This window comes from Pseudomonas putida, assembly GCF_028682175.1.
Classification (GTDB): Bacteria; Pseudomonadota; Gammaproteobacteria; order Pseudomonadales; family Pseudomonadaceae; genus Aquipseudomonas; species Aquipseudomonas putida_AD.
Genome location: NZ_JANHKS010000002.1, coordinates 1 through 57,088, shown reverse-complemented (window position 1 = coordinate 57,088; position 57,088 = coordinate 1). Strand labels below are relative to the sequence as shown.

Annotated in this window: 47 protein-coding genes and 2 pseudogenes (1 of these 49 cut by a window edge); 25 read left to right on the top strand and 24 right to left on the bottom strand. The window is 63.5% G+C overall.

Features of this window, described 5'->3' with window-relative positions; all coding sequences use genetic code 11:
• Positions 1–150 carry the final stretch of a 2-aminoadipate transaminase gene (locus NPS29_RS01825; RefSeq protein ID WP_274130359.1) on the top strand. The gene continues 1,095 nt to the left of window position 1, outside the view, so 150 of the gene's 1,245 nt are visible here — the last part of the coding sequence; the start codon falls outside the window, past its left edge; its stop codon occupies positions 148–150.
• Between the two features lie 14 nt (positions 151–164).
• Positions 165–1,559, top strand: coding sequence for a 2-oxoadipate dioxygenase/decarboxylase HglS (gene hglS / locus NPS29_RS01820; RefSeq protein ID WP_274130357.1), 1,395 nt, complete (start codon positions 165–167; stop codon positions 1,557–1,559).
• A 21-nt stretch (positions 1,560–1,580) separates the two neighbouring features.
• Here hglS and NPS29_RS01815 read toward each other — a convergent pair whose 3' ends face one another.
• The 5 genes from NPS29_RS01815 to NPS29_RS01795 all read right to left on the bottom strand — a co-directional run bounded on the left by NPS29_RS01815 (position 1,581) and on the right by NPS29_RS01795 (position 8,891).
• Positions 1,581–4,544 carry a bpX6 domain-containing protein gene (locus tag NPS29_RS01815; RefSeq protein WP_274130356.1) on the bottom strand — a complete coding sequence of 988 codons (2,964 nt, stop codon included), beginning with the start codon at positions 4,542–4,544 and terminating at the stop codon, positions 1,581–1,583.
• Positions 4,531–6,360 (bottom strand): hypothetical protein, encoded by a 1,830-nt coding sequence (locus NPS29_RS01810; RefSeq protein ID WP_274130355.1) that lies wholly within the window; start codon positions 6,358–6,360, stop codon positions 4,531–4,533. Before NPS29_RS01810 ends, NPS29_RS01815 begins: the two co-directional genes overlap by 14 nt.
• A complete protein-coding gene (locus NPS29_RS01805) occupies positions 6,360–6,797 on the bottom strand; it encodes a hypothetical protein (protein ID WP_274130353.1) in 438 nt (145 codons plus the stop codon). Before NPS29_RS01805 ends, NPS29_RS01810 begins: the two co-directional genes overlap by 1 nt.
• Before the next feature lie 5 nt (positions 6,798–6,802).
• Positions 6,803–7,924: an AAA family ATPase gene (locus NPS29_RS01800; RefSeq protein ID WP_274130351.1), complete on the bottom strand. Its 1,122-nt coding sequence runs from the start codon at positions 7,922–7,924 to the stop codon at positions 6,803–6,805.
• Between the two features lie 106 nt (positions 7,925–8,030).
• The gene (locus tag NPS29_RS01795) at positions 8,031–8,891 is read right to left on the bottom strand and encodes a LysR substrate-binding domain-containing protein (RefSeq protein ID WP_274130349.1); all 861 of its coding nucleotides are present in this window, start codon (positions 8,889–8,891) and stop codon (positions 8,031–8,033) included.
• A gap of 136 nt (positions 8,892–9,027) precedes the next feature.
• Here NPS29_RS01795 and NPS29_RS01790 point away from each other — a divergent pair, with 136 nt between their 5' ends.
• The 5 genes from NPS29_RS01790 (at position 9,028) to NPS29_RS01770 (ending at position 14,613) form a co-directional block, all read left to right on the top strand.
• Positions 9,028–10,080, top strand: coding sequence for an agmatine deiminase family protein (locus NPS29_RS01790; protein WP_274130347.1), 1,053 nt, complete (start codon positions 9,028–9,030; stop codon positions 10,078–10,080).
• A gap of 3 nt (positions 10,081–10,083) precedes the next feature.
• Positions 10,084–10,992 (top strand): N-carbamoylputrescine amidase, encoded by a 909-nt coding sequence (gene aguB / locus NPS29_RS01785; RefSeq protein ID WP_274130345.1) that lies wholly within the window; start codon positions 10,084–10,086, stop codon positions 10,990–10,992.
• Between the two features lies 1 nt (position 10,993).
• Entirely contained in the window at positions 10,994–12,091 is a 1,098-nt protein-coding gene (locus tag NPS29_RS01780; RefSeq protein ID WP_274130343.1) for an extracellular solute-binding protein, read from the top strand.
• 15 nt (positions 12,092–12,106) lie between these two features.
• The gene (locus NPS29_RS01775; RefSeq protein ID WP_274130341.1) at positions 12,107–13,225 is read left to right on the top strand and encodes an agmatine deiminase family protein; all 1,119 of its coding nucleotides are present in this window, start codon (positions 12,107–12,109) and stop codon (positions 13,223–13,225) included.
• A gap of 695 nt (positions 13,226–13,920) precedes the next feature.
• A complete protein-coding gene (locus NPS29_RS01770; RefSeq protein ID WP_274130339.1) occupies positions 13,921–14,613 on the top strand; it encodes a tRNA (adenine(22)-N(1))-methyltransferase in 693 nt (230 codons plus the stop codon).
• Here the strand turns inward: NPS29_RS01770 and NPS29_RS01765 are convergent.
• Positions 14,610–15,290, bottom strand: coding sequence for a GntR family transcriptional regulator (locus NPS29_RS01765; protein ID WP_274130337.1), 681 nt, complete (start codon positions 15,288–15,290; stop codon positions 14,610–14,612). The two genes, NPS29_RS01770 and NPS29_RS01765, sit on opposite strands and share 4 nt — an antisense overlap.
• 67 nt (positions 15,291–15,357) lie before the next feature.
• Positions 15,358–16,092, bottom strand: coding sequence for an SDR family NAD(P)-dependent oxidoreductase (locus tag NPS29_RS01760; protein ID WP_274130335.1), 735 nt, complete (start codon positions 16,090–16,092; stop codon positions 15,358–15,360).
• Positions 16,093–16,319: 227 nt separating this feature from the next.
• On the opposite strand from NPS29_RS01760, the gene NPS29_RS01755 reads away from it, so the two are divergent.
• From NPS29_RS01755 to NPS29_RS01745, 3 genes are read left to right on the top strand one after another with little or no spacing between them, the layout of a single operon-like run.
• Positions 16,320–17,360, top strand: a complete 1,041-nt coding sequence (locus NPS29_RS01755) for an ABC transporter substrate-binding protein (RefSeq protein WP_274130333.1) — start codon at positions 16,320–16,322, stop codon at positions 17,358–17,360.
• 58 nt (positions 17,361–17,418) lie between these two features.
• Positions 17,419–18,486, top strand: coding sequence for a phosphotransferase (locus NPS29_RS01750; RefSeq protein ID WP_274130331.1), 1,068 nt, complete (start codon positions 17,419–17,421; stop codon positions 18,484–18,486).
• The gene (locus NPS29_RS01745) at positions 18,483–19,805 is read left to right on the top strand and encodes an aspartate aminotransferase family protein (protein ID WP_274130329.1); all 1,323 of its coding nucleotides are present in this window, start codon (positions 18,483–18,485) and stop codon (positions 19,803–19,805) included. Before NPS29_RS01750 ends, NPS29_RS01745 begins: the two co-directional genes overlap by 4 nt.
• A gap of 21 nt (positions 19,806–19,826) precedes the next feature.
• Here NPS29_RS01745 and NPS29_RS01740 read toward each other — a convergent pair.
• Positions 19,827–20,780: pseudogene (locus tag NPS29_RS01740) on the bottom strand (LysR substrate-binding domain-containing protein).
• 124 nt (positions 20,781–20,904) lie between these two features.
• Between NPS29_RS01740 and NPS29_RS01735 the strand changes: the two are divergent.
• Together NPS29_RS01735 and NPS29_RS01730 are read left to right on the top strand one after the other, a co-directional pair.
• Positions 20,905–21,627 carry an AzlC family ABC transporter permease gene (locus NPS29_RS01735; protein WP_274130327.1) on the top strand — a complete coding sequence of 241 codons (723 nt, stop codon included), beginning with the start codon at positions 20,905–20,907 and terminating at the stop codon, positions 21,625–21,627.
• Positions 21,624–21,950 carry an AzlD domain-containing protein gene (locus NPS29_RS01730; protein WP_274130325.1) on the top strand — a complete coding sequence of 109 codons (327 nt, stop codon included), beginning with the start codon at positions 21,624–21,626 and terminating at the stop codon, positions 21,948–21,950. Before NPS29_RS01735 ends, NPS29_RS01730 begins: the two co-directional genes overlap by 4 nt.
• On the opposite strand, the gene NPS29_RS01725 is transcribed toward NPS29_RS01730, so the two are convergent.
• Positions 21,931–22,866 carry a LysR family transcriptional regulator gene (locus NPS29_RS01725; protein ID WP_274130324.1) on the bottom strand — a complete coding sequence of 312 codons (936 nt, stop codon included), beginning with the start codon at positions 22,864–22,866 and terminating at the stop codon, positions 21,931–21,933. The two genes, NPS29_RS01730 and NPS29_RS01725, sit on opposite strands and share 20 nt — an antisense overlap.
• Positions 22,867–23,002: 136 nt before the next feature.
• On the opposite strand from NPS29_RS01725, the gene NPS29_RS01720 reads away from it, so the two are divergent.
• Both NPS29_RS01720 and NPS29_RS01715 read left to right on the top strand, forming a co-directional pair.
• A complete protein-coding gene (locus NPS29_RS01720) occupies positions 23,003–23,266 on the top strand; it encodes a DUF2798 domain-containing protein (protein ID WP_274130323.1) in 264 nt (87 codons plus the stop codon).
• Between the two features lie 78 nt (positions 23,267–23,344).
• Positions 23,345–23,962, top strand: coding sequence for a trimeric intracellular cation channel family protein (locus NPS29_RS01715; RefSeq protein WP_274130322.1), 618 nt, complete (start codon positions 23,345–23,347; stop codon positions 23,960–23,962).
• Between the two features lie 16 nt (positions 23,963–23,978).
• Here the strand turns inward: NPS29_RS01715 and NPS29_RS01710 are convergent, their stop codons facing one another.
• Entirely contained in the window at positions 23,979–24,893 is a 915-nt protein-coding gene (locus NPS29_RS01710; RefSeq protein ID WP_274130321.1) for a LysR family transcriptional regulator, read from the bottom strand.
• A 112-nt stretch (positions 24,894–25,005) separates the two neighbouring features.
• Between NPS29_RS01710 and NPS29_RS01705 the strand changes: the two genes are divergently transcribed.
• From NPS29_RS01705 to NPS29_RS01680, 6 genes are all read left to right on the top strand, one after another.
• Entirely contained in the window at positions 25,006–26,196 is a 1,191-nt protein-coding gene (locus NPS29_RS01705) for a CaiB/BaiF CoA transferase family protein (protein ID WP_274130320.1), read from the top strand.
• 24 nt (positions 26,197–26,220) lie between these two features.
• Positions 26,221–27,186, top strand: a complete 966-nt coding sequence (locus tag NPS29_RS01700) for a hydroxymethylglutaryl-CoA lyase (RefSeq protein WP_274130319.1) — start codon at positions 26,221–26,223, stop codon at positions 27,184–27,186.
• Positions 27,183–27,575: a VOC family protein gene (locus tag NPS29_RS01695; RefSeq protein WP_274130318.1), complete on the top strand. Its 393-nt coding sequence runs from the start codon at positions 27,183–27,185 to the stop codon at positions 27,573–27,575. The genes NPS29_RS01700 and NPS29_RS01695 overlap by 4 nt, the downstream gene beginning before the upstream one ends.
• A gap of 10 nt (positions 27,576–27,585) precedes the next feature.
• Positions 27,586–28,527 carry a D-2-hydroxyacid dehydrogenase gene (locus NPS29_RS01690; RefSeq protein ID WP_274130317.1) on the top strand — a complete coding sequence of 314 codons (942 nt, stop codon included), beginning with the start codon at positions 27,586–27,588 and terminating at the stop codon, positions 28,525–28,527.
• Between the two features lie 41 nt (positions 28,528–28,568).
• Positions 28,569–29,873 carry a C4-dicarboxylate transporter DctA gene (gene dctA, locus NPS29_RS01685; RefSeq protein ID WP_274130316.1) on the top strand — a complete coding sequence of 435 codons (1,305 nt, stop codon included), beginning with the start codon at positions 28,569–28,571 and terminating at the stop codon, positions 29,871–29,873.
• Positions 29,874–30,025: 152 nt separating this feature from the next.
• Entirely contained in the window at positions 30,026–30,490 is a 465-nt protein-coding gene (locus NPS29_RS01680; protein ID WP_274130315.1) for a GNAT family N-acetyltransferase, read from the top strand.
• A gap of 4 nt (positions 30,491–30,494) precedes the next feature.
• On the opposite strand, the gene NPS29_RS01675 is transcribed toward NPS29_RS01680, so the two are convergent.
• The 4 genes and pseudogenes from NPS29_RS01675 to NPS29_RS01660 form a co-directional block, all read right to left on the bottom strand.
• A complete protein-coding gene (locus NPS29_RS01675; RefSeq protein ID WP_274130314.1) occupies positions 30,495–30,986 on the bottom strand; it encodes a GNAT family N-acetyltransferase in 492 nt (163 codons plus the stop codon).
• A gap of 493 nt (positions 30,987–31,479) precedes the next feature.
• A pseudogene (locus NPS29_RS01670) lies at positions 31,480–33,255 on the bottom strand (ATP-binding protein); the annotation flags it as partial.
• Between the two features lie 299 nt (positions 33,256–33,554).
• Positions 33,555–35,585, bottom strand: coding sequence for a response regulator (locus NPS29_RS01665; protein WP_274130312.1), 2,031 nt, complete (start codon positions 35,583–35,585; stop codon positions 33,555–33,557).
• Entirely contained in the window at positions 35,582–37,066 is a 1,485-nt protein-coding gene (locus NPS29_RS01660; RefSeq protein WP_274130311.1) for an ATPase domain-containing protein, read from the bottom strand. The genes NPS29_RS01665 and NPS29_RS01660 overlap by 4 nt, the downstream gene beginning before the upstream one ends.
• A gap of 284 nt (positions 37,067–37,350) precedes the next feature.
• Here NPS29_RS01660 and NPS29_RS01655 point away from each other — a divergent pair, with 284 nt between their 5' ends.
• Together NPS29_RS01655 and nudC are read left to right on the top strand one after the other, a co-directional pair.
• Positions 37,351–38,163, top strand: a complete 813-nt coding sequence (locus tag NPS29_RS01655) for a crotonase/enoyl-CoA hydratase family protein (protein ID WP_274130310.1) — start codon at positions 37,351–37,353, stop codon at positions 38,161–38,163.
• A gap of 103 nt (positions 38,164–38,266) precedes the next feature.
• Positions 38,267–39,115, top strand: a complete 849-nt coding sequence (gene nudC, locus NPS29_RS01650) for an NAD(+) diphosphatase (protein ID WP_274130308.1) — start codon at positions 38,267–38,269, stop codon at positions 39,113–39,115.
• Here the strand turns inward: nudC and NPS29_RS01645 are convergent.
• The 6 genes from NPS29_RS01645 to NPS29_RS01620 form a co-directional block, all read right to left on the bottom strand.
• Entirely contained in the window at positions 39,077–39,850 is a 774-nt protein-coding gene (locus NPS29_RS01645; RefSeq protein ID WP_274130305.1) for a TSUP family transporter, read from the bottom strand. The two genes, nudC and NPS29_RS01645, sit on opposite strands and share 39 nt — an antisense overlap.
• Positions 39,851–40,178: 328 nt before the next feature.
• Positions 40,179–41,318, bottom strand: coding sequence for a Gfo/Idh/MocA family protein (locus tag NPS29_RS01640; protein WP_274130304.1), 1,140 nt, complete (start codon positions 41,316–41,318; stop codon positions 40,179–40,181).
• A gap of 206 nt (positions 41,319–41,524) precedes the next feature.
• The gene (locus tag NPS29_RS01635; protein WP_274130303.1) at positions 41,525–42,292 is read right to left on the bottom strand and encodes an SDR family oxidoreductase; all 768 of its coding nucleotides are present in this window, start codon (positions 42,290–42,292) and stop codon (positions 41,525–41,527) included.
• Positions 42,293–42,326: 34 nt separating this feature from the next.
• Positions 42,327–43,394 carry a phosphotransferase family protein gene (locus NPS29_RS01630; protein ID WP_274130301.1) on the bottom strand — a complete coding sequence of 356 codons (1,068 nt, stop codon included), beginning with the start codon at positions 43,392–43,394 and terminating at the stop codon, positions 42,327–42,329.
• A 303-nt stretch (positions 43,395–43,697) separates the two neighbouring features.
• Positions 43,698–44,012, bottom strand: a complete 315-nt coding sequence (locus NPS29_RS01625; protein WP_274130299.1) for an SCP2 sterol-binding domain-containing protein — start codon at positions 44,010–44,012, stop codon at positions 43,698–43,700.
• 57 nt (positions 44,013–44,069) lie between these two features.
• On the bottom strand, positions 44,070–44,780 hold the full coding sequence (locus NPS29_RS01620) for a histidine phosphatase family protein (protein WP_274130298.1): 711 nt from the start codon (positions 44,778–44,780) through the stop codon (positions 44,070–44,072).
• Between the two features lie 218 nt (positions 44,781–44,998).
• On the opposite strand from NPS29_RS01620, the gene sohB reads away from it, so the two are divergent.
• A complete protein-coding gene (gene sohB, locus NPS29_RS01615; protein ID WP_274130297.1) occupies positions 44,999–46,021 on the top strand; it encodes a protease SohB in 1,023 nt (340 codons plus the stop codon).
• 198 nt (positions 46,022–46,219) lie between these two features.
• On the opposite strand, the gene NPS29_RS01610 is transcribed toward sohB, so the two are convergent.
• Positions 46,220–46,714, bottom strand: a complete 495-nt coding sequence (locus tag NPS29_RS01610) for a DUF934 domain-containing protein (protein ID WP_274130295.1) — start codon at positions 46,712–46,714, stop codon at positions 46,220–46,222.
• Positions 46,698–48,356, bottom strand: a complete 1,659-nt coding sequence (locus NPS29_RS01605) for a nitrite/sulfite reductase (protein WP_274130293.1) — start codon at positions 48,354–48,356, stop codon at positions 46,698–46,700. The genes NPS29_RS01610 and NPS29_RS01605 overlap by 17 nt, the downstream gene beginning before the upstream one ends.
• A 559-nt stretch (positions 48,357–48,915) precedes the next feature.
• Here NPS29_RS01605 and NPS29_RS01600 point away from each other — a divergent pair.
• Positions 48,916–50,001, top strand: coding sequence for an ABC transporter substrate-binding protein (locus NPS29_RS01600; protein WP_274130292.1), 1,086 nt, complete (start codon positions 48,916–48,918; stop codon positions 49,999–50,001).
• A gap of 12 nt (positions 50,002–50,013) precedes the next feature.
• Here the strand turns inward: NPS29_RS01600 and NPS29_RS01595 are convergent, their stop codons facing one another.
• Together NPS29_RS01595 and metH are read right to left on the bottom strand one after the other, a co-directional pair.
• Positions 50,014–50,244: a DUF2970 domain-containing protein gene (locus NPS29_RS01595; RefSeq protein ID WP_274130290.1), complete on the bottom strand. Its 231-nt coding sequence runs from the start codon at positions 50,242–50,244 to the stop codon at positions 50,014–50,016.
• 583 nt (positions 50,245–50,827) lie between these two features.
• The gene (gene metH / locus NPS29_RS01590; protein WP_274130288.1) at positions 50,828–54,538 is read right to left on the bottom strand and encodes a methionine synthase; all 3,711 of its coding nucleotides are present in this window, start codon (positions 54,536–54,538) and stop codon (positions 50,828–50,830) included.
• Between the two features lie 172 nt (positions 54,539–54,710).
• Here metH and NPS29_RS01585 point away from each other — a divergent pair, with 172 nt between their 5' ends.
• Positions 54,711–57,026 (top strand): fatty acid cis/trans isomerase, encoded by a 2,316-nt coding sequence (locus NPS29_RS01585; protein ID WP_274130286.1) that lies wholly within the window; start codon positions 54,711–54,713, stop codon positions 57,024–57,026.
• The last annotated feature ends 62 nt before the right edge of the window (positions 57,027–57,088 follow it).

The following is a 57,088-nucleotide window of genomic DNA, read 5'->3' as shown; positions in this document are numbered from 1 at the left end:
CTGGCCAGCGCCCGTGAAGCCGGGCTGTTGCTGATGCCCAGCGGCAAGGCGCGGCATATCATCCGCCTGCTGCCGCCGTTGACCACCGAACCGGCCATTCTCGAAGAAGGCCTGAATATCCTGGAACAATGCCTGGCTCAACTGGCCTGAGCGGAGACCGTCCAATGAGCAATTTCGTTTCCCCTGATCGCATTCGCGCCGATTTTTCCCGGGCGATGAGCGCCATGTACCAGCAGGAGGTGCCTCTGTACGGGGACCTGATGCAACTGGTCGCCGACACCAACGCCCGCACGCTCCAGGCGCAGCCTTCGCTGGCCCAGACCTTGACCCATACCGGAGAAATCGAGCGCCTGGACCTTGAGCGACACGGCGCGATCCGCGTCGGCACCGCAGAAGAACTGGCGACCCTGGGCCGGCTGTTCGCGGTCATGGGCATGTTGCCGGTGGGCTATTACGACCTGACGCCAGCGGGCGTGCCCGTGCACTCCACCGCCTTTCGCGCGGTGGAGGAGGCGGCGTTGCGCGCCAGCCCGTTTCGCGTATTCACCTCGCTGCTGCGCCTGGAGCTGATCGAAGACACGCAGCTTCGCGCCTTCGCCGAGCGCACCCTGGCGGCGCGGCAGATCTTCACCCCGCGGGTCATCGAGTTGATCCAACAGGCCGAGGGCGAAGGTGGCCTGACCGAGGCGGCTGCCAGCGAGTTCGTGACCCAGGCGCTGGAAACCTTCCGCTGGCACGGGCAGGCCACTGTGAGCCTGGCCGATTATCAGCGTCTGGATGGTGCCCATCGCCTGATCGCCGACGTGGTGGCGTTCAAGGGGCCGCACATCAACCACCTGACGCCGCGCACCCTGGACATCGACAAGGTTCAGGCCGACATGCCGTCCCGTGGCATCACGCCCAAGGCTGTGATCGAAGGTCCGCCACGACGCCAGTGCCCGATCCTGCTGCGCCAGACCAGCTTCAAGGCGCTCAACGAAGCCATCGATTTCGTCGGTGCTCAGGGCGTGGAGCAGGGCAGTCACTCGGCGCGCTTTGGCGAGATTGAACAGCGCGGTGTGGCGCTGACGCCCGAGGGCAGGGCGCTGTACGACTCTTTGCTGGGTCAGGCGCGGGAGGCGCTGGGGGGCTTCCCTTCAGAAGCCAACGCGCTGCGCTACAGCGAATTGCTGGCCGACGTCTTCAAGGCGTTCCCCGACGATTACGACACCCTGCGTCGCGAGCGACTGGCGTTCTTCCGCTACCGTGCCGTCGAGCCTGCGGGCGCCGGAGACGAGGCGTCTGCCGATGTGGAGGCGCTGCTGGCCAGCGGGCGTCTGGCCTGTGAGCCGCTGGTGTACGAGGACTTTTTGCCGGTCAGTGCCGCCGGAATCTTCCAGTCCAATCTGGGTGACAACGCCCAGGCTCAGTACGCGCAGGTGTCCAACCGTGACGCTTTCGAGCAGGCGCTGGGGCGTGAAACCCTGGATGAACTGCAGATCTACGCGCGCACCCAGCAGGCCTCGCTGGACAATGCCCTCAAGGCGCTGGTCGTGCCCGGCCACGCTGCAGCGATCTGACTCAAGGTCATTGTCGGTGCTTCATTGCACCGACAGGCCCTGGGCGATGGCGCTGGCTGTGTCGATATGGCACAGCCGGCCCTGATGGTCGAACAGCACCCATTCATTGCCCACACAGCGCAGTTGCGCATGGTGCAGCGGCCAGTGCAGAACTGCGCACAGGCGGTCACTGCTGCGGTGAATGAAGTGCCAGCGGGCGTCATCCTCGCCGACCCCGTAGCAGACCACCAGCCACTGCTCGAACGGGTAGACGTGCAGCGGGTCGACCGACTCTTCAAGCAGGCCGGGCAAGCGATAGCCCTTGCTCGCGCCGTTTTCGTGGACCATCAGCACCGGGTCGCTGTCGGCGGCGTACTTGATCCAGTATTCGGTGGTGCGGCCAGCCGCGTTGAACACCTGGGCGCTGTGGGCCTGATGCCTGGCAGGCGTCGGCTCTCGGCTGAGCAGGCGGCGGTCGGGCAGGCGGTAGTGCCAGATCAGGCTCTCTTGCCCGGTGTGCAGCAAGGCTGACTCGTTGCGCTCGTCATCGCGGATGTAGGCCACTTTCCCCGGCAGGTCGCTGACGTGCCAGAGGGTTTCGAACTTGCGGTCCACGTCCACCACGCGCAACTGTTCGCCTCGGCCCACCGTCCAGGCAGTGCCGTCGAAGGTTCTGGCGAAGGCGTCGAGCATCAGCACCCCCAGGTCGCTGGCGCTGCGATTGACCAGGTCCAGTTTGCAGATGCGCCAGACATCGCCGCGCCGGGCCAGCGCCAGTGCAACCTGACGGCTCTGGCCCTGGACGATGACCTGGGTCGGCACCGGGAAGTGAAAGAGCGTCTTGCCGCTGGCGTCGACCACCAGTGCGCCAGCCTCGCCCAGCGCCAGCAGGAAGCGCCCGTCGGGCAGCGGCACCGCGTCAGAGATGCTGCGGTTGCCTGGCTCCGGCGCGGTGAAGGTCAATGGCTGGCTTGCCCGTTCGAGGCCCAGGCTGGCGAGTCTGTTGCGCGGCAGGGCGTTGCCGGGCAGGTCGGCCTGCAGCAGTTTGTCCTTGCTCATCTTCACCAGCGCTTGCAGCTGGTTCTGGCTGAGATACGCTTGCGGCCCGGCCTGATCGCAGAGCATGGCCCGCACGGTCGCGGCGGCGAGCCAGGCCAGCGCTGGGCTGTGGGTCTTGTGGGCCAGCAGCGCCTGGGCCAGGGTGGCGCGTTCGGTGATGCGCTCGGGGTCGTTGCGCAGTTTGTCGACGAAGGCCTCGTAGCGGGTGAGGGTGTCGGGAAGCAGGATGGCCCGCTTGACCAGCGCGCTAATGGCCAGGCTGCCGCCAGCGGATTCGGCGGCGAGCAGCCATTGCGCGGCGCGCTCGCGTTCGGCCGCAAGGCTCCAGATCACGTCCACCGCCTGCAGCCACAGGCCTTTGTCGATCAGCGCCAGCGCCCATTCCAGGCGCAGGCGTGCAGCGGCTTCAGGCCACTTCTTCTCGAGCAGGATCACTGCGTCGCAGAACGCATTGTCCCGTCGCGCCACCTGCAATGCCCGTTGCCAGTCCCCGGCCAGGCACAGCAGGCGCACGATGGTCGAGGACGGCATGTCCCAGGCCAGCGCCAGGTCGGCGGCCTGCTGCTGACGCTGGTGTTTTTCCAGGTAGTCGAGTGCTTCCTGTCGGGCCCTGAGCAGTTCGGCCAAAACGAACACCGCTTCTTCGATGCGCCCCTCGCGGTCCAGCCGCTCGAATGAGGCTCGGTAGATCTTCTTCAGATGGCCTTCCAGATCGGCTTCGAACAGCATGTTCGAACGTGGCGCCGACTGCTGCGAAAGGGTCAGGTCGTTGCGCCGGGTGGGCGTGCCGAATGCCTGGCCGCCATCAGGATCGCCGCTGCCCAGCGGGATGGCGTGGCGCAGTGCTTCCTGCAGATCGCCATTCTCGAACATCTCCAGCATGCGCTGCATATACGCCGCCTGACGCTTGCCGTACAGCGCCGACAGCCGCGAGTTCTGGGTCAGGCGCGTCAGCCAGCGCCGCCACCTGGCCGGACCACGCGGCTTGCCCGATGCCCGTGCCCTAATGCCAGGTTTTACAGGACGGGCGGCGGGTGCAGCGTTGCCCTTGGCGGTCGCTTTGACGGCGGCGGTGCCTGCCTCGCCGCGGCGCATCCAGGCGCGCACCGCAATCAGCGCCAGCGTCAGGAGCAGCGATCCTGCGATTGTCCAGAACACCGCACTGCCCAGATCGAATGTCGATGGGTCTGCCGCACGCGCAGGCTTCACCGCCCTGGCCGCAGAACCCGCGGGGCTCACCTGGGAATTGTTGTAAGTGTGCAGCCCGTAGAGCCCGAAACCCACGGCCACGGCGACGTAACCGGCCATGCTGTCTTTCATCAGGCCGGCGCCTTGCGGCGCATTCACCGGGTTGGGCGTGGGTTTGGCAGCAAGTTTGCTGTTTGCCGTCGCTGTGCGCTGGCGCTCGAGCAGCGCTCGCATCACCGCCTCCCGCTCGGGGCTGACCGGGGCGAGGGAATCGCCGAGGATTTCGCGGATGTCGGTCTGCACGGCCAGTGGCTCGGTTTCGGCTTCGGGGAGCACTTCGCGGCAGTCATAGGTGTCGAGCAGGGCGTACTGGCTGACGTCGATCCACTGGCCCGGCGCCAGGGTCGTGGCATCGCGCAGGTACAGGGCGTTGACCTGGGTGCCGCGCACCAGCCAGACATCGGCGTGGGCCAGGCGCTGGATTTCTTCATTCGTCAGCCGTGCCGAGCAGAGCGTGCGGCCCTGGCGGATCAGCGGCCAGCCGGCAAGGCCCTCGCACAGCCTCGGACTGGCCTTGGGAAAGCGCAGCAGGTCGCCCTCGGCAAAGCGAAAGGCCCGTGCGCCGGTCTGCCAGTGGGCGAGGATCAGGCGAGCCCGTTCCTGCTCGCTGAAGCGCTCGGCGGGAAACCACAGTGCTTCGATCTGCTGGTAGCCGGTCAGCGCCGGACGGCGAATGGTGACTGCGTCAGGTCCGGACATGGGCGTTGTCCTCCGCATCCGCTTGTGTCTGATTGCACATGATCTGCAACACCCGGTGGTCAGTGCGCACCGAATACACCACCAGTTCCCTGGCCTTGGTCAGCGCGGCAATGAGCCCGCTCATCGGGCAGAAGCTGATGCGTACGATGGTGTCGTTGGTGGTGAACAGCACGTGTTGCTCGCCGCGCTGGTACAGCGAGACAGTGCGCTGGATGGGGCCGGTCAGGACCATGGAAAACACCCCTTCGTCGTCGATCAGCAGCCCCAGGCCTTTCCAGCCGGGGGCGAGGTCAAGCTGTTCGGTCTGCCCGTCCGGCGACACCAGTTGCCACTGTTGCTGATCCTCGACCTGGCGCATCCAGGCGCAGCCGGCAAAGGCCTGCTCCCAGCGAGAACTGGCCGGGAACAGTACCTGATCGACCTGTCTGGCCGTACCGACCACATGGCCCTGGCTCTGGGTGAGCCAGGGATTGATCCGGTGCACGTAGAGCCTGCCGGCATCCAGGCGCAGATAGGCCAGCATGCTGCGGTCGACCTGGGCCATGCCCACCACCTTATCGGCCATGGAGTGGGTGATACCGGGCTGGTGCGGGGTGGGCAGCTTGCCGTTGTCGATCACCCAGAACGCCAGATGGCCCTGGTTGTCGAGCAGGAACACTCGGCCATAGGTGCCGTTGTGCAACCAGATCACCGGCAGCAGCGCAGCGGTGCCCACAGGCGCCTGCAGTTGCTCGCGGCCTGGCCTTGGAACGTGCTTGACCCCGGCCATGTTCCAGAACACCAGTTGTTCATCCATGCTCAGGATCGCCCCGGGCATGCGCCCCGGGAAGGTAATGGCCAGCGGCGTGCCCCGTGCGCTCCAGTGAGTCTGGCGCACGTCGAGGGTTTTTTTCTGCCGTGGTGCCGGCAGCTTGATGACCACCAGACCCGGCTCGTCGAGCATTTTCAGGGCGACATGGCTGCCGTTGTTGGCAATGATCGGTGCCAGCGTCAACGCGACCCGAGGAATGTGCGCCTTGATCGCTGTGCGGGCGATCTGCCGGGCGATGTCGAACTCGCCTTTGATCAGTTGTAGCGCCATGCGCGGCTCGGGGTTGGGCAGGGCGACTTCCCGCGCCGTGCCGCCTTGCACCGCGAAGGTCAGGCTATGGCCGTCGAGGCTGCGCTGGATGTGCACCCGATGGGTACAGGTGCTGGCATCGGTGGCGGGCAGGCGCTGGCCGACGAGCCAGCGTTCGCCGCTGTCGTACGCCTGTTCCGCGAGCCAGTTGCGCCACCCGTGCCAGTGTTCATCGCTGACGGTGTGGTAGGTGCGGGCGTCGAGCAATTGCTTGAGGTGTGCCGCGTCCTTGAACTCATGCAGGTGCGGCCTGTCCTGCAGGATGCCCCAGCGCAATTCTGCACCGGCTTCGCGGGCACGGCGGGCAAGCAGGATCAGCAATGCCAGGTGCACCAGCCTCGGTCCGCCCAGTTGCAGGGGGCCTGCATCGAACAGCACGACAATCATGCGATTGGCCTGATGGGTGCGGTATTGCGGCGCCAGAAACAGATGCTCGCCCACCGCCGCCCGACGCAGGAATTCATCGGGCAATTCCTCGGCCAGCAACCACTCGCTGGTCAGCAGGCGCTCATAGGGGCCACGACGCTGCAGGTCGCCCAGGCCGTCGGGTTCGGGCACGCCGCCCTGGTGCATGCCGCGCAACGGGCCGAGCAGCGGATTGAGGCGGGCGAAGAGGTCCGCCAGCAGGGGCAGTTGTCCGGGGGTGAACCATTGCAGCCATTCGCGCCAGGGTTGCAGGGATTGCGGTAATTGCATCAGCGACCTGCCCACCCGTCATGAATGCGTTGCAGATGCAGGGCCGTGACAGGCAGGCATCGGTCCAGCGGCAGCACCACGGCGGGTGCATGCCACAGCAGAAGCGGCGCGCGGGCGAATCGGTCGAGCAGCGCCTGGCCTATCAGATCCAGTGGCACATCGGGTTCCCAACTGGTGGGCAGCCACAGGCCGGGCGCGGCGGGCTCGGCGCAGGCGTACTCGACGCCCTCGACCCACGGCAGGTCAACGGCATCTGCGGTGACGATCAGCACATCGTGGTTGGCGGTGGCTTGCAGGCGCGCGGTCTGTTCCTCGGGCATGCGCAGCAGCCTTGCGTGCAGGCGTGCGCAGGCTTCGCCCCAGGCCACCGCCGCCTGGGGTTGGCCGGGCTCGCGCCGCGCCCGCCAGTTCCAGTCGATGGCAGGGGCGCTGGCCATGTTCGTCATGCCTGGGCCGTCAGCAGGTGGGCCACGCGACCTCGGGCCTCGTGCAGGCGCGCAGGGATGGTCTGGCTGTTGAAATTGGCATCGATCTCCCGCAGCAGCGCTTCGAGCAACGGGCTGGCCGGCGGTTCGCTGCGGCTCAGGTAATCCTCGGCGGTTTCAAGCAGACGATGCAGGCGCGCCATGGGTTGCAGCGTCGCTTCCTCCACGGCGCTGAACAGGTGGCTGTTGCTGCATTGGGCGAACAGGTCCTGCAACACCTCACGGCCGTGCTGCTGGATCTCCCGGGTCGGCAGCACGTAGAGCAGCGGCCAGAGGTCGGCTTCGGTGGCCAGGCGCTGCCCGCGCAACAGCGCTGCGGCGGCGATCAGGCGCTGAGACTTGACGATGCGCCGGTCCGACAGCTGAATGCCGGCCTCGCGCAACCGGCGAATGGCCTGGGCCAGCGCCGGGCGGACCTGGGCCAGATCGACGTCCTTGAGCGCCTGGCCCAGGGTGTCCAGTTGGGTCAGGCCGAGCAACTGTGGCACCGGACGCTGCTCCGACTGCCAGCCGCCGGCGAGCATCGCTTCGAGCTGGTTGTCGGGCACGGCATCGACGAACAGGTGCAGCAGGAAGCGGTCACCGAAGGCCGCCAGCGACTCGTCGTCGGGCAGGCCGTTCGCCGCGCCGACACAGACCCGCAACGGGCACTGCACCTGGGTGTGGCCGCGGCGGAAACGCCGTTCGTTGAGAACGCCCAGCAGGGTGTTGAGGATGGCGGTGGAACCCAGGAAAACCTCGTCCAGAAACACGATGTCGGCTTCGGGCAGCATGCCGCTGATGTCGGTTTCCACGGTGCCTTCGCGCAGTTTCTTCAGATCCACCGTGCCGAACAGCTCCGAAGGCTCGGTGAAGCGCCCCAGCAGGTACTCGAAATAACGCCCGCCCATGGACTGCGCGACCCGGCGCACCACGGCGCTCTTGGCGGTGCCGGGCGGGCCGACCACCAGGATGTGCTCCTGGGCGACGGCCGCCAGCACGATCAACTCGGCCAATTGTTCACGGCCAACCAGGCCCTCGGTGGCGGCGCGGACGGCGTGGCGGATCTGGGTGGCGGCGAGGTCGAGCGAAGCGGACATGGGGGGCATCTTCCCTGATTCTTGAAGGGGTCTATCTTGCCTGAAGGCGAGGGCGAACTGGCAAGTTCATCGGCACGCAAGGCCCAATCTTGAGCCTTGCGCGCGCTCAATCGCGGCTCAACTGCGCCTGCAGCCAGTGGCTGAAGCTGCGCGCCATGGGGTCGTTTTCGCTGTCGCGATGGGTCAGCATGGCCCAGTTCGGCCCGCGAATAGTGCCCTCAACCAGCGGCTGCAACAGCCCCTTGGCGCGGGCATCCTGGCCGACCAACTGGCTGACCAGTGCGATGCCAAGTCCGCTGCAGGCGGCGTCCAGCAACAGGCCCGGATCGGAGAAATTCAGCCCCTGATCCTGCTGCCCGACATCGACCCCGGCTTCCACCGCCCAGTGGCTCCAGTCCATCTCGCGCTCGCCGTGCAAGGTGGTGCGCAGCTCGGGGGCCACTGACAGCAGGTCAGGGTGGCACGCCGGGTACAGGCGGTCGGCGTGCAGTACCTTGAAGCTGCATTCGGCTTGGGAGCTGATGTCGTCGCGCACGGCGATATCGATGGTCTGGGTCGCCATGTCTGGCACTTCATCGGTAGTGAACAGCCACAGGTCGATCCGCGGATGCTCAAGCCGAAACTCCCCAAGGCGAGGCAACAGCCAGTGCCGGGCAAAGGCCGGGGTGGTGTTGAGCACCAACTGGTTGGGCTTCTGATACTGGCCCAGACGGCGGATGCCCACCGCAAGCTGTTGCAGCATGGCCTGGGTGGTGCTGAGCAGGTCGTGGCCGGCGTCGGTCAGGCTGACGCTGCGCCCGCTGCGGTAGAACAGCGGCTGTTCGAGATACGCCTCAAGGCTGCGAATCTGCTGGCTGATCGCGGACTGAGTGAGGTTCAGCTCCTCGGCCGCCTTGTGAAAACTGCCCAGTCGGGCGGCCGCTTCGAAGCCTCGAAGCGAGCTGAGTGGTGGCCAGTGTTTAAGCATGATCGATAAGCTCCCCTAATCAGTTTTCGGCAAAATCCATCGTTTGTCCGCCTGTTTTGCCGCACGTAGCATGGAATCCAACGCCAGCACGGCCGTTGCCATTGAACACAATGGCTTAACTCTAAGGGCTTTTTCCATGCAGCAGAACAACAAAAACAGCAGCGGCTGGCGCATGCCCGCCGAATGGGTGAACCACGCAGCGACCTGGATGGTGTGGCCGCACAATCAGGCGCTGTGGGAGTCGGGTTGGCGCGTGACCCTGCCACAGGTGCAGGAAGACTTCGCCGGAGTGGCCAACGCCATCGCCCGCTTCGAGCCGGTCAAGATGGTGGTCGACCCCAGCGCCGTTGCCAGCGCCGAACGCCTGTGCGGACCGAACATCGAGCTGATCCCGCTGGCGGTCAACGATAGTTGGTGCCGCGACTCCGGCCCCAGTTTCGTCTGCCACCCTGAACAGGGGCTGGCTGGGGTGAGCTGGCGTTTCAACGCCTGGGGCGGTAAATCGGTCCACGACCTGGACGAAGGCCTGGCGCGCCGCGTGCTCAACCTGCTGGGCGGACAGTGCTTTGGCACGCCGCTGGCCAATGAGGGCGGGGCGATTCATGTGGACGGCGAGGGCACGCTGATCACCACCGAATCGGTGCTGCTCAACCCCAATCGCAACCCGGGCGTGACCAAGGCCGACTTCGAGGAAGTGTTCAGCCGCCTGCTCGGCGTGACCAAGACCATCTGGCTGCCGGGCGATCCGGATTACGTGACCGGCGACATGACCGACGGCCACGTCGATGGCGTCTGCGCCTTTGCCCGCCCCGGCGTGCTGCTGGTCGATGCCACCCGCGACCAGAGCTCGGTATATGCCAAGGTGGCGCGAGAGAATCGCCGGGCGCTGGAGCTGGCCACTGATGCGCGAGGCCGCCGCTTCGAGCTGATCGAACTGTTCGAAGCCAGCGAGGCGGTGGACCCGGAGGCCGACGTGTTCTGCGCGTCATACACCAATTTCTACATCTGTAACGGTGCGATCATCATGCCGGCTTACGGGATCGAGGCAGACCAGGTCGCGGCGCAGACCTTGGCCTACGCCTTCCCCGGTCGTGAGGTGGTGCCGGTGCGCATCAACCATCTGGCCCACGGCGGCGGCGGGGTGCATTGCATCACCCAGCAGCAGCCTGCCTGGTCGGTGGAGGCCTGAGCCATGACCGTGATCAACGTCGCCACCACGCAAATGCCGTGCACCTGGGATCTGCCGAAGAACCTCGACCGCGCCGAACAACTGGTGCGTGAAGCCGCCGCTCAGGGCGCCCAGGTGATTCTGCTGCAGGAACTGTTCGCCACGCCGTATTTCTGCATCGAGCAAGACCACCGGCACCTGGCGCTGGCTCAGGAGTACGGCAACAGCGCCATCCTCAAGCGTTTCGCCGACCTTGCCCGGGAGCTGGGCGTGGTGCTGCCCTTGAGCTGGTTCGAGAAGGCCGGCAATGCCTACTTCAACTCACTGAGCGTGGCCGACGCCGACGGCCGCCTGCTGGGTGTGTATCGCAAGACCCATATTCCCAATGCCATCGGCTATCAGGAGAAGGAATATTTCAGCCCCGGCGATACCGGTTTCCGGGTCTGGGACACCGCATTCGCGCGCCTCGGCGTAGGCATTTGCTGGGATCAGTGGTTTCCGGAAACGGCGCGCTGCCTGGCGCTGATGGGCGCCGAAGTGTTGTTGTTTCCCACCGCCATCGGCTCCGAGCCCGGCTGCGCCACCCTGGATTCCCGCGACCATTGGCAGATGACCATGCGCGGCCACGCTGCGGCCAATCTGCTGCCGGTGATGGCGTCCAATCGCGTGGGCTGTGAAGTGGCGGCCAGCGATGCGGACCTGCAAATGCGCTTCTACGGCTCCTCGTTCATCTGCGATCACAAGGGCAAGCTGCTCGCCGAAGCGGACCGTGAGCGCGGCGGCGTGACGTTGCAGCGCCTGGACCTGGCGGCCATGGAACAGGAGCGCCTGACCTGGGGCATCTTCCGCGATCGTCGCCCGGAGATGTACGGGGCGCTGTTGAGCCAGGACGGTCGTCGCCTTCATTCACGCTGGAACGGGCAAGGAGTCTGACATGGGCATCGCTAGCCGATATTTGCTTGGCGCACTGGCTCTGGCCTGCGCAATCCCCGCCGCTCAGGCCGAGGAGAAAATCCTGCGGCTGTACAACTGGGCCGACTATTTTGCCGAAGACACGCTCACCCGTTTCACCACTGAGACCGGCATCCGGGTGATCTACGACGTGATGGACGGCAGCGAAACCCTGGAGGCCAAGCTGCTGGCCGGCGGCAGTGGCTATGACCTGATCTTTCCCGGCGACACCGTGGCCGAGCGTTTGATGCGCGCCGGCAGCCTGCAGCCGCTGGATCAGGGCAAGATCACCGCGCTGGGCGACATCGAGCCCGGTTTGCAGGCGCTGCACAACCATTACGAGCATTCGAGCCAGGCCACGGTACCCTACACCTGGGGCACCATCGGCCTGACCTACAACGCCGAGCAGATCAAGCAGCGCATGAGCGATGCGCCGGTCAACAGCCTGGACATGTTGTTCAAGCCGGAACTGGCGGCGAAATTCGCCGATTGCGGGATCTCGATGATCGATTCCCCCGACGAAGTGCTGGCCGTGGTGCTCAACTACCTGGGCCGCGATCCACGCAGCGGCAAGCGCGAAGACCTCGCCGCCGCCAGTGACCTGCTGCGCAAGCTGCGGCCCTACATTCGCAAGTTCCAGTCGCAGCCTGTGACCGATCTGGTCAATGGCAACCTGTGCCTGTCGCTGGGTTATAGCGGCGACATGACCCAGGCCCAGCGCACCTCGGACAGCGCCGGCAAGACTACGCGCTTCCAGTACCGCATCCCCAGGGAGGGCACCACGGTGTGGATGGACACCATGGCCATTCCCGTGGACGCCCGGCATCCGGACTACGCCTACGCTTTCATCAACTTCGTGATGCGCCCGGAGAACATGGCCGCCATCAGCAATTTCACCGGCTACCCGACCTCCAACGCCAAGGCGCGGCCGATGGTCGATGCTTCCATGCGCGACAACCCGGACATCTATCTTGATGAAGCCACCTATAAACGCCTGATTCCGGGCAAAGACATTCCCCAGGCCGACATGCGGGCACGCATGCGCACCTGGACACAATTCAAAACCGCAACTGCAAAGTGATTCAGGAAGCTATTCATGCCGACCCGTCGAGAGTTCATCAAACAGGTATCCGTCGCTGCCAGCGTGGGGGCCGCCGTCATGGGCCTGGGCCTGTCACCGGCCAGGCTCCTGGCCGCGGGGCAGGGCCGCTGGTTCATGCCCGACGAAGGCGAAAAGCACGAACGGGCATTCATCGCTTTTGGTGCGCAGGATGCGATCTGGGAGGACTTCACTGAAGATGTACAGGCGGCGCTGGGACGTATTGCCCGTGCCATCGCCCGTTTCGAACCGGTCACGGTGTTCTGCCGCGAAAGCGAGCGCAGCCTGGCAGAAGAGCACTGCGGCAGCGCCAACGTCACCTACGTGACCGCCGCACTGGATGACATCTGGATGCGGGATATCAGCGCCAACTTCGTAGTGGACGACAACGGCGCGCTGGGCGCGGTGGATTTCAACTTCAACGGCTGGGGCGACAAACAGCAGCACGGCAAGGATGCGAAGATCGCTCGGCGGGTCGCCAGTGAGGCCCAGGCCAGCTATCAGCGCAGCGAGCTGGTGGGCGAGGGTGGCGGTATCGAGGTCGATGGCCACGGCACTGGGATCATGACTGAAAGCAGTTGGATCAACAGCAACCGCAACCCTGACTGGAGCAAGGCCGACGTCGAAAAGGAGTTGAAGCAGCGGCTGGGGCTGCGCAAGATCATCTGGCTGCCGGGCATCAAGGGCAAGGACATCACGGATGCTCATGTGGACTTTTATGCGCGCTTCATCAGTCCCGGGGTGGTGCTTGCCAACCTGGACACAGACCCCGAGTCCTATGATCACAAGGTCACCCTGGCGCACCTTGAGATTCTCAAGGCCGCCACCGACGCCGACGGACGTCCGCTGCAGGTGCACACCGTGTCGCCGCCGCTCAATCCGCGCAAAAGCAAGTTCAACAAGGGCAATGGGGATTTTGCGGCGGGGTACATCAATTACTTCGTCATCAACGGCGCAGTGATCGCTCCCGAATTTGGCGACAAGGCGGCGGACAAGAAAGCCTATGACCTGCTGACCCGGCTCTACCCGAACCGCGAAGTGGTGCAACTCAACATCGACGCCATTGCCGCCGGTGGCGGCGGGATACATTGCGTGACCAGTCATCAACCGGGCTAGCCCCTGCCCGTAGCCGTTCGGCTTGCCGGCGTCGGCGCCCTGAAGATCGCTCCCGCGGGCAAGCCCGGCTGCTACGGGGTGTGGGGTGTGTTGGAGATTTGTGTCGCGCATCCGTCCGTAGCAGCACGGCTTGCCGGCGGGGGCGTTTTCAGAATCGCCATCGCCGGCAAGCCGGACTGCTACGTGAGGATCGGGTGTGCGTGTGATTTGTGATTCGCATCCGGTCCGTAGCAGCACGGCTTGCCGGCGGGGGCGTCCGCAAGATCGCTCCCGCGGGCAAGCCCGGCTGCTACGGGGTGTGGGGTGTGTTGGAGATTTGTGTCGCCCATCCGTCCGTAGCAGCACGGCTTGCCGGCGGGGGCGTTTTCAGAACCGCTCCCGCGGGCAAGCCCGGCTGCTACGGGGTGTGGGGTGTGTTGGAGATTTGTGCCTCACATCCGTCCGTAGCAGTCCGGCTTGCCGGCGTCGGCGCCCTGAAGATCGCTCCCGCGGGCAAGCCCGGCTGCTACGGGGTGTGGGGTGTGTTGGAGATTTGTGTCGCGCATCCGTCCGTAGCAGCACGGCTTGCCGGCGGGGGCGTCCGCAAGGTCGACGCCGTGGGGAGGTGTGTCCGGCTTGCTGTCCAGGGATGTGCCCGGCACAATCGCGGCCCGATCCGGTGGTGGGTGCCGGTGGTGTGGGTTGAGGAACGGCGGTTGAACGAACAGACATTGTCCATGCGCCTTGAGCGTGTCGCGGCCTATGTGCCGGCGGGCGCGCGGTTGGCGGATATCGGCTCGGACCATGGCTATCTGCCGGTGGCGCTGGTCAAGCGTGGCGTGATATCGACGGCGGTGGCGGGTGAGGTGGCGTTGACGCCCTATCACGCCGCGCAGCGCACTGTGCGTGACAACGGCCTGGAACAGCAGATCACCGTGCGTCTGGCCAGCGGTCTGGCGGCCATCGAATCACAGGATGCAATCACCGCGATCACCCTGTGCGGCATGGGCGGCGAGACCATTCGCGACATCCTCGAACAGGATCATGCACGCCTCAATGGCCGGGAACTGCTAATCCTGCAACCCAACGGCGGCGAGCAGCCGCTGCGCCTCTGGTTGATGGCCCAGGGTTATCGCATCGTGGCCGAGCAGGTGCTGCACGAGAATCGCTTCTTCTACGAGATCATCGTCGCCGAACCCTCGGGGCCCGTAACCTACAGCGACCGCGAACTCTACTTCGGCCCACTGCAGATGCAACTGCGCAGCGCCGATTTCCTGCTCAAGTGGCAGCGCATGTTGCGCCTCAAGCAGCGCACCCTCGCTCAATTCGCCCGCGCCCAGGCCGTTCCCGAACAGAAAGTCCAGGAACTGACCCGCCAGATTCAGTGGATCACTGAACTCCTGGCCTAGGTATTGGCTTCACCCGCTTGCAGGTATTCCACCATCTTCTGGTTGCCGTCCAGTATGTCGCAACAGATCGCCGCACGTGCCGCCGGTCCGTCCCGGCGCTTGAGCGCGTCGAGCACTTCCCAGTGATGATCGATGGCCATGCGTTCGTTGAAGCTTGCGTAGGCCTGGGCGATCAAGGGGCCGGTGCGCATCCACAGGCTGTCCAGCATGCCCGCCAGTACCGGCATGCGGGCGATGCGGGTCAGGGCGTAGTGAAATTCCTGGTTGCTCTTGAGAGCCGCCGGCAGATCCTGGGCGTTGATCGCCGCGATATTTGTGTCGATGCAGGCTTGCAGATCGATCAGCTCGGCATCGCTGACGAGGCTGGCGGCAGTTTCTGCGGCCAGGCCCTCCAGCGCCAGGCGGATGCTGCGAATCTCGGCATATTGCGCCACGGTGAGCATGGGCACGCGAATGTCCCGCGGCGTTTTCAGGATCAGCGCTTGTTCCTTGGCCAGTTGCAGGATCGCATCGCGTACCGGGGTCACGCTGGTGCCCAGTTGCTCGGCCAGATCGCGAATGCGCAGGCGGTCGTTGGGCTGAAAGCGCCCGGTGATCAGCGATTCACGCAGCAGCTCGTAGATCCCGCTGCCAAGGTAGGCGTGTTTGAGGGTCTGGATGGGGTAGGGGTGGCTCATGTATTGCTCGTTCACGGCAGATGCCCGGCCTGAATGATGGGAGTTTCCGGCCGGGATTTCCAGCGCCTTACACGTGCTGGCCGCCATTGACGTGGATTTCCGCGCCATTGATGTACCCCGCGCCGTTGGTGCAGAGGAAATGCACCAGCGAGGCGACTTCCTCCGGCCTGCCCAGGCGATGCATGGGGATGTCACGCTCGACGATCAGCTCGGTGCCCGCCGACAGAATCGAGGTTTCGATTTCACCCGGCGCAATGGCGTTGACCCGCACGCCATGGGGGCCGAAATCGTGGGCCATTTCCCGGGTCAGCGCCGCGAGCCCGGCTTTGGAGCAGGCGTAGGCGACCCCGGCAAACGGGTGCACTCGCGAGCCTGCAATCGACGTCACGTTGATGACCGAGCCCTGGGCCGCCTTGAGTTCATCGAACAGGCCCTGGGCGAGCAGCGCGGTGGAGAACAGGTTCACGTTGAATACCCGAAGCCAGGTCGCGTAGTCGGACTCCAGCACGCCCAGCCGTGAACCGTTCTCGCCCTTGGGCGAAATACCTGCGTTGTTGACCAGCGCATCCAGCCGGCCACCGAGCTTTTCGCGGATCAGCGGAAGGCTGCGGCGCACCTCGTCGATGTCTTCCAGATCCAGATGAATATGGTTTAGCAGCCCCTCGGCCCACGGACAACCTCCGGTCCAGTCCTGCCGGGAAGCGGTGAAGACCCGCCAGCCCGCCGCGTTGAAATGTTTCACCGTCGCATGCCCGATACCGCGGCTTGCGCCTGTCAGAAGCAGTGTTCGTTGCCCGGTCATAGTCGCGCCTCCTGGAAGTGGATTGCAGGGCTCAGCCTACACCACAAAAAATTATGATGCATCATATTCCAAATATGGTACTAATGAGCCGCGCCCAGGCTCATCCCTGACGCCAGCCACCGGACGCTCGACGCCCGGCGCTGACCGCTACACCGCTGCCAAAAACAAAAAACGACCTGCCATCCTTAAAGCTGCCGCTAACGCACGTAGCGAATGTGGAGAGACGCATGAACAAAAAGTTTGCAGCTGTACTGACACTCACCGCGCTTACCGCGCTCACAGGCAGCGCGAGCGCCGCCGAAAAACTCACCGTGGTTTCCTTTGGCGGCAACAACCGCCAGGCGCAGGAGAAGACGTTCTACGCGCCGTTCACCGCGCAAAAGGGTGTCGCGATCACCGCCGATGACTACAACGGCGAGATGGCCAAGATCCGGGTCATGGCCGACACCGGCAAGACCAGTTGGGACGTCGTCGAAGTCGAAACCCCGGAACTGCTGCGCGGTTGCAGCGAAGGCCTGTTCGAGCCGCTGGACTGGTCGCGCATCGGCAAGAAAGAGGATTTTCTCCCCGCCGCCGTCAGTGATTGCGGGATCGGCATTTTCATCTGGTCTACCGTACTGACGTACGACCCCAGAAAGTTCAAGAATGCACCCCAGAGCTGGGCCGATTTCTGGGATGTGAAGAAATATCCGGGCAAGCGCGGCCTGCGCCGTGGCGCCAAGTTCAGCCTTGAGTTCGCGCTGCTGGCCGATGGTGTCGCCAAGGAAGACCTGTACAAGGTGCTCGGCACCGAGGAAGGCGTTCAGCGGGCGTTTCGCAAGCTGGACCAGATCAAGCCCGACATCCAGTGGTGGGAGTCCGGCGCCCAGCCGTTGCAGTGGCTGGCAGCAGGTGACGTGGTCATGACCTCGGCGTACAACGGCCGTGTGACTTCGGCGCAGAATGACGGCCAGTCGTTCGCGATGCAGTGGAACGGCAGCCTGTATGACCTGGACCATTGGGCCATCGTTAAAGGCTCGCCGAACAAGGCGCTGGCCGAGACGTTCATTGCGTTCGCCAGCGAGCCTGTGCAGCAGAAAAATTTCGTGGAGACGATTCCCTACGGGCCAAGCAACAAGAACGCGGTGCCGCTGGTCGATGCTGCGGTGGGCAAGAAGCTGCCGACCTCACCTGAAAACCTGCAGAACGCCCGGGCCACCGACGCGGAGTTCTGGATCGATCACGGCGAAGACCTGGAAGAGCGCTTCACTGCCTGGGCCAACAAATGATGCAGCGGGCCTGTGTGGTTGCAGGCAGGCCCGTATTACCTGAGCGAGGAGCCAGAAGATGTCGCTCGATACTGTATTGACGCAAGCCTGTCTGTTGCAGGCTGCCCCGGCGAAAGTGACCGAGGCGCAGGTCCTTGAGGTGCTCAGACAATGCTATGGCCTGAGCGCGAGCCTGGAAAGAATGGGCGGCGAGCGCGACCTGAATTTCCGGGTCATGCTCGCCGATGGTTCGTCGCGCCTGCTGAAGATGTCCCACCCTCTGGAAAGCCCCGAAGTGGTGGACTTCCACAACCAGGCCATGCGCCTGATCGAGCAGCGCGACCCCGATCTGCCGGTGCAACGCGTCTACCCTTCGCTCAACGGCGAGTTCGTGGAGAAGGTCGAGATCGACGGTCAGCCCATGCTGGTCAGGCTGCTGTCGTTTGTCGATGGCCTGCCGCTGCATCGCGTAGGCCACACCTCGCCGCTGTTTCGCCAGAACCTGGGCCACGCGCTGGCCCGTTTCGACATCGCTCTGGAAGGCTTCAACCACCCGGCCGCCGGGCACGTGCTGCTGTGGGACATGCAGCACGCCGAACGCATGCAGCCGCTGTTGCCCCATATCGAGCAGGGCGCGTTGCGTGACCAGGTTCGCCGCAGGCTCGAGGGCTTCGAAGAGCAGGCGCGGCCCAGGCTTTCCGGTTTGAGAAAACAGGTGATTCACAACGACATGAATCCGCACAACATCATCGTCGATCCGGATCAGCCAGACGTACTGCGCAATATCCTGGACTTCGGCGACATGGTTCACGCGCCGCGGGTCAACGACCTGGCGGTCGCGGCGTCCTATCAGCTGGGGCGAGCGGGGGATGTGCTGGAGCCGGCACTGGACATGATCGGCGCCTATCATCGGGTCAATCCGCTGGGCATCGACGAGCTGGAACTGCTGCCGGTGCTGATCTCGACGCGCCTAGCGCTGTCGCTGTGCATCAACTTCTGGCGGGCGGACCTGCACCCGGATAACCGCGAGTACATCCTGCGCAATTCGTACCGTGCCCGGGACAGCCTGATGGGGCTGGCCGAGGTGTCCGACGCCCAGATCCACGACAGAATAGTTGCCGCATGCCGGCAGAAGGTGAGCCCATGAGCATGATCAACGGATTTACCGCAGGCGATGCCGAGCGTCTTTCGGAGCACGAAAGGCAGCTCATCGAACGCCGGAGCCAGGTGCTGGGCACGGCGTACCGGCTGTTCTACGAGCATCCGCTGCACACGGTGCGCGGCGAGGGCGTGTGGCTGTATGACGATCAGGGGCGGCGCTATCTGGACGCCTATAACAATGTGGCGTCCCTGGGCCACTGCCATCCCCGAGTGGTGGAAGCCATTGCCCGCCAGGCCGCCCAGCTCAATACCCACACCCGTTATCTGCAGGAAGGCATTATCGACTACGCCGAGCAGTTGCTGGGCACCTTTCCCGAGCACTTGCAGCGGGTGATGTTCACCTGCACCGGCAGCGAGGCCAACGACCTGGCCCTGCGCATCGCCCGGCAGTTCACGGGCGGCACCGGGGTCATCATCACCCGGTTCGCCTATCACGGGGTGACCGGGGATATCGCTGAACTCTCGCCTTCACTGGGGCCTGCCATGGTGTTGCCGCCCCACGTGCGAACGGTGCGTGCGCCGGATGCGTATCGCCTGGGAGCCGAGAATGTCGCGCAGGTGTTTGCCGCCGATGTGCAGGCGGCCATCGAGGACATGCGCGCCCAGGGCATTCGTCCGGCGGCGATCCTGCTCGACGGCATCTTTGCCAGTGACGGTGTGCTGGCCGAACCTGCGGGATTTCTCGCCCAGGGCATCGCGCTGGCCCAGGCCGAGGGGCTGCTGTACATCGCCGATGAGGTCCAGTCCGGCTTTGCCCGTACGGGCCTGAACATGTGGGGCTTCCAGCGCCACGGCGTGCAGCCGGACATCGTGACCCTGGGCAAACCCATGGGCAACGGCCAGCCTATTGCCGGGCTGGTAGGGCGGGCGGAGGTGGTCGATCACTTCGGCAAGAACATGCGCTACTTCAACACCTTTGGCGGCAATCCGGTGTCCTGCGCCGCAGGCCAGGCGGTGCTGGACGTGATCCGCGACGAGCAGTTGCAGAGCCGCTCCCATGAGATGGGCCAGTACCTGCTGACAGGGCTGCGTCAGTTGGCCGAGCGTTATCCGATCATCGGCGACGTGCGCGGGGCCGGGCTGTTTCTCGGGGTGGAACTGGTCACCGATCGAGCCAGCAAGCAGCCGGCAGCGGCGCAGACGCGCAAGGTGGTCAACGCCATGCGCGAGCAGGGTGTGCTGATCAGCGCCGCCGGCCCTCTGGAAAACATTCTCAAGATCCGGCCGTTACTGGCCTTCGAGCGCGAACATGCCGATCTGTTGATCGAGACGGTGGGCAATGCACTGGAAGGAGTCGAGCCCTGATCGCTCGGTGCGCCGGGCGACTCAGGCGAACTGCGCGATCAGCCAGTCCTTGAGCCGCCCCACGGCAGGATCCTGAGCCTGCTGTTCGTTGATCACCAGATACTGGAGTGATTCGCGCAGGATCATCTGGTCTTCGACTGGCCGCACCAGCCGGCCTTGCTGCAGGTGATGGCGGATCAGGTGATCCCAGCCCAGCACCAGCCCTTGCCCGTCCAGGGCCATCTGAATCAGCAGGTTGTAGTCGTTGCTGCTGAAATACGGCTGGCTGCGGGCGGCGGGGATGTGCAGGTCCGGGGACTGGAAGGCGAACCACACGTCCCAGTCCACCTGCTCGGACAACTGCGAACGCCCATAAGGGTTGAGGTCCAGCAGCCTGCTCTGGCGCATGCCTTCGGGCGTGCACAACTGCGGGTTGGCGGCCAGGAACGCGGGCGTACACACCGGAAATACAGTCTCGTGAAACAGCGGGATATGCAGGTAGCCCGGACGCGCGTCGGTGCGCTTGGTGATAAAGATATCGGGGTGAATGCCCGGTTCCATGTTGAGGAAATGCGCGGTGGTGATGACGTTCAGATCGACGTCCGGATTGGCCTCGATGAAATCCCGAAGCCTGGGCGACAGCCACAGCGCCGACAGCGCAGGCGATCAGCACATGGTGATGCGACGGCTGTCGTGCTGTTCCCGGCGGATGCGTTCGGTGGCCTGAAAGATGTTGAGCAACGACAACTGCGCGGCGTCGAACAGCGCGACGCCCTGTTCGGTCAGTTCCAATTCGCGCCCGGTGCGGATGAACAGTTCGGTGCCCAGGTACAGCTCAAGGTCGCGGATCTGACGGCTGATCGCCGCCTGGGTGACGCACAGGGTCTGCGCGGCCCGGGAGAAATTGCGGTGCTTGGCGGCTGCCACGAACGAGCGCATCGCTTTGAACGAGGGCATCTTCATCAAAGCGTGGTCGGGTAAAAGGCCGTTGGCCATAACAAAAAATGCCTGATTGTGCGAAGAAAAAGTCGGTTCTGCCCATCCACCAGCGGCGCTTACACTCTATCGCACAACGCGCTTGCGGGCGCCTGAGTTGGCAATAATAACAATGAGGACCCACATGGCTTTCGGATCTGCAACAGCTGCGTTCATGGCCGGGGTGCGCGCGCTGCTGCCCCTGACACCGGGCGTTGTGCCGTTCGGGCTGGTGACGGGGGTCATGGCCATCGACATGGGCATGTCGCCGGCCACCGCCATGAGCATGACCCTGATCTTCTATTCGGGCTCCGCGCAGATGGTTGCCCTGCAACTGCTCCATCAGGGCGTGGTACCGGTGGCGATCGTAGTGACGGCGCTGATCATCAATCTGCGTTTCATCATGTACAGCGCGTCAATGGCTCCGCACCTGCACGGGCTGCCGCGCCGCTGGACCTGGCCACTGTCCAATCTGCTGTCGGACCAGTCCTTCGCGCTGTGCAGCTTCAAGCTGTCCTCAGGGGAGCTGGGGCGTTTCGCCCATCATTTCTATGCAGGCACCGCCCTTGCCATGTGGCTGGTGTGGAACCTGTCAGTGCTGGCGGGCATCCTGATGGGGGCGAAGGTACCGCAGGCCTGGTCACTGGGGTTCACCATACCGCTGTCGTTCCTGGCGCTGCTAGTGCCTGCGATCCGCAACGTACCGAGTCTTGCGGCTGCGGTGGTCGGTGGGTTGCTGGCCGTGCTGGCAGCCCGCTTGCCTTATAACCTGGGGCTGGTGACGGCAGCCATCGGCGGGGTCGCGGCGGGGCTGCTGACCGAGAACCTGCGCAACCGCGCGCCGCAAGTCGAGGGGCAAACGCCATGAACGATCTGTCGATGTGGGGCATGTTTCTGGGCGCGGGGATCGGCACCTTCCTGCTGCGCCTGTCTTTTGTCGAAATCCACGGCCGCTGGCGCATTCCGGCGTTGCTCAACCGCGCATTGCCTTACGTGCCGGCCAGCGTGCTGTCAGCGCTGGTGTTGCCCGCAGTCGTCTACCCCGCAGGGCCGGGCGAATGGGTGGCGAGCAACCCGCAACTGCCCGCAGCCTGCGTCGCGGCGCTGGTGGCCTGGACCACGAAAAGCACGGTGCTGACGCTGGCGCTGGGGATGGCGGCGCTGTGGGCGTTCAAGTTTCTGATGGGCTGACGGGCCAGTCGGTTTGCATGGCATGCTCGACGAACTCGATAAACGCCCGCACCCTGGCGTTCAATGCTGATCGCTCGCTGACGCAGGCGTAAACCTGCATGGGTTCGGATTCGGCCCAGGTGGCGCTGCGGCTGGCTGGTTCGAATAGCGGCACCAGCCGCCCGCTGTCGATCAGGGGCTGGGCAATGAAGCTGGCCAGCCGTGCGATCCCGCCGCCGTTCAAGGCGATCTGGGCGATGGTGTCGATGTCGTCACAGACAAATCCGGGGTTGACCCTGGCCTCGAAGCGCTGGCCATCGCGCCTGAAATGCCAGGGCAGAAAGCGCCCGTCAGTGGGGTAGCGAAACACCAGGCAGGCGTGGTGTTGCAGGTCTTCCGGCGTTGTCGGCACCCCCGCGCCTTCGAGATAGTCTGGCGAGGCACAGAACACGAACGGGATCGAGGCGATGCGCCGGGCGATCAGTTGCTCGTTGAGTTGCGCGTCGATGCGCAGGCTGACGTCAACGCCCTCCAGCCTGTGATCGACACGCCGGTCAGTGCAGATCAGTTCCATGTCGATGCGCGGATAGGCCGCCTTGAATGCCGGCAGCAGCGGTGCGAGCACGTATCGCCCGAAAGCCGAGGTCGTGGCGATGCACAACGGTCCCTGTGGCGCCGTAGCGACCGCAGCGGCCTGGGACGCAAGCTCGATGTCATGGGGGATGTGCCGCACCTTCTCGAAGTAACGCGCACCGCTTTCGGTGAGTGCCATGCTGCGGGTGGTGCGCGAAAGCAGGCGCACACCCAGGTGGGTTTCCAGCCGCGTAATGCTCTGGCTGACCGCCGCCGGGCTCATGCCCTGGGCGCGGGCCGCTGCGGCGATGCTGCCGTTTTCGATCACCCGGATAAAGGTGTTGATCAGACCCAGAATGTCCATTGAATCCCTTCTGTCTGCTGCTTGTATTCGTAGAATTTACTTAATGATCAATCAAGCATTAGGCGTCTACCGAGGCGTCCAGTGAGTTGTTAGCTTAGCCGCTCACTCAACCCCAGTGACTGACAGAGAGCACTCAATGGAAAACACCACAGCCACCAAAACCTCGCGCATTCGCTTCCCCAAGCACATGACCCCCTATGTGTTCGCCCTCTACATGGCGACCATCATGGCGTTTCTCATGTGCCTGGTCATTACCCTTGCCGAATCCGGTATGGGCGAACATTACATGGAAAGCGTGATGAATGCCTATCGGGTCGCCATGCCGTCAGCGTTCGTTTGCGTGCTCATCGTGCGCCCGGTGGTTGCCCGGCTGGTGGCCTGGACTGTTCACCCTCATTGATCCGTCGACCTTGCCGATTCGCGGATAACCCCCCATGCTCAGCGCGCATCGCCACACAACGTCAGGCAGGGCGGCTCGATGGGTTTTGAAGTCTTTCGCTATATCGATCTGATGGGCACCTTCGTCTTTGCCTTGAGCGGCGCGATGGCGGCGATCCATCGACGGCTGGATATCTTCGGCGTGTTCGTCGTGGCATTCGTCACCGCGTGCGGCGGCGGGGTGATTCGCGACCTGTGCATCGGCGTGTTTCCACCGGCGGGGCTGGTGAACATCGAATACCTGAGCCTGGTGATCGTCGCGGTGGCGTTGGCGGCGTTCTTCCAGAACCAGCTGCTCAAGCTGGCGCAGCCCACGCTGTTTTTCGACGCGGTGGGCCTGGGCTTCTTTGCCGCATTCGGCGTGCACAAGACCTTCGCCCACATTCCCCATGTCGAGTTGTCCATCGTGCTCGGGGTCATCTCGGCAGTGGGTGGCGGGGTGATCCGCGACATCCTGCTGGGCCGGGTACCCGCCATCCTGACCAAGGAAATCTACGCCCTTGCAGCGTTTGCCGGGGCGTTCGTCCAGTTGCTGGGCGATACCCAGGTGATCGACGATCGCTTCAGCCCCTGGCTTGCGATTGCCCTGTGCACGGGGGTGCGCATGCTGTCGCTCAGGTATGGGTGGAATTTGCCTGCGTTGAAGAAGGAGCCTTGAGGCTCGCTCGTAGCGGTCAACCGAGCGCGGGCGGCTCCAGATCACTCAGGTAGCTGAACAGGTTGGCCGCTTCCGGCGACAATCTGGCCGCGTCGGCCACACCCACGAACAATGTCCTGGCGGCCCACTCGTCTTCCAGCGTGATAGCGCGAAGTTTGGCGTCCAACAGGCCGGGCTGCACGGAGCCCAGCGGCAGGATACCGATCCCTAATCCGGCATCGATCATCCGGCAGATGCCATCGAAACTGGAGACCTGGATGCGCACCTTCAACAGTTTGCCGGTGCGGGTGGCGGCGTCGCTGATGCGCCTGAGCAGCGAGCTGCCCTGATTCAGCGCGACGTAGTCGTAGTCCAGGGTGTCCACCAGATGCACGCGCTCGCGCCGGGCCAAGGGGTGGGCTTGCGGCACCAGCACCACCAGACGGTCTCTTCGATAAGGCCGCACTTCGAGCCTGGGGGCCGGGATGTTGTCAGCGAAAATGCCGATGTCCGCGCGGCCGTCTTCCACGGCCTCTATGGTCATTTCGCTGAGGGCTTCTTCCAGGCCAATACGGACATGAGGGTTCGTCGACAGGAAACGGGTCAGGTCCTGGGGCAGGAACTGAATCACCGCCGAGGTGTTGGCGAACAACCTCACGTGCCCCCGCACTCCGCTGGCGTAATCACTGGCGTCGTGGGCCATGCGCTGGGCGCCGTCGAGCAGTTGGCGGGCGTGTTCGGCCAGGCCCTTGCCCGCGGGCGTCAACTGCAACCCCCTTGGCAGGCGCACGAAGAGCGTGCACTGGGTTAGCCTTTCCAGTTCCGCCAGGCGCTTGCTCGCCGCCGACACCGTCATGTGGGCCGCGTCGGCGGCCTTGGTGAGGTTCTGGTGATCGGCAGTCAGTACCAACAGTCGCAGTGACACGAAGTCCAGCGGCAGGAGATTGAGCATGGAGCTGTTTCCTTTTCCATTTTGGAAAGGGTAGTGGAAAACTTTGAAATTCTCACTCGAAGGTTTTGCGTGGATGATCGGCTCATCGAATCCAACAAGAACGGAAAACGTCATGAGCCTACCCCTGGAAGGCATCAAGGTGGTCGAGATGGGCCAACTGATTGCCGGCCCTTTCGCCGCCAAGATCCTCGCCGAATTTGGCGCGCAAGTGATCAAGATCGAGCCTCCTGCCAGCGGTGATCCGCTGCGCAAATGGCGCTTGCTGCATAACGGCACCTCCGTCTGGTGGGCCGCCCAGTCACGTAACAAGCAATCGGTGACCCTCGACCTGCGCCAGGCCGAAGCCCACGACGTGGTCAGGAAACTGGTTGCGGACGCAGACATCCTGATCGAAAACTTCCGCCCCGGAACCCTTGAAAAGTGGGGCCTGGGCTGGGACGCGCTCGCAGCCATCAATCCCGGCCTGATCATGCTGCGCGTCTCCGGCTATGGCCAGACCGGCCCCTATCGCGACCTGCCCGGCTTCGGCGTCATCGGGGAGGCCATGGGCGGGCTGAGGCATCTGTCGGGCGAGCCCGGTCGTACGCCGGTACGCGTCGGCGTCTCGATGGGTGATTCGCTTTCGGCTTTGCACGGTGTCATCGGCGTGCTCCTGGCGTTGCGGCATCGGGAGTGCAACGGCGGAGCGGGGCAACAGGTCGACGTCGCACTGTACGAGTCGGTGTTCAACATGATGGAAAGCCTGATTCCGGAGTATTCGGTGTTCGGCACCGTGCGCGAACCTGCCGGAAGCAGCCTGCCGGGTATCGCGCCGACCAACGCCTATCGTTGCGTGGACGGCAAATACGCCCTCATCGCTGGCAACGGCGACAGCATCTACCGACGCCTCATGGAAAAGATCGGGCGCATGGACCTGGCCGACGATCCTGAGCTGATGCACAACGATGGTCGTGTGCGGCACGTGGCGCGGATCGATGCCGCGATTTCGACCTGGACTGCCGAGCGTTCTCTGGATGAGGTACTGGCCGGGCTAAAAGACGCCAACATTCCCTCGGGCAAGATCTACGATGCCGCCGACATCGCCGCTGATCCTCATTACCAGGCCCGCGACATGCTGCTTTGCAGCGAACTGGACGACGGTACACCGGTGATCCTGCCGGGCATCGTGCCCAAGCTCGACGCTACACCTGGAAGCGTGCGGTCCCGTGCACCCACGCTGGGCCAGCACACCGAACAGGTCTTGCAAGGGCTGGGCATCGACGCCCGCACCCGTGAAGCCTGGCGCGCCCGTGGCGTGATCTGACGACAACAAGAAGGAGTGAGCGTAATGAAACGCCTGTTCATGCAGGAAGTCGCGACCCGTGACGGCTTCCAGAACGAAAAGACTTTTATCGAAACCGAGCACAAGATTGCCCTGATCGACTCGCTCAGCGAGTGTGGCTACGCCAAGATCGAAGTCACCTCGTTTACCTCGCCCAAAGCCATCCCCGCGCTGCGCGATGCCGAGGCGGTGATGGCCGGTATCCGGCGCAAGCCCGGAGTGGAGTACACGGTGCTGGTGCCCAACGTGCGCGGCGCGGAGCGAGCGCTTGGCTGCGGTATCGACGAAGCCAACCTGGTGATGTCGGTCAGCGAGCCGCACAACCGTTCGAACCTGCGCATGACCCGCGAGCAGTCCTTTGAGCAGTTGAGAGAGGTGATTGCTGTTGTCGGGAAGAGTCCGGTGGCGGTGAACGTATCGCTGTCGACGGTGTTCGGTTGCCCGATGCAGGGCGACGTGCCTGCCCGGGATGTGCTGGGCTGGGTCGAGCGTTTTGCGGTGCTGGGCGTGCGTGGCATCACGCTGTGTGACACCACGGGCATGGCCTACCCCTCGCAGGTCGAGTCACTGTCGCGGCAGGTCCGTGAGCGTTTTCCCGAGTTGCAGCTCACGCTGCACTTTCACAACACGCGGGGCATGGCCCTGGCCAACACTCTCGCCGCGTTGCAGGCCGGAATCGACCGCTTCGACGCCTCCCTGGGCGGGCTGGGTGGTTGCCCCTACGCACCTGGCGCCAGTGGCAACGTCTGCATGGAAGATCTGGTCCATATGCTGGACCTGATGGGGTACGACACCGGCATGGATCTGGATCGGGTGCTGGCCGCATCGGCCAGGTTGCCCGGGCTGATCGGCCACCCGACGCCGAGTCAGATCCTCAAGGCCGGCCGCCGCCTGGACCTGCACCCGATCCCCGAGCATGTTCATTCACTGAGCAGGCAAGTCGCCAACGCCGAACTGGAGCGTGCGCCATGATCCACCACCTCGACCATCTGGTCCTGACCACCACCGATATTGCTGCCTGCAAGGACTTCTACGTGCGGGTAATGGGGATGCGCCTCGAGACCTTCGGCGCCGGGCGGACCGCCTTTCGTTTCGGTGATCAGAAGATCAACGTACATGAGCGCGGACGTGAGTTCGAACCCAAGGCGCACTTGCCGGTACCGGGCGCACTGGACCTGTGTTTCATCGCAAGTGTCGGGCTCGATGAAGTGATCGCCCACCTTCAGGCCCAGGCCTGGCCGATCATCGAAGGCCCCGTGCAGCGCACCGGCGCCACCGGGCCGATCCGTTCGGTCTACGTGCGCGATCCGGACCTTAACCTCATCGAGATCTCCGAGCCGCTCGCGCCGAACGCACAATAAAGGATACGCCATGAACATCGTATTTCTCGACGGCGCGAGCCTGCCGTCTGCCTTGCCGCGCCCGGCGCAAGCCTCGGTCTGGAACCTGCGTGAAAAAACATCGCCCGACCAGGTGCTCGACGCCTTGCGGGATGCTGATGCAGCTATTACCAACAAGGTGCGTCTGGATCGTGCGACGCTGGAACAGCTACCGGGCCTGAAACTGATTTGCGTCGCGGCGACCGGCTACGACTGCGTCGACATCGCGGCCTGTCGCGATCAGGGCATCACGGTCTGCAACGTTCCGGCGTACAGCGCTGTCAGTGTCGCCGAATCGGTCATCGCATCGCTGTTCGCCCTGCGTCGCCATTTGCTCGCTTACCGCAGTTTCTCCGCCACCCAGTGGCCTGAGTCTTCGCATTTCTGCGTACACGGCGCGCCTATCGAAGACCTCCAGGGATCGACCCTTGGCATCGTCGGACGCGGCGATATCGGCAGCCGCGTGGCGCGTCTGGCGAAAGCGCTTGAAATCAATGTGCTGTTCGCCGAGCACCAGGGTGCCCAGCGGATAAGGGAAGGGTATACGGCCTTCGAGGAGGTGCTGGCCAGGTCCGATGCACTGACCTTGCATTGCCCGCTGACACCCCAGACCCGCTATCTGATTGGCGCTGGGCAAATTGCCCGGATGAAGCCAGGCGCTGTCCTTATCAATACTGCACGGGGCGCGCTCGTCGATGAAAACGCAGTCCTCGCGGGGCTGGAGAGCGGCCAGTTGGCTGGCGCGGCACTGGATGTGCTGCACGTGGAGCCGCCCCGTGCCGACCACCCGCTGCTGCATCACACCCATCCCAATCTGTTGGTGACGCCGCATGTGGCCTGGGCCAGCCAGAGCAGCGTGGCCCGGCTCAAAACCGTCCTGGCCAGCAACATCGCGGCCTTCGCGGCCGGCAAGCCCGTCAATGTGGTGAGCTGAGCCGCCGCGACCTCAAAAATCCAACCCCATCAGGTAGAGCCATGACAAAAACAATCAGCTCTTCAATCGACACCCTTGCCGCTGCCCCCGCAACGGCACGGCGCAAGCCGATCTATCACCACCTGTACGTGCAGGTACTGTTCGCAATCATCCTCGGCGTGATCCTGGGGCATTACAGCCCGGCGCTGGGCGAGCAGATGAAGCCTTTGGGGGACACCTTCATCAAGCTCATCAAGATGCTGATCGCGCCGATCATCTTCTGCACCGTCGTCAGCGGCATCGCCGGCATGCAGAGTCTGAAACGAATTGGCCGGATCGGTTTCAAGTCGTTGCTGTACTTCGAAGTCCTGACCACCGTCGCGCTGGTCATCGGGCTGATCGGTGTCAACCTGTTCAAGCCCGGAGTGGGCATGCACATCGACCCGGCCACCCTCGACAGCACGGCCATCGCCGGTTACGCCAAGGCCGCTCATGACCAGAGCGTGGTGGGCTTTATCACCCATATCGTGCCGAGCACGGTGTTCGGCGCCTTTGCCGATGGCGAGATCCTGCAGGTCCTGTTTATCTCGGTCCTGTTCGCGTTCGGTCTGCAATTGCTGGGGGAGGCGGGGCGGCCACTGCTGGACACCATTGACCTTGTGGCCAAGGCGTTCTTCCGCATGCTGAAGATCGTCATGTACCTGGCGCCGCTGGGGGCGTTCGGCGGCATGGCGTTCACCATCGGCAAATACGGCGTGCAGTCGCTGGGCGCCTACGTGAACCTGCTGGTGTGCTACTACGTCACGGGGCTTGTGTTCGTGTTCGTGGTGCTCAATGTCGTGGCGCGGATTGCAGGTTTCAGCCTCTGGAAGTTCCTTAAATACATCCGCGAGGAACTGGTGCTTGTGCTCGGGACTTCATCATCCGAATCGGCCTTGCCGCGGTTGATGGGCAAGCTTGAAAAACTCGGCTGCGAGAAGTCCACGGTGGGCCTGGTGGTACCGTCCGGCTATTGCTTCAACCTGGATGGCAGCTGCATCAACATGACGGTGCTGGCGATCTTCATCGCCCAGGCGCTGGATATCGACGTGTCGCTCTATCACCAGGTGACGCTGTTGCTGATCCTGCTGCTGACCTCCAAGGGCGCTGCCAGCGTTACCGGCGGTGCGTTCATCACCCTGGCGGCGACTCTGGCTTCGGTGGATGTGATTCCTGCGGCCGGGCTGGTGCTGGTATTGGGCGTCTACCGTTTCATTTCCGAAGGCGGAGCGCTCATCAACGTGATTGGCAACGGTGTGGCGACGCTGGTCGTGGCCCGTTGGGATGGCGCTCTGGATCGCGAGCAACTCAAGCGCGAGCTGGGCTAGTTTCAACCCAGGGGCTGCCCGTTCTCGGCCACCACGCCTGGCCGCTTAGGGTCAGCCCCTGCGTTGTTTTTCTCCGGTACCGGCATTGGCAAGCGTGCATCTTCTGGCCCATGCTTGGCGTTCACAATCGTCATTGGCCCGGGAGAGAACGCTTGCATAACGACCCCGTCATTCGCCGCGCTGGCCCCGAAGATGTCGACAGCATCACGGCTCTGGTCCACGACGCCTACGCCCCGTACATTCCCCGCATCGGCCGCAAGCCGGCGCCCATGCTCGATGACTACCGGCAGGTGGTGGCGCAGCCCGGCACCTTCGTGCTGACCGATGCCGGGCAGGTGGTCGGGGTGCTGGTGATGCTTGTCGAGGACGATGGGCTGCTGCTGGAAAACATCGCCGTCGCGCCCGGTTTCAAGGGCAAAGGCGGCGGCAAGCGGCTGATGGCGTTCTGTGAGGAGTATGCGTTGGACAACGGCTGCCACGCGGTGCGGCTGTATACCCATGAGCGGATGGTGGAGAACGTCGAGATCTACACCAGGCTTGGCTATCGCGAGACACACCGGGCGACCGAGAACGGCTTCGCCCGGGTGTTCATGTGCAAGGTGTTGAGCGTCGAGTGATGGATCAGAGCTCCATCACCATTTCATGCCACGCCATGCCGCCATGGTCGGAGTCCGACGGCCTGACGTAGCGGTAGCCCATGCGTGTGTACAGCTCGACATGCCGATCCTTGCACATCAGGTGGATGGTGCGTTTGCCCAGGCCGCGCATGTGTTGCACGAAGTGGCGCATCATCAGCGAGGCATAGCCTTTGCCCTGATGGGCGGGGTCCAGCACCACCGACATGATCACCACATTCGGCGCGTCCCTGTCGTGGCCGATCAGCTCCTTGAACGCCTCATCGGACATGACCACCTCATAGGCGCAGCCGCCGTTGATGAAGCCGATCACTTCGCCGTCCAGCTCCAGAATCTGGAAACCTTGCGGGTACTGGTCGATGCGGATAGCGATCTTTTCCCGGGTTGCGGCTTCGTCGCCTTCGTAGGCCGAGGTCTCGATCTGATAGCAGCGGGAGACGTCCGCCGGGGTGGCGTCGCGAAAAAGGGGCGTGTTCATGGTGACCTCGGGCAGGATTCGAGGCGCCATGATAGAAAAAACCCGAGGCGCTGGCCAATGCCCTCAACCCTTCATTCAATTTCCCCGTAGCAGTCCGGCTCGCCGGCGTTGGCGATCAGAAGGCCGCCCCCGCCGGCAAGCCGTGCTGCTACGGGGCCGCGGTCAGGCGCGCATCCGTGGAACGGCGAAGACCACCGTAGCAGCCGGGCTTGCCCGCGGGAGCGATCTCGAGGCCGTGAATAGATCTGGAGTACGTCAAAAGCCGTTGTAGCGGTCCGGCTTGCCGGCGTTGGCGATCTCAAAGGCCCCGACGCCGGCAAGCCGTGCTGCTACGGGGCCGGGGGTGATCGCAAATTCCGGGTGTACCGAAACCCTGTGGGAGCGGGCTCGCCCGCGAATGCGTCAGGCCTGACGTCACGAGGGGGCCTGACCCCTTTCGCGGGCGAGCCCGCTCCCACAGATCCAGACCAGACGGGGGCTGAGGTCAGGCGAGCGGCAGCCACAGGGTGATCTGTGTGCCTTCGCCGGGGCGGGAGGCGATATCGAGCCCGCCACCCGATTGCACCGCCAGGCCCTGAACCATCGACAACCCGAGCCCGGTGCCTTTGCCCGCGCCCTTGGTGGAATAGAAGGGTTCCAGGCAGCTCTGCAGGATGTCTTGCGTCATCCCGCAGCCAGTGTCAGCCACGGTCAGGCTGACATAATGGCCAGCGGGCATCGAGCCATGGGGCGCGGACAGGGACTTCTCGGCGGCGGTTATCGACAACCGGCCGCCTTCGGGCATGGCATCACGGGCATTGACGGCGAGGTTGAGCACGGCCAGTTCCAGTTGCTGCGGGTCCACGAACACCTCGGGCAGGCTGGAAGGGATCGCGATGTCGAGGTCGATCCCCGCATCCAGCGAGCGTTCGACGAGGTCCTGGAGCTCGCCTATCAGGTGCCCCAGGCTCACGCGCTCGGGCTTGAGGGTCTGGCGGCGGGCGAAGGTCAGCAGTTTGCCCACCAGCGCCCTTGCGCGTTCGGCGGCCTGCATGGCGCTGCTGGCCAGTCTCTGGGTGCCGGTGTCGTCAGTCCTGCGGCCGATGAGTTCCAGCGAAGCCAGGATCGGTGTCAGCAGGTTGTTGAAGTCATGGGCGATGCCGCCGCCGATCTGCCCGACCATCTCCATCTTGCGCGACTCGTGCAACTGCGCCAGGACCCTTTCCCGTTCGCCGACGATGCTGACCACGCGCTCTTCGAGTTCTTCATTGAGCCGCCGCAGATCGCGCTCGCCCTTGGCGTGGTTGATCCACAGCCAGGCAAGCTCGGCGACTTCCCGGGTCAGGCGCAGGTGGTGGCCGCCAAAGGTTTCCAGGGCGGCGGGCCTGATGCTCATGACGGCCGTCAGCTTGCCATGGTGAATCACCGGAATGTCCACGCGGGCAGGCGGTTCGTGTTCCAGAAAGGCGAAGATATCAGGGTCCGGCATGCCACTGCGGGCGCCGCTTTCATGGTGGAAAATCACGTAGCCTGCGCGCAACTGGCTCAGGGTCAGGCTGTCCCATTTCAGGATCTCGCCATCACGGAACAGCCGCCCGCGCTCGTAGGACTGGCGGCGCTCGAAGGTTTCGCCGTCGTCCTCGCTGATTGCAAAGCGAATGGTCTCAGGGTCGAATTCGTTGCCCAGTTGACGCAGCACATGGGCCTGGATGACATCCGGATCATTGAACGAAGGCAGTGCCTTGCCCAGCTCCACCAGAAAGGCCTGACGCCGCTCGAACTGCACCCGCTGGGTGGTTTCGGTGACGATGCACAGCACGCCGCCTACCGAGCCGTCCTGTTCGCGCACGGCCGAGTAGGACACGTCGAAATACACCGTTTCACCACGGTCACTGCGCTTGATGTAGAAGGGGCGGTCCTTGGCGGAGAAGGTCTGGCCGGTCTCGCGCACGCCGCGCAGCAAGGGTTCGAGGTCATCCCAGAGTTCCGCCCAGTACTCCACGGCCGGCCGCCCGAGGGCACCGGGGTGTTTGTCGCCGATGGTGGGGGCGTAGGCGTCGTTGTACAACGCAACGTAGTGCGGGCCCCAGAAGATAACGATTTGCGCCTGAACGGGAAGGGTGGTCGCCATCAGCGTCTTCAGGCTGTGGGACCATTGCGTCGGCGGGCCGAGAGGCGAACGCTGATGCAGGGCGGATTTCAGCAGGCTGCTGACCTCGCCGGTGCCGGGCAAGAACCACGCCGCATCAGCAGCAATGCCGATGGCGTCTTCAGGTCGGAGTCGTTCCATGTAGGGTGGCACTTTTCGAGGGTGAACGGGCACGTGCTCTTAGAACCACGGCGATGGCTGACCGTTCCATCGCGCTTGGGCGATGGGAGAATACTGCATCCTGCCGTTCGACAGAACAACTCAAACCCGTAGCAGCACGGCTTGCTGGCGGGGACGATCTTGAGGAAGCCCCCGCGGGCAAGCCCGGCTGCTACGGGGCGGTGTAGGCTGGTGAGGTGGTGTGAACGCCACAGAATCCGTAGCAGCACGGCTTGCCGGCGGGGACGTTTTCGAGGACGACCCCGAGGGCAAGGCCGGGCTCAGCCCTCGATCATTTCGCGGACCTTGGCCGTCAACTGGTCGAAGGCGAAGGGCTTGGTGATCATCTGCATGCCGGTCTCGAGGAAGCCCGCCCTGACGCCTGCGTTTTCCGCGTAGCCGGTGATGAACAGCACCTTGAGTTCAGGCCGCATCTGGCGGCCGATATCGGCCAGTTGCCGGCCGTTCATGCCTGGCAGGCCGACGTCGCTGATCATCAGATCGATACGCTGGCCAGACTCCAGGATGGGCACCGCACCCACCGCGTCTGCCGCTTCCAGATACGCATAGCCCAACTCGCCGAGGACCTGGCTGACCAGCGCCCGCACCGCCGGATCGTCCTCGACAATCAGAATCGTCTCGCCCTCCAGCGCCCCGGCCGGTGGGTGATCCAGCGCCACGTCCGCCTCATCCTTATTGCCATGGAAGCGGGGCAGGAACAGTTGCACGGTGGTGCCATGGCCCACCTGGCTGTCGATGGACACATGACCGTGGGACTGCTTGCTGAAGCCATAGATCATCGACAGGCCCAGCCCGGTGCCCTGGCCAATCGGTTTGGTGGTGAAGAATGGATCGAAGGCGCGGTTGATCACGTTTTCCGGCATGCCGCTGCCGGTGTCCGTGACGCTCAGCACCACGTAATCCCCGGGCAGCAGATTCTCGTGGGCGTTGGTGAAGTGCCGGTCCAGGTTGCGGTTGAAGGTTTCGATCATCAGCATGCCGCCGTTGGGCATGGCGTCCCGGGCATTGAGCACCAGGTTGAGCAGGGCGCTTTCGAGCTGGTTGGGGTCGGCCTCGGCGGTCCACAGTTGCGGGTCCAGGCACATGTCCAGGCTGATGCTTTCATTGACGCTGCGGTGCAGCAGTTCACCCATGGAGCGCACCAGCTCGTTCATCTCCACCGGCTTTGAGTCCAGCGACTGACGCCGGGAGAACGCCAGCAGCCGATGGGTGAGGGCGGCGGCGCGATTGGCCGAGGTCACGCCCAGGTCGATCAGGCCGTCCAGGTCGTCGGTGCGGCCACGGGCGATCCGCCGCCGCAGCAGTTCAAGGCTGCCGATGATGCCGGTGAGCATGTTGTTGAAGTCGTGGGCGATGCCGCCGGTGAGCTGGCCGACCGCTTCCATTTTCTGCGACTGGCGCAGCACTTCCTCGTTGTGGCGCAACTGCGAGGTGCGCTCCTCGACCTGTTGCTCGAGGGTTTCGTTGAGGCGCCGCAACTGGGTTTCAGCCCGTTTGCGCTCGGTGATGTCCGAGGTCACGCCCACCAGCAGGCTGACCCTGCCATTGCGTCCGCGAATGGCCCGGGCGCGGGCGTCAACCCAGTGCAGCGAGCCATCGGCCCAGACGTTGCGAAACTCGATGATGAAATCTTCGCCGCTGTCCAGCGTGTGCTGCAGCGTGGACTGCATGCGCGGCTGATCCTCCGGGTACACCGACTCCAGCCAGTCGTGGTAGCTGAACGATGCGTGCTCATCGCGTCCGAAGTGCACTTTGCTGATCGCCGAGCAATCGAGCTGCAAGTGCTCGGCTTCCAGTTGCCATGAACCCAGCCGTCCGGCCTTGAGCGCGTGTTGCAGGCGCTGCTCGCTTTCGAGCAGATCCTCCATGCGGCTGCGGGCTTCGTACTGTCGGCGCCGGCCGCGCACGGCTGTGGTGACTAGGCTGACCAGGGTCGCCGGGTGAAACGGCCGCTCGAGAAAGGTCACATTGCCCAGCATCTTGCCAAGCCGCGCAGAAGGGTTGTGTTCCGGCCCACCGTGGCGGGTCAGCAGCACGATGGGCAGGTCGGACCAGGCAGGCTGGTTCGCCAGGAGCGTCAGCCATGGATTGAGATCGACACCGCGCAGCGCCTCGTCGGCGACGATGGCAAGGCCGGCACCGGATGCCATCTCCCGACACAGGCCCGCCAGATCGTGGGTGACCAGTGCCGGGAAGCCTGCTTCCTGCAGGATCATCAAGGCAATCTGGCTGTCGCGGCCGTGGGGCGCGAGAATGATTGCCCGTTCTGATAGTTGTCCCGGTGTGCTCACACTTCCTCATCCTGCAGTAGCGGATTGTTTTCGCCAAGGTACTGCGGCACCCCGCGCAAGACGCCCTGGAAGGCTTCCAGCGGCATGCCGATTCTAAGGCCGTTGCGGCTGATGCGGTATTCCCGGATGGTCGATTCGTGGCTGCCGGTGCGCTTCTTGATGATCGAGATGGCTCGACGCACCTTGCCCAGCGCCTCGAAGTAGCGCAACAGGATCACGGTATCGGCCAGGTAAGTGATGTCCACCGGCGATTGCATGTCACCGACCAGGCCGTGTTGCGCCACGGTGATGAACGTCGATGCACCCTGGCGATTAAGGTACAGCAGCAGCTCATGGATGTGCAGCACCAGCGCATTTTCTTCGGGCATGGCGGCGCGGTAGCCGTTGACGCTGTCGATGACCACAGTGCGAATCTGCAACTCATCGACACTGCGCCGTACACGGTGGGAGAACTCACCGGGTGACAGTTCGGCGGCGTCCACTTGTTCGATCAGCAGATTGCCGGTTTCCTGCAGCGCAGCCAGATCGATCCCGACCTTGCGCATGCGCTCGAACAGCAGGCCGATTTCTTCATCGAAGATGAACAGGCCAACCCGCTCGCCGCGCATCACGGCGGCAGCTGCAAACACCAGGCTGACCAGCGACTTGCCGGTACCGGCAGGGCCGAGGATCAGGGTGCTGGAGCCGCTGTCGACGCCACCACCGAGCAACGCGTCCAGTTCCTCGATGCCGCTGCTCAACTGGTTGCTCCGGTAGGCGGAGCGGTGCTCGGCAGCCACCAGGCGCGGGAACACATGTACGCCATCTTCCAGGATGTTGAAGTCGTGATAACCGCCGCGATAGCGCTGGCCGCGATACTTGACCACCCGCAGACGCCGACGCTCGGCACCGTAGTTGGGGGTCAGTTCCTCAAGGCGGATCACGCCGTGGGCCACGCTGTGCACGGTCTTGTCCAGCAGTTCGGTGGTCAGGTCATCGAGCAGGATGACGGTGGCGTCATACCGCGAGAAGTAGTGCTTGATCGCCAGGATCTGCCGACGATAGCGCAGCGAACTCTGGGCCAGCAGGCGGATTTCCGAGAGGCTGTCGATCACCACTCGCGACGGCTTGACCTGCTCGACGATGTCGAAGATCTGCCGGGTGGCCTCGCCCAGCTCAAGGTCCGAGGAGTACAGCAGGCTCTGCTGGTGCTCGGCATTGAGCAGGTCTTCGGGCGGGGTAAGCTCGAACACGCTGATCTGCTCGTCCAGTTCCCAGCCGTGGGAGCGGGCGCCGTCGCGCAGTTCGCGCTCGGTCTCCGACAGCGTGATGTACAGGCAACGCTCGCCCGCTGCAGCGCCTGCCAGCAGAAATTGCAGGGCAACGGTGGTCTTGCCGGTGCCGGGTTCGCCTTCCAGAAGGAAGACGTGGCTGCGTGAAAGACCGCCGGACAGAATGTCGTCCAGGCCCACGATGCCGGTTGCTGCTTTTGATGTAGTCAAGTATCGCCCTCATGCGACTTGAGAAAGAGTGGCGAGCCGTCCTGAGACTGCCGCCGGGGCAACGAACATGACAAGGATGTGCGATTGCTCGCTGCCATCATTCTGGACCGTACAGCCAGGCGGCGGTTCCATTCTTCGGGCCAGGGCAGACATGGACGGTCACTGATTCTGCTCGGCATTGGTCCGGCAAATGGCGCAACCGTGGCCTGCGACCGAAAAACGGGCTTGATATAGTCGCCCGTCTGGATTTCACACCCACCGCAGGCCATTCAAGGATCTTCGCCGTGTCCGACTACAGCGCTTTCAAGGTCGAACTGACCGACCACATCGCCCACGTGCAAATCAATCGCCCGGAAAAGATCAACGCCATGAACGCGGCGTTCTGGAGCGAGATCGTCGATATTTTCCACTGGATCGAAGACACCGATGAAATCCGCGCGGTGGTGCTCAGCGGTGCGGGCAAGCATTTTTCTTCAGGCATCGACCTGATGATGCTGGCCCAGGTGGCCAACGAACTGGGCAAGGACGTGGGCCGCAACGCCCGGATGCTGCGGCGCAAGATCCTGCAGATGCAGGAGTCGTTCAGCGTGGTCGACCGTTGCAGCAAGCCGGTGCTGGCGGCGGTGCAGGGCTACTGCATCGGTGGCGCCATCGACCTGGTCAGCGCCTGCGACATGCGTTACGCAGCCGACGACGCGCTGTTTTCCATCCGCGAAATCGACATGGGCATGGCCGCCGATGTCGGCACCCTGCAGCGCCTGCCCCGGCTGATCGGCGACGGCATGATGCGCGAGATGGCCTACACCGGGCGCAACGTGGACGCCAGCGAAGCGCTGCGCATCGGCCTGGTCAACCGCACCTTCGCCGATCATGAACAGTTGCTCGAAGGCGTGTTTGGCATCGCCAGGGAAATCGCCGCCAAGTCGCCGATTGCCGTCGCCGGCAGCAAGCGGATGATCGGCTACATGCGCGACCACAGTGTCGATGACGGGCTTGAATACGTTGCCACGTGGAACGCTGCCATGTTGCAATCAGCGGACCTTAAACTGGCCATGGTTGCCCACATGGGCAAACAGAAGCCGGTCTTCGACAATTGACCGGCAACCCCGGATTCGCAGGCACCCGACGCCGCCGAACCTGACGCGCACCTCTGTGGGCGCGCGCCGAGCGGCGAGGGTTGCCCATTAGAGGAGTGCTTTCATGACGCGCCCCAGGCGTTGGACCACCGCTGTGCTCGACACCCAGAGCGCAGGCGGTTGGGCCGTAGTTCACAGTGATCAGGGCTTCATGCTCGACGGCAACGGGGTGATGTTCCCCCGTCAGTGGCTCAAGCAGCAGGATCTGCCTTTGCTCAGCGAGCATGGCATCGGCCATTTCGACGGCGAGCCGGTCTATGTGCAGGTGCTCAAGCACGCGGTGGAGCTGCCTGGCACCCACTGGCAGACGTTGCGTCAGTTCATGCTGGCGGATGACATCGACGTTTTCCAGAAACTCGGTTACGCCGCGCAGATCAGCACCTGGGCGCGGGAACACCGCTTTTGCGGCAGTTGCGGCCAGGCGACGACCCAAGTGCCGGGCGAGCGGGCGATGTACTGCAAGGACTGCGACCTGCGCGCCTATCCGCGCATTTCACCGAGCATGATCGTGCTGGTGACCCGCGGCGATGAAGTGCTGCTGGCGCGCTCGCCGCGTTTCGTCACGGGGGTCTACAGCACCCTTGCAGGCTTTGCCGAGCCGGGGGAATCGGCCGAGGATTGCCTGCGCCGCGAGGTGATGGAGGAGGTGCGGATCAAGGTCAGGAACATCCAGTACAAGGGCAGCCAGTGCTGGCCGTTCCCGCACTCGATGATGCTGGGTTTCCACGCCGAGTATGAAAGCGGCGACATCGTGCCCCAGGCCGACGAGATCGAAGATGCGCAATGGTTCAGCATTCACGACATGCCGCCGTTACCGGCAAGCCGTTCCATTGCGCGTTACCTCATCGACCTGTATCTGGCCGAGCGCCTGGGTTTAGCTAAACCAGTGCTGCCAGGCCAGGCGGACGGTTAACGCCAGTACCACGGTGATGAACACCGGGCGGATGAACTTCGCGCCGCCCTGGATGGCGGTGCGGGCACCCAGGAACGCGCCGACCATCAGCGCCGAGCCCATGACCAGGCCAATCGCCCAGTCCACCGAGCCGTTGATGGCGAAGATCGTCAGGGCCGCCGCGTTGCTGACGAAGTTCATGCTGCGCGCCACGCCGCTGGCCTTGACCAGATCCACCGGGTACATCAGCAGCGTGCTGACGGTCCAGAATGCGCCGGTGCCGGGGCCTGCGACACCGTCGTAGAAGCCCAGGCCGAAACCCTGGGGAAACTGCCAGCGGGTCTTGATCGGCGCGTCGCTGTCCAGCGGCGCCTTGGGTGTGCCGCCGAACAGCAGGTACAGGCCGCAGGCGAAGACGATCACCGGCAGCATCTGGTTGAGCAGTTCGGCGGGCAGGTAATGCGCGACGACGGCGCCCACCAGTGCACCGATCAGCGTGCCGATCAGGCCGCGTTTCCATTGCGCGGGATGGAACAGCTTGCGCCGGTAGAAGGTGAAGCTTGCCGTGGCCGAACCGAAGGTCGAGCTGAGCTTGTTGGTGCCCAGCACCAGGTGCGGTGGCAGACCGGCAGTGAGCAAGGCAGGGGTGGTCAGCAATCCGCCGCCACCGGCGATGGCATCGATGAAACCGGCAACGAAGGCGACAAGGGCGAGCACCAGCAGCGTGGTGGGATCTACGGTGAGTTCGAACGGCATGGGCAAGGGCTTACTTGGCAGACGGGCAGAATGGCTGCCCGGAAGCGCGGCATTCTACCAGCGAGCCTGCGAATGAATAAGCCCGGCTTGAGAGTGATGACGACCTCGAGGCCGCCCCCGCCGGCAAGCCGTGCTGCTACGGGTCGGCGGTGATCCCCGGATTTCGGAAACGCCGATTCTCGCGTAGCAGTCCGGCTCGCCGGCGTCAGCGATTTCCAGGCCGCCACGCCGGCAAGCCGGACTGCTACGGGATTGTTTGTGCCCCCCGATCCCGTAGCAGCCGGGCTTGCCCGCGGGAGCGATCTTGAGGTCACATCGCCAAGGGGCATCAGACATCCGAAACCGTCACCCACCGCATCTCCCTGGCCGCGATGCGGATGGCACTGGTCAGCCGTTCCACCTCAAGGGCCTCGGCAAAATCCGGCCCTTCGTTGCCTTTCCCGCAAAACGCCTGGATCAGGGCATGGACCTCAAGGGTCTTCAACTCGTTGTACCCCAACTGGTGCCCCGGCGCTGGGCAGAAAGCGGCATAACCGGCTTGCGTGGGGCCCGCCAGAATCCGCTGGAAACCATCACGCCCCGGCGCCCCCGCGCGATACAGCCGCAGCTCGTTCAGGCGTTCCTGATCGAACGACAGAGTCCCCAGCGTGCCGCTGATCTCGAAGCTCAGGTGGTTCTTGTACCCATGCTTGAGCCAACTGCTGGCAAAGGTGCCCCGCGCGCCATTGGCAAAGCGCAGCAGGGCGTAGGTCTGGTCGTCGATGCCGATCGCACGCTGCTCGTGACTGCCCTTGCTCGCCGGGCGTTGGCCGTGAACTGTCTGGGCGTCGGCGCACACCGCTTCGACATCGCCCAACAGATAGCGGGCCATGGCCAGCAAATGACTGCCCAGGTCCGCCAGCGCACCACCGGCGTGGGCCTGCTCGCAACGCCAGGACCACGGCTGCTGCGGATCACCCATGAAGTCTTCGCTGAACTCGCCCTGAAAGCTGATGATCTGCCCCAGCTCACCGCTTTCGATCATCTGCCGGGCCAGGCCGATCATCGGGTTGTGCTGGTAGTTGTAGCCGACCCGCGTCACTACGCCGGCCTTTTGCGCGGCCTGCTGCATGGCCCGGGCTTGCTCAAGGCTCACCGCCAAGGGCTTTTCGCAGTACACCGCCTTGCCCGCTTCCAGCGCGGCCATGGCCATGGGGTAGTGCAGATGGTTGGGGGTGGTGATGGCCACGAGGTCCACGGCCGGATCGGCGATCAACTGTTGCCAGTCAGCGTGGCTGCGCTCGAAACCCCAGGAGTGGGCGCATTGTTCGGCGCGGGCGGCATCGGCGTCGGCCAGGGCGCTGAGTTTGAGGTTGACCGGGAGATCGAAGGTGGTGCGGGCATTCTGGAACGCCAGGGCGTGAGCCCGGCCCATGAAGCCCGTGCCGATCAGGCCGATGCCCAGGGTGGGGAGAGTCGATTCGCGCATGACAGCAGTTCCTTTGACGGGATGTTGTTATGCGGAAAATGTATTCGCTGCCGGGCTCGGATGGAATCATTATTCCATCAGCGAACCCTCAAATTCACCTCAGCCCTGTAGGAGCGCGCTTGCCCGCGATGGCGGTGTGCCTGCGCACGTTGTGCCGCCTGAAATGGCGCATTCGCGGGCAAGCGCGCTCCTACAGGCGTCGGGGGTCAGGACAGAAACCCGCCATCCACATTCAACGCCACGCCGGTGGTGTAGCTCGACGCATCGCTGGCCAGGTACAGCACGGTGCCGGCCATCTCGCCCGGATCGGCCACGCGCTTGAGCGGGATCTGCTGCAGCGCGGTATTGAGGATCTTCTCGTTGCTGACCAGCGCCGAGGCGAATTTGGTGTCGGTCAGGCCCGGCAGCAGCGCATTGCAACGAATGCCGAACTGCGCGCATTCCTTGGCGAACACCTTGGTCATGTTGATGACCGCAGCCTTTGTCACCGAATAGATGCCCTGGAAGATACCCGGCGAAACGCCGTTGATCGACGCCACGTTGATGATGCTGCCGCCGCCGTGCTCGCGCATCAGCTTGCCGGCTTCCACGGACATGAAGAAATAGCCGCGAATGTTCACGTCCACGGTCTTCTGGAACGCGCCCAGGTCAGTGTCCAGCACATTGCAGAACTGCGGGTTGGTGGCCGCGTTGTTGACCAGGATGTCCAGCCGACCGAATTCCTCACGAATGCGCGCGAACACCGAGGTGATCTGCTCCATTTCACCGATGTGGCAGGCAATCGCAGTGGCCTTGCCGCCGTCAGCGATGATCGCATCGGCCACCTGCTGGCAGCCTTCGATCTTGCGGCTGGAGACGATGACGTGGGCGCCTTGCTGCGCGAGCAGCTTGGCGATGGCCTCGCCGATACCGCGGCTGGCGCCGGAAACGAAGGCGATCTTGCCATCGAGGTCGAACAAGTGGGTCTTGGACATGTTGTCTTCCTTATCGTGTCGCAATCGTCAGAGGTTAGAGCGCGGAGCGGTCGATGACCTGCAGGGCCATGTGTTCCAGCAGCTTGTTCATGTGGATGAACTGGGCGAAGCGCTTGTCCTGGGTCTGGCCGTGGAAAAACCGGTAGTAGATCTGCTGCACGATCCCGGCCAGGCGGAACAGGCCGTAGGTGTAGTAGAAATCGAAATTGTCGATGCGGATTCCCGAGCGTTCCGCGTAGTAGGCCACGAACTGCTCGCGGGTCAGCATGCCCGGCGCATGGCTGGGCTGGCGGCGCATCATCTGCACGGGTGCAGGGTCATCGGCTTCGATCCAGTACGCCAGGCTGTTGCCCAGGTCCATCAGCGGATCGCCCAGGGTGGTCAGCTCCCAATCGAGCACGCCGATGATCTGCATCGGGTTGGCGGGGTCGAGGATCACGTTGTCGAAGCGGTAGTCGTTATGGACCAGGCTCGACACCGGGTGGTCGGCAGGCTTCTTGTCGTCCAGCCAGCGCGCGACCTTCTCCCAGCTTGGCGCATCGGCGGTGCGGGCCTTCTCATAGCGCTCGGTCCAGCCGCGAATCTGCCGCTCGACGTAACCCTGGGGCTTGCCCAGATCGCCCAGGCCGCAGGCGTTGTAGTCGACCTGGTGCAGGTCTACCAGTTTGTCGATGAAGCTCTTGCACAGGGCCTCGGTCTGGGCGGCGTCGAAATTCAGTTCGGCGGGCAACTCGGAGCGCAGGATGATGCCCTTGACCCGCTCCATGACGTAGAACTCGGCGCCGAGTACCGCTTCATCGGTGCAGTGCACGTAGGCCTTGGGGCAGTAAGGGAAGGCGTCCTTGAGCTGGTTGAGAATGCGGAATTCGCGGCCCATGTCGTGGGCGCTCTTGGCCTTGTGGCCGAAGGGCGGACGGCGCAGGACGAACTCCTGATCGGGGTAGGCCAACAGGTAGGTAAGGTTGGAGGCCCCGCCGGGAAACTGGCTGATCTGCGGCTCGCCACGCAGGCCCGGAATGTGGGCCTTGAGGTAAGGGTCGATAAGCGCAGCGTCGAGTTCTTCGCCGGATCGAACCTGGGTGGACTGGTCGGTTAAGGCCATGCTTATCCCTGCTGTTTATTTTGGTTGGTCAGGATCATTGGCTAATCTAATGCGCGCAAGGCTCTGGAACAACGTGCACGGGGCCTTATAGGCGAGCGTGTTACAGGGCGATCAGCCGCTTTGATTCGCGGTGTGCATAAACCGTAGAGCAAAAAAAACCGAAGCGAGAACACTTCGGTTTTTTCTGATCATCCCCTCGTAGCAGCACGGCTTGCCGGCGGGAGCGGTGGGTCTGTCACTCATGGGTTGAATGACACACCGCTCCCGCCGGCAAGCCGTGCTGCTACGGGGAATCGGCAGGTTTTACGACGGAAACAGCTCGCTCAGCTTCATCGCCAGCATCATGTCGCCTTCGGCGCGCAGCTTGCCGCCCATGAAGGCCTGCATGCCGTCGGTTTCGCCGGAAACGATGCCCGCCAGGGTCTCGCCGTCCATCACCAGAGTCACCTGGGCGTCAGGGTTTTCGCCTTCTTGCAGTTCGCAGGTCTTGTCCTTGACGATCAGCGAGAAGTGCTTGGATTCGTCGATACGGAAACCGAACACCAGGTCCAGGCCGGCAGCGGCGCTTGGGTCGAACTTGGCTTTCATGGCTTGTACGGCATCGGCTACGGAAGTCATGGTGTCATCCTTTTAGATAAGTGATTTGCAGGCACCTTGCGGTGCGTTTGGCCGGGCTCAGCGGTAGGTGATGAGCTCCGGCGCCTTCATCAGTTGCAGATGGGCGCTACTGTTGAAGGAAGCCAGGGACACCTCGCGACCACGGAATTTCAGGTGGTTAAGCGAAGTGTTGACGATTTGCCAGTTGAGCTCGAACGCCTGCAGCGCAGGCATCTGGGTGATCTGGTGGAGCAGGGCGGTGATGGTGCCGCCGGAAGTGAACACGGCGATGCGCTCGCCAGGGGCTGCGCTGTCGAGAATCCGCCCAAGGCCAGCCTGCGCCTGGGCGACGAATGCCAGCCAGCTTTGCAGTGCCGGGGTGTCGTGCTCGCCGCCCAGCCAGCGGCCAATGATCAGCGCGAACAGACGCTGGAACTCGGCGCGGTTGTGCGCGGCGTTGCGCATGATCTCCAGCGCTTCGGGTTCATCGGGAAGCATCGCCGGCAGCAGCGCGCGGATCACGCCTTCGGCATCGAATTCATTGAAGCCGGGGTCGATTTCCAGCGCGGGCTGTTTGAAACCGGCGGCGTCCAGCTGGGCCATCACCGTTTCGCCCGTATGACGCTGGCGGAACAGGCTGCCGCTGATGCAACGGTCGAAGCTCAGACCCAGTTGTGCCAGGTGCGCGCCGAGCACTTCTGCCTGACGATAGCCGGTGGGCGACAGAACGTCGTAATCGTCCGCACCAAAGGAGGCCTGGCCATGTCTTATGAGGTAGATGCTGCCCACGTTCGCGTCATCCCGACACGCTGAAAGTGAAGCGAGGTTATGAGCAGGGCGCGGGGTCTGTCAATAAAAAAACATACGCTTGTTTGAATTGTGCGATTGTCATGATCTTTGACAGTCGTGTAGCTGGCCCGGCGCGAGGCGCGCCGGTATGCTGGGGTCATTCGCGATTTGTGAACGGGCCTTGGTTCAAGGTTCTGACGTGCAGGTAAGGAGCCTCTGTGGAGTTCATTTTCGATTACGCCAGCTTCCTGGCAAAGACCGTGACCGTGGTGGTTGCCATCGTCATGGTGCTGATTGTCATCGCTTCGCTGCGCGGCCGCGGTCGCCGTGGTGGTGGCGGGCAGTTGCATGTGACCAAACTCAACGATTTCTACAAGGGCCTGCGTGACCGCCTGGAAGGCTCGCTGCTGGACAAGGCGCGGCTCAAGGCGCTGCGCAAGTCCCAGGCCAAGGAACTGAAAAAGGACAAGAAGCAGGTCGAGGTCAAGCCGCGCGTCTATGTGCTGGATTTCGACGGCGACATCAAGGCGTCGGCCACTGAAAGCATGCGCCACGAGATCACCGCGTTGCTGTCGCTGGCCACCGAGAAGGACGAAGTGGTGCTGCGCCTGGAAAGCGGCGGCGGCATGGTCCACAGCTACGGGCTGGCCTCCTCGCAACTGGCGCGGATTCGTCAGGCCGGCATTCCGCTGACCATCTGCATCGACAAGGTCGCGGCCAGCGGCGGCTACATGATGGCGTGCATCGGCAACCGCATCATCAGTGCGCCTTTCGCCGTGCTGGGTTCCATTGGCGTGGTGGCACAACTCCCCAACGTCAACCGTCTGCTGAAGAAGCACGACATCGACTTTGAAGTGCTGACGGCCGGCGAGTACAAGCGCACGCTGACGGTGTTTGGCGAAAACACCGAGAAGGGCCGCGAGAAGTTCCAGCAGGACCTGGACATCACCCATGAGCTGTTCAAGAACTTCGTCGCCAGCTACCGCCCGCAGTTGCAGATCGATGAAGTGGCGACCGGTGAGGTGTGGCTGGGCATGGCGGCCAAGGACAAGCTGCTGGTGGACGAACTGAAGACCAGTGACGAGTATCTGGCCGACAAGGCCAAGACCGCCGAGGTGTTTCATTTGCATTATGCCGAGCGCAAGAGCTTGCAGGAGCGCGTCGGCCTTGCGGCCAGCACCTCGGTGGACCGCCTGGTGACCGGCTGGTGGAGCCGCCTGACCCAGCAGCGGTTCTGGTAAACCGCGATGATTTCATTGCGCTGAGTCTGTGGGAGCGAGCTTGCTCGCGAAGGCGTCGGGTCGGATTTGTAAGATGTGTTGCACGTACCGGCCCTTTCGCGAGCAAGCTCGCTCCCACAGGGTTGGGTGTATGTCCCAAACAAAAAGCCCCGGCTTCGTAAGAAACCGGGGCTTTTTGTTGCTGGCCGAAAGATCGGCTTAGCGACGACGGAACAGCGGCAGCGGCTCGTCGGTTGCAGCCTGGTACGTCACGGAGAAGTCCTTGAGGCTCTCCAGCGCTTCGTACGGGTCTTTGTCCGCGCGGATGGCGAAGGCGTCGAAGCCGCAACGATGCAGGTAGAACAACTGGTCGCGCAGCACGTCGCCAATGGCCCGCAGCTCGCCCTTGAAGCCGTAGCGGTCACGCAACAGGCGCGCATTGGAATAGCTGCGACCGTCGGTGAACGCCGGGAAGTTCAGTGCGATGACCTGGAAGTGCTTGATGTCATCGCCGATTTCCTCGGCTTCTTCGTCGCTGTCCAGCCATACGCCCAGGCCGCCGTCGCGGGCCTTGAGCGCGTGACCATGGTCGCGCCACAGGGTCAGCGGCACGATCAGGTCGTCGCAGTTGGACAGGCTGTCGAACTCGGTGTCCTTGGGCAGCAGGTGCCAGGTTTCGTCGATGACTTCGTTGTTCTTAATGATTCGCTGCATAGACGCGCTCCTTGAAAGGGTCGATGCCGATACGCTGGTAGGTGTCGATGAAGCGCTCGTCTTCGGTACGCTTCTCAACGTAGACGTCGATCAGCTTCTCGATCACATCCGGCATGGCGTCCTGTGCGAAGGAAGGGCCCAGAATCTTGCCCAGGCTGGCATCGCGGCTGGCGCTGCCACCCAGGGATACCTGATAGAACTCTTCGCCTTTCTTGTCCACGCCCAGAATGCCGATGTGGCCGACGTGGTGGTGACCACAGGCGTTCATGCAGCCGGAAATGTTCAGGTCCAGTTCGCCGATGTCGAACAGGTAGTCCAGGTCGTCGAAACGGCGCTGGATGGATTCGGCAATCGGGATCGACTTGGCGTTGGCCAGCGAACAGAAGTCGCCGCCCGGGCAGCAGATGATGTCGGTCAGCAGGCCGATGTTCGGCGTGGCGAAACCGCCTTCACGCAGCTCGCCCCAGAGGGTGAACAACTGGCTCTGCTCGACGTCGGCCAGAATGATGTTCTGTTCGTGGGAGGTGCGCAGTTGGCCGAAGCTGTAGCGATCGGCCAGATCGGCGATGGCGTCCAGCTGCTTGTCGGTCACATCGCCAGGCGCAACGCCCGTCGGCTTGAGCGACAGGGTCACGGCCACGTAGCCCGGCTTCTTGTGGGCCAGCACGTTGCGCGAGCGCCAGCGGGCAAAGCCTGCGTGCTCCTGGTCCAGATTCGCAAGTTCGGCGCTGTAGTCGGCCAGTGCCTTGTACTCCGGATCGACGAAGTGCTTGGCGACGCGATGCACTTCGGCTTCGGTCAGGGTGGTCTGGCCGCCGCGCAGGTGGGCCATTTCGGCCTCGACTTTTTCGGCGAAGACTTCAGGCGTGAGCGCCTTGACCAGGATCTTGATCCGGGCCTTGTACTTGTTGTCGCGACGGCCGTAGCGGTTGTAGACCCGCAGGATGGCGTCCAGGTAGCTCAACAGGTCCTGCCAGGGCAGGAATTCGTTGATGAACGCACCGACCACCGGGGTACGGCCCAGACCGCCGCCCACCAGCACGCGGAAGCCCAGTTCGCCAGCGGCGTTCTTGACCGGCTCAAGGCCGATGTCGTGGACTTCGATGGCGGCGCGGTCGGAGGTGGAACCGTTGATCGCGATCTTGAACTTGCGCGGCAGGTACGCGAATTCAGGGTGGAAGGTGGTCCACTGGCGCACGATCTCGCACCATGGGCGCGGGTCAACCAGCTCGTCGGCTGCGACGCCGGCAAACTGGTCCGTGGTGACGTTGCGCAGGCAGTTGCCGCTGGTCTGGATCGCGTGCATCTGCACGGTGGCCAGCTCAGCCAGGATGTCGGGGATGTCTTCCAGCGCCGGCCAGTTGAACTGCACGTTCTGGCGGGTGCTGATGTGCGCGTAGCCCTTGTCGTAGTCGCGGGCGATTTTCGCCAGCATGCGCACCTGGCGCGCCGTCAGCTGGCCGTAAGGCACAGCCACGCGCAGCATCGGGGCGAAGCGCTGGACATAGAGGCCGTTTTGCAGGCGAAGCGGGCGGAACTCTTCTTCGCTCAGCTCGCCGGCCAGATAGCGGCGGGTCTGGTCGCGGAACTGCTTGACGCGGTCCTCGACGATCCGCTGATCGTACTCGTCATATACGTACATGGTGGTCCTGTTCTCAGGCGGTTCACTGCTGCTTGGACCAACTGAGAGGCGATGCTGTGCCGCCTGCATTCAGGGTCCGAAACAAATCTGCGCGCACGGTCGCGCAGCCTCCAACGAGGCCGGGGGGACAATAGCAGTTTGAGAATATGCGCAAAAGTGATGTTTCTTTATATGCAAATAGCTAAAAGCGATAAGCAACCCGTCGGCTGCTCATGACCACACTTGTGAGAGGGATAACCCTGGACTTTACTCAGGTTCAGGCCGGGGTCAACCGTCTTCGGTCAGTTCCATGTCTCATCGACAATAAGACAGACAAGAGGCGATGCAATGAGCCGATCCCACCCTAAACCTGCCAAGTCCGACAGTCACGTAGACGCCTGGGCGATTCTCTTTATCATCATTCTGGTCGTAGGCGCTGCGGTGTTCTGGGTGAGTCACCAGTAACGCCGGCACCGGGTATCAATGCGCGGGGTAGAGCTTACCCGACGCTTGCCGATAAGGTATAAGCAGGCCTGATGCAGGTCGGTTGTATCGTTTTCGGCGTGAGGCTCGGAGTCCGATGGCAAGGTTTTTCAGTGGCTGCCTCATGCTCGTCGTGGGTGTGTTGTGGCTGGGTAATGCGTGGGCGGCTTCGGTGGTGTTCCTCAACCCGGGCTCGGCCCAGGATCCGTATTGGTCCAGTTATTCCCGCTTCATGCAGGCTGCCGCCGACCGGCTGGCCATGAACCTGACCATCCACTACACCGACCGCGATACCCGCACGCTGCTGACCTTCGCGCGCCAGGCGCTGCAAGGCACTGCCCGACCTGATTACCTGGTGTTCTCCAACGAGTTGAACGTCGCACCCGAAGTGCTGCGCCTGTCGGTGGGCAGCGGGGTCAAGCTGGTCGCGGTCAACAACACCTTTACCTCCAACCAATTGAGCATCCTGGGCGACCTGCGCAGTCGCTACCCGGATTTTCTCGGCAGCGTGGTCGCCAACGATGAAGAGGGCGGCTATCTGGTTGCCAGGCGCCTGATCGAATCCCATCCGCCAGTGCCGGCGGGGCAGTTCATCGACATGCTGGCGTTCTCGGGTACCAACAGCACGCCGGTGTCGCTGCAGCGGGAGCGCGGGCTCTACCGGGCACTGGCCGAATTCCCTCAGGTGCGGTTGCGGCAGATCGTGCTCGGTGGCTGGCGTCGCGACCGGGCGTACGAGCAGGCGCAGGTGTTGCTCAAGCGCTATCCCGACGTCAGCCTGATCTGGGCCGCAAGCGACCTGATGGCATTTGGCGTGATGGACGCCGTGCGCGAAACCGGCAAGCAGCCGGGCAAGGACGTGCTGGTGGGCACCATCAACGATTCCACCGCCGCGTTGCAGGCGTTGCACGACGGCACGTTGAGCGTCGACGCCGGCGGGCATTTCACCCTCGGGGGCTGGGCCCTGGTGCTGCTCAATGATTACGACAAGGCCGACAGCCAGACCCGCCAGCCCTTCGGTACCTGGCGTGTGTCGGCGATGCAGCTTCGTGAGCGCAAGGACAGCCAGCGTTTCATGCAGGCCAACAGCCGGGACGATTACGGAATCGATGTGCGCCAGTTCACCCAGGGGCGCAGCCCGGAGGGGGTCGCGTATCCCTTTGTGAAGGTGGGGAGCAACTGAAAAACGCAGGGCTCAGGGCAGGGCGAAGTGCAGCACCAGTTGCACGATGCCCAGCAGGGTCAGTGCGAACACTGCGGTGAATACGATGCCCAGGATCACGAAGTGCGATGGCTTGCCATGGGTGAAGTCCCGCGCGCGGTTCTTCTGGCTTTGCACTCCGAATGCTGCCGCCATGACGCTGTGCAGCATCTGCCAGAGGGTGGGCGGCTTGTGGTCAGGTGGGTCGTTGGATGGATTGTCCATGTTCGCTCCAGCGCCGGCAAAAGGGCTGAAGAAAGGATAGCCGCGATATTGCCTGCGTGGGGGCAACTGGTTTGAACCCAGCCGCCCTAACGATCCCACCCCGTAGCAGCACGGCTTGCCGGCGGGCTGGTGCGCAGCGCCAGTAAAACCGGCTGCTGCGGTGTGTCAGGCAAACCGCGTGCTCAGGATCTACTGCCGCTGCGCGCCAGCCCGCCGGCAAGCCGTGCTGCTACGCCCTTCGGGCAGAAGCTACCGGAGCGCTGTAGGAGCGCGCTTGCCCGCGACGGCGTCGGGTCAGACGCCGCCGGTGTGAAAGGTCTGACGCTTTCGCGGGCAAGCCCGCTCCCACAGTGGGTCTGGGTCTGCCCCGGAATTGATGAACACCGCAACACCTGTAGGAGCGCGCTTGCCCGCGACGGCGTCGGGTCAGACGCCGCCGATGTGAAAGGTCTGACGCTTTCGCGGGCAAGCCCGCTCCCACAGTGGGTCGGGGTCTGCCCCGGAATTGATGAACACCGCAACATCTGTGGGAGCGGGCTTGCCCGCGAAAGCGGTGGTTCAGACGCCGCCGGGGTGGCCGGGCTTACTCGTCGTAGCCCAGGTTTGGCGCCAGCCAGCGTTCGGTCACGCGCATTTCCTGGCCCTTGCGGGCGTTGTAGCTTTCCACCTGGTCCTTGTCGACCTTGCCCACGGCAAAATACTGCGCCTGCGGATGGGCGAAGTACCAGCCGCTGACCGCTGCCGCCGGGAACATCGCGTAATGCTCGGTAAGAAACACGCCGCTGATGCCGGGTTTGCCTTCGCCCTGGGTCGGGTCCAGCAGATCGAACAGCACGCCTTTCTCGGTGTGGTCAGGGCAGGCCGGGTAGCCTGGGGCAGGGCGGATGCCTGCGTATTTCTCCTTGATGAGGTCCTCGTTATCGAATTGCTCATCAGCGGCGTAACCCCAGTACTCTTTGCGCACCTGCTGGTGCAGCCACTCGGCACAGGCCTCGGCCAGACGGTCGGCCAGGGCCTTGACCATGATCGCGTTGTAGTCGTCGCCCTTGTCCTGATACGCCTTGGACACTTCCTCGGCACCGATGCCTGCGGTGGTGATGAAGCCGCCCACATAGTCGGTCACGCCGCTGTCTTTTGGCGCCACGAAGTCGGCCAGGGAGAAGTTCGGCTTGCCGTCGGTCTTGATGATCTGCTGGCGCAGGTGGTGCAGTTTCGCCAATGGCTGGCCGTTGTCGTCCAGCAACTGGATGTCGTCGTGGTCCACCTGGTTGGCCGGCCAGAAACCGAACACCGCGCGGCTGCGGATCAGCTTCTCGTCGATCAGCTTGCGCAGCAGCTCCTGGGCGTCCTTGAACAGCGAGGTCGCCGCTTCGCCCACCACTTCGTCGGTGAGGATGCGCGGGTACTTGCCGGCCAGGTCCCAGGAAATGAAGAACGGCGTCCAGTCGATGTAATCCACCAGCACGTTCAGGTCGATGTCTTCCAGCACCTTGACCCCGGTGAAGGTCGGCTTGACCGGCTCATACCCGGCCCAGTCGAACTGCGGTTTCTTGGCGATAGCCGCGCTGTAGCTCAGGCGCTCGGTGCGGGCGCTGCGGGCCGAGGTGCGTTCGCGCACTTCGACGTACTCGGCGCGAGTCTTCTCGATGAAACCGGCTTTCAATTCCTTGGACAGCAACTGCGTCGCTACACCCACCGCGCGGGAGGCGTCGGTGACGTAGACCACCGCATCGTTACTGTACTTGGGCTCGATCTTCACCGCCGTGTGCGCCTTGGAGGTGGTCGCGCCACCAATCATCAGCGGCAGGCTGAAGTTCTGGCGCTGCATCTCGCGGGCCACGTGGACCATCTCATCGAGCGACGGGGTAATCAGGCCGGACAGGCCGATGATGTCGCATTTCTCTTCCTTGGCCACCTGCAGGATCTTCTCAGCAGGCACCATCACGCCCAGGTCGACGATGTCGTAGCCGTTACAGCCCAGCACCACGCCGACGATGTTCTTGCCGATGTCGTGCACGTCGCCCTTGACCGTGGCCATCAGGATCTTGCCCTTGGCCTCCGGCTTGTCGCCTTTTTCCGCTTCGATGAACGGGATCAGATGCGCCACGGCCTGTTTCATCACGCGGGCGGATTTCACCACCTGCGGCAGGAACATCTTGCCCGAGCCGAACAGGTCGCCGACCACGTTCATGCCGGCCATCAGCGGGCCTTCGATCACTTCGATCGGGCGTGCGAACGACTGGCGCGACAGCTCGGTGTCTTCGACGATGTGGGTGGTGATGCCCTTGACCAGCGCGTGCTTGAGGCGCTCGTTGACCTCCCAGCCGCGCCACTCTTCGGTTTCCGCTTCCTTGACCGAACCGTCGCCCTTGAACTCGTCGGCAATGGCCAGCAGTTTTTCGGTGCCCTCTGCATCAACATTGAGCACCACGTTTTCCACCGCTTCACGCAGCTTGCCCGGGATCTCGTCGTAGATCTCCAGTTGGCCGGCGTTGACGATGCCCATGGTCAGGCCGTTGCGAATCGCGTGCAGCAGGAACACCGAGTGGATCGCCTCGCGCACCGGGTTGTTGCCACGGAACGAGAACGATACGTTGGACACGCCGCCCGATGTCAGGGCATACGGCAGTTCGTCACGGATGTAGGCGCAGGCGTTGATGAAGTCGACGGCGTAGTTGTTGTGCTCTTCGATACCAGTGGCGATGGCAAAGATGTTCGGGTCGAAGATGATGTCTTCCGGCGGGAAGCCCACTTCGTTGACCAGAATGTCGTAGGAGCGTTTGCAGATTTCCTTCTTGCGCGCTTCGGTGTCGGCCTGGCCGGCTTCGTCGAACGCCATCACCACCACTGCGGCGCCATAGCGCTTGCACAGTTTGGCGTGATGGATGAACTGCTCGACGCCTTCTTTCATGCTGATCGAGTTGACGATGCCCTTGCCCTGAATGCACTTCAGACCCGCTTCGATCACTTCCCATTTCGAGGAGTCGATCATGATTGGCACGCGGGAGATGTCCGGCTCGCCTGCGATCAGGTTGAGGAAGGTCACCATGGCCTTCTTCGAGTCCAGCATGCCTTCGTCCATGTTGATGTCGATCACCTGGGCGCCGGCTTCGACCTGTTGCAGGGCGACTTCCAGGGCTTCGGTGTAGTTGTCTTCACGGATCAGGCGGGCGAAACGGGCGGAACCGGTAATGTTGGTGCGCTCGCCGACGTTGACGAACAGCGACTGGCGATCGATGGTGAACGGCTCAAGACCCGACAGGCGACAGGCTTTCGGGATGTCCGGAATGGCCCGTGGCGCGTATTTGGACACCGCGTTGGCAATCGCCTTGATGTGCGCAGGGGTGGTGCCGCAGCAGCCACCGACGATGTTGAGGAAGCCGCTCTGGGCGAACTCTTCGACCACTGCGGCCATCTCGGCCGGGCTTTCGTCGTACTCGCCGAATTCGTTCGGCAGGCCGGCGTTAGGGTGGGCGGAGACCTGGGTGTCGGCCTTGTTCGACAGCTCTTCCAGGTACGGGCGCAGGTCGCTGGCGCCCAGGGCGCAGTTCAGGCCCACGGAAATCGGCTTGGCGTGACGCACCGAGTTCCAGAACGCTTCGGTAGTCTGGCCCGACAGGGTACGGCCCGAGGCGTCGGTGATGGTGCCGGAAATCATGATCGGCAATTCGAAGCCGATCTCGTCGAACACGCCCTGCACGGCGAAGATCGCCGCCTTGGCGTTCAGGGTGTCGAAGATGGTCTCGATCAGGATCAGGTCCGCGCCGCCTTCGATCAGGCCCTTGGTAGCCTCGGTGTAGTTCTCGACCAGTTCATCGAAGGTGACGTTGCGGTAGCCGGGGTTGTTCACATCTGGCGACAGCGAGCAGGTGCGGCTGGTCGGGCCGAGGACGCCAGCGACGAAGCGCGGTCGGTCCGGGGTTTCCAGGGTCTTGGCGTCGGCCACCTTACGCGCCAGGCGTGCGCCTTCGACGTTCAGTTCGTACACCAGCGCTTCCATGCCGTAGTCGGCCTGGGACACCTGCGTTGCGTTGAAGGTGTTGGTTTCGAGGATGTCGGCGCCGGCGTCCAGGTATTCCTTCTCGATGGCGCCAATCACGTCCGGGCGGGTCAGCACCAGCAGGTCGTTGTTGCCCTTGAGGTCGCTTGGCCAGTCGCGGAAGCGTTTGCCGCGGTAGTCTTCTTCCTCCAGGCGATAGCTCTGGATCATGGTGCCCATGCCGCCATCGAGTATCAGGATGCGCTCTTTGAGAGCCTGCTGGAGTGCTTGAAGACGCGCGCTGCGATCTGACATAGGGTTACCCGAACCAGGAAAAGACAAAAAAGGTGACGATGAAAGGTGCGAAATAATAGCAAACCTGTACGCTTTTAAACCGTTGCAGCTTTTTCATGAATTCTGCTCATGTTGATGGCAGCTCGCCACGGGTAGAATCGTCGCAGGTTTAAATATTCAGGACGTCCGTTCCATGTTGCATCGCGTGTTCGCCATTTCCCTGGCCCTATTGTTTTGCGGTGCAGCGTTCGCGCAGTCACCCCTTGCGCAACCCGTCTCTCCACACCCGGCCATTTCCTACAGCCGCGACATCCAGCCGATTTTCACCGAGAAGTGCGTGGCCTGCCATGCCTGCAACGACGCCGCCTGCCAGTTGAACCTGGGCAGCGGCGAAGGTGTGCTGCGCGGGGCGTCAAAGGTGCCGGTGTACCAGGGCGACCGCAGCCAGGCGATCGCGCCGTCGCGGATTTTCTACGACGCCCAGGGGCCTGAGGCCTGGCGCAAGAAGGGCTTCTATTCGGTGCTCGACGGCCAGAGCAACCAGGCCGCCTTGCTGGCGAAAATGCTGGAGTTCGGCCACAGCGCGCCGCTGGTGCCCAACGCCAAGCTCCCGGATGACATCGTGCTGGGCCTCAACCGCGAGAACATGTGCCCGTTGCCCCAGGAGTTCGAGGGCTACGCCAAGTCGCATCCGGGGCAGGGCATGCCGCTGGCGGTCACCGGCTTGACCGACGCCCAGTACAACACCTTACAGACCTGGCTGGCCGCCGGTGCGCCGGTCGAGCAGACGCCGCTGCAGCCGAGCCCGGGGGAAGCCGCGCAGATCAACGAATGGGAAAGTCTGTTCAACCGTCCCGGTTCCACCGAGGCGCTGGTGGCGCGCTGGCTGTACGAGCACCTGTTCCTGGCGCACATCTATTTCACCGACGGCGAGCAGGGGCATTTCTTCCAGTGGGTCCGTTCGCGCACGCCCAGTGGCCAGCCGGTGGACCTGATCGCCACCCGCCGCCCCGATGACGACCCCGGCACCACCTTCTATTACCGCCTGATGCCAGTGCAGGGCGTGATCGTGCACAAGACCCACATCACCTACCCGATGGGGCCGCAGAAGCTGGCGCGGGTCAAGCAGCTGTTCTACAGCGGCAACTGGCACGCCACCTCGTTGCCAGGGTACGGCCCGCAGCGTCGGGCCAACCCGTTCGACACCTTCAAGGAAATCCCGGCGGTGGCCCGTTACCAGTTCATGCTGGATAACGCCGAATACTTCGTGCGCACCTTCATTCGCGGGCCGGTGTGCCGAGGGCAGATCGCCACCGACGTGATTCGCGACCATTTCTGGGCGCTGTTCCAGGAACCGGCCCACGATCGCTACATCACCGATGCGGCCTACCGCGCCCAGGCCACGCCGTTGCTGGCGATGCCGGGGCAGGACGATGACGTGGGCAGTGTGCTGAGCCTGTGGCACAACTACCGCGACAAGCGCAACGCCTACGAAGACCTGCGCAGCGATGCCTACGCGCACATGCCGCCACCGGGCTGGGCGACGCTGTGGGCGGGCAACGACAATGCGCTGCTGACCATCTTCCGTCACTTCGACAGCGCCACGGTGAACAAGGGCCTGATCGGCGACCTGCCAACCACCGTGTGGCTGTTCGACTACCCGCTGCTGGAGCGCACCTATTACCAGTTGGTGGTGAACTTCGATGTATACGGCAACGTGTCCCATCAGGTGCAGACGCGTCTGTATTTCGACCTGATCCGCAACGGCGCGGAGGTCAATTTCCTGCGCCTGATGCCGGCCGACAAGCGCGACGACATCCTGGGCAGTTGGTACCAGAACAGCGGCAAAGTGAAGATGTGGCTGGACTATCAGGCCATCGACGATGACACCCCGACCGGCATGAAGCTGGACGAGAAGGACCCCAAGCGCGACTTCGAGCGCAAGCTGATCGAGCGCGCCGGCACGCTCAACGCCGCTCCCGATCCGATCAACCGCTGCTCGGGCGCCTATTGTTCGCGTCCGGGCGTGGGGCCGGTGTTCAGCGATGTGGAACAGTCGCTGAGCCGGCTGGTGGCGCGCCCTGCGGCAGGGCTCAAGGTCATCAATCAGTTGCCGGAAGCGACCATGCTGCGGATCCAGGACGGCACCGGCAAACGCATCGTCTATAGCATGCTGCGCAACCGCGCCCACAGTAACGTGGCGTTCCTGCTGGGCGAGGCCTACCGCTATCAGCCGGGGCTGGACAACCTGACGATCTACCCCGGGGTGCTGAGCAGCTACCCGAACTTCATCTTCAACATTCCGGCCAATGAAGTGAGTGCCTTCGTGGATGCGATGGAGAAGGCCCATGACCACAAGGAAGCGTTCGAGAAGATCGTCGAACGCTGGGGCGTGCGCCGCAGCCATCCGCTGTTCTGGACCTATTTCCATGACCTTGATCATTACATCCAGGAGACCGAGCCGCAGGAGGCGGGGGTGCTGGATATGAATCGGTACGAGAATCTCTGAGTGATATCAGATCCGTAGCAGCACGGCTTGCCGGCGGGGGCGGCCTCAAGATCGAGATCGGA

What these genes read in the sequence shown, in the direction of transcription:
- hglS (WP_274130357.1), top strand. Translation starts at nt 165, where the DNA reads ATGAGCAATTTCGTTTCCCCTGATCGCATTCGCGCCGATTTTTCCCGG.
- NPS29_RS01815 (WP_274130356.1), bottom strand. Translation starts at nt 4,544, where the DNA reads ATGTCCGGACCTGACGCAGTCACCATTCGCCGTCCGGCGCTGACCGGC.
- NPS29_RS01810 (WP_274130355.1), bottom strand. Translation starts at nt 6,360, where the DNA reads ATGCAATTACCGCAATCCCTGCAACCCTGGCGCGAATGGCTGCAATGG.
- NPS29_RS01805 (WP_274130353.1), bottom strand. Translation starts at nt 6,797, where the DNA reads ATGGCCAGCGCCCCTGCCATCGACTGGAACTGGCGGGCGCGGCGCGAG.
- NPS29_RS01800 (WP_274130351.1), bottom strand. Translation starts at nt 7,924, where the DNA reads ATGTCCGCTTCGCTCGACCTCGCCGCCACCCAGATCCGCCACGCCGTC.
- NPS29_RS01795 (WP_274130349.1), bottom strand. Translation starts at nt 8,891, where the DNA reads ATGCTTAAACACTGGCCACCACTCAGCTCGCTTCGAGGCTTCGAAGCG.
- NPS29_RS01790 (WP_274130347.1), top strand. Translation starts at nt 9,028, where the DNA reads ATGCAGCAGAACAACAAAAACAGCAGCGGCTGGCGCATGCCCGCCGAA.
- aguB (WP_274130345.1), top strand. Translation starts at nt 10,084, where the DNA reads ATGACCGTGATCAACGTCGCCACCACGCAAATGCCGTGCACCTGGGAT.
- NPS29_RS01780 (WP_274130343.1), top strand. Translation starts at nt 10,994, where the DNA reads ATGGGCATCGCTAGCCGATATTTGCTTGGCGCACTGGCTCTGGCCTGC.
- NPS29_RS01775 (WP_274130341.1), top strand. Translation starts at nt 12,107, where the DNA reads ATGCCGACCCGTCGAGAGTTCATCAAACAGGTATCCGTCGCTGCCAGC.
- NPS29_RS01765 (WP_274130337.1), bottom strand. Translation starts at nt 15,290, where the DNA reads ATGAGCCACCCCTACCCCATCCAGACCCTCAAACACGCCTACCTTGGC.
- NPS29_RS01760 (WP_274130335.1), bottom strand. Translation starts at nt 16,092, where the DNA reads ATGACCGGGCAACGAACACTGCTTCTGACAGGCGCAAGCCGCGGTATC.
- NPS29_RS01755 (WP_274130333.1), top strand. Translation starts at nt 16,320, where the DNA reads ATGAACAAAAAGTTTGCAGCTGTACTGACACTCACCGCGCTTACCGCG.
- NPS29_RS01750 (WP_274130331.1), top strand. Translation starts at nt 17,419, where the DNA reads ATGTCGCTCGATACTGTATTGACGCAAGCCTGTCTGTTGCAGGCTGCC.
- NPS29_RS01745 (WP_274130329.1), top strand. Translation starts at nt 18,483, where the DNA reads ATGAGCATGATCAACGGATTTACCGCAGGCGATGCCGAGCGTCTTTCG.
- NPS29_RS01735 (WP_274130327.1), top strand. Translation starts at nt 20,905, where the DNA reads ATGGCTTTCGGATCTGCAACAGCTGCGTTCATGGCCGGGGTGCGCGCG.
- NPS29_RS01730 (WP_274130325.1), top strand. Translation starts at nt 21,624, where the DNA reads ATGAACGATCTGTCGATGTGGGGCATGTTTCTGGGCGCGGGGATCGGC.
- NPS29_RS01725 (WP_274130324.1), bottom strand. Translation starts at nt 22,866, where the DNA reads ATGGACATTCTGGGTCTGATCAACACCTTTATCCGGGTGATCGAAAAC.
- NPS29_RS01720 (WP_274130323.1), top strand. Translation starts at nt 23,003, where the DNA reads ATGGAAAACACCACAGCCACCAAAACCTCGCGCATTCGCTTCCCCAAG.
- NPS29_RS01715 (WP_274130322.1), top strand. Translation starts at nt 23,345, where the DNA reads ATGGGTTTTGAAGTCTTTCGCTATATCGATCTGATGGGCACCTTCGTC.
- NPS29_RS01710 (WP_274130321.1), bottom strand. Translation starts at nt 24,893, where the DNA reads ATGCTCAATCTCCTGCCGCTGGACTTCGTGTCACTGCGACTGTTGGTA.
- NPS29_RS01705 (WP_274130320.1), top strand. Translation starts at nt 25,006, where the DNA reads ATGAGCCTACCCCTGGAAGGCATCAAGGTGGTCGAGATGGGCCAACTG.
- NPS29_RS01700 (WP_274130319.1), top strand. Translation starts at nt 26,221, where the DNA reads ATGAAACGCCTGTTCATGCAGGAAGTCGCGACCCGTGACGGCTTCCAG.
- NPS29_RS01695 (WP_274130318.1), top strand. Translation starts at nt 27,183, where the DNA reads ATGATCCACCACCTCGACCATCTGGTCCTGACCACCACCGATATTGCT.
- NPS29_RS01690 (WP_274130317.1), top strand. Translation starts at nt 27,586, where the DNA reads ATGAACATCGTATTTCTCGACGGCGCGAGCCTGCCGTCTGCCTTGCCG.
- dctA (WP_274130316.1), top strand. Translation starts at nt 28,569, where the DNA reads ATGACAAAAACAATCAGCTCTTCAATCGACACCCTTGCCGCTGCCCCC.
- NPS29_RS01675 (WP_274130314.1), bottom strand. Translation starts at nt 30,986, where the DNA reads ATGAACACGCCCCTTTTTCGCGACGCCACCCCGGCGGACGTCTCCCGC.
- nudC (WP_274130308.1), top strand. Translation starts at nt 38,267, where the DNA reads ATGACGCGCCCCAGGCGTTGGACCACCGCTGTGCTCGACACCCAGAGC.
- NPS29_RS01645 (WP_274130305.1), bottom strand. Translation starts at nt 39,850, where the DNA reads ATGCCGTTCGAACTCACCGTAGATCCCACCACGCTGCTGGTGCTCGCC.
- NPS29_RS01640 (WP_274130304.1), bottom strand. Translation starts at nt 41,318, where the DNA reads ATGCGCGAATCGACTCTCCCCACCCTGGGCATCGGCCTGATCGGCACG.
- NPS29_RS01635 (WP_274130303.1), bottom strand. Translation starts at nt 42,292, where the DNA reads ATGTCCAAGACCCACTTGTTCGACCTCGATGGCAAGATCGCCTTCGTT.
- NPS29_RS01630 (WP_274130301.1), bottom strand. Translation starts at nt 43,394, where the DNA reads ATGGCCTTAACCGACCAGTCCACCCAGGTTCGATCCGGCGAAGAACTC.
- NPS29_RS01625 (WP_274130299.1), bottom strand. Translation starts at nt 44,012, where the DNA reads ATGACTTCCGTAGCCGATGCCGTACAAGCCATGAAAGCCAAGTTCGAC.
- NPS29_RS01610 (WP_274130295.1), bottom strand. Translation starts at nt 46,714, where the DNA reads ATGCAGCGAATCATTAAGAACAACGAAGTCATCGACGAAACCTGGCAC.
- NPS29_RS01605 (WP_274130293.1), bottom strand. Translation starts at nt 48,356, where the DNA reads ATGTACGTATATGACGAGTACGATCAGCGGATCGTCGAGGACCGCGTC.
- NPS29_RS01600 (WP_274130292.1), top strand. Translation starts at nt 48,916, where the DNA reads ATGGCAAGGTTTTTCAGTGGCTGCCTCATGCTCGTCGTGGGTGTGTTG.
- NPS29_RS01595 (WP_274130290.1), bottom strand. Translation starts at nt 50,244, where the DNA reads ATGGACAATCCATCCAACGACCCACCTGACCACAAGCCGCCCACCCTC.
- metH (WP_274130288.1), bottom strand. Translation starts at nt 54,538, where the DNA reads ATGTCAGATCGCAGCGCGCGTCTTCAAGCACTCCAGCAGGCTCTCAAA.
- NPS29_RS01585 (WP_274130286.1), top strand. Translation starts at nt 54,711, where the DNA reads ATGTTGCATCGCGTGTTCGCCATTTCCCTGGCCCTATTGTTTTGCGGT.